At 70.5% G+C, this 40,847-nt stretch carries 35 protein-coding genes and 1 riboswitch (1 of these 36 only partly in view); of the genes, 24 read left to right on the top strand and 11 right to left on the bottom strand.

Annotated features, from left to right (window positions below):
• Positions 1 to 155 precede the first annotated feature (155 nt).
• The 17 genes from OC490_RS08405 (at position 156) to OC490_RS08335 (ending at position 19,235) form a co-directional block, all read left to right on the top strand.
• A complete protein-coding gene (locus OC490_RS08405) occupies positions 156 to 1,157 on the top strand; it encodes a carbohydrate ABC transporter permease (protein ID WP_262057180.1) in 1,002 nt (333 codons plus the stop codon).
• Complete coding sequence (locus OC490_RS08400; RefSeq protein ID WP_262057179.1) at positions 1,154 to 2,017, top strand: carbohydrate ABC transporter permease; 864 nt, start codon at positions 1,154 to 1,156, stop codon at positions 2,015 to 2,017. The genes OC490_RS08405 and OC490_RS08400 overlap by 4 nt, the downstream gene beginning before the upstream one ends.
• Positions 2,018 to 2,051: 34 nt before the next feature.
• Entirely contained in the window at positions 2,052 to 3,578 is a 1,527-nt protein-coding gene (locus OC490_RS08395) for a glycosyl hydrolase family 28 protein (RefSeq protein ID WP_262057178.1), read from the top strand.
• Between the two features lie 179 nt (positions 3,579 to 3,757).
• A complete protein-coding gene (locus tag OC490_RS08390; protein ID WP_262057206.1) occupies positions 3,758 to 7,009 on the top strand; it encodes an alginate lyase family protein in 3,252 nt (1,083 codons plus the stop codon).
• A gap of 27 nt (positions 7,010 to 7,036) precedes the next feature.
• The gene (locus tag OC490_RS08385; protein WP_262057177.1) at positions 7,037 to 8,287 is read left to right on the top strand and encodes an alginate lyase family protein; all 1,251 of its coding nucleotides are present in this window, start codon (positions 7,037 to 7,039) and stop codon (positions 8,285 to 8,287) included.
• 116 nt (positions 8,288 to 8,403) lie between these two features.
• On the top strand, positions 8,404 to 8,517 hold the full coding sequence (locus tag OC490_RS49310) for a putative leader peptide (RefSeq protein ID WP_315986660.1): 114 nt from the start codon (positions 8,404 to 8,406) through the stop codon (positions 8,515 to 8,517).
• 67 nt (positions 8,518 to 8,584) lie between these two features.
• The gene (locus OC490_RS08380) at positions 8,585 to 9,469 is read left to right on the top strand and encodes a glutathione S-transferase C-terminal domain-containing protein (RefSeq protein WP_262057176.1); all 885 of its coding nucleotides are present in this window, start codon (positions 8,585 to 8,587) and stop codon (positions 9,467 to 9,469) included.
• A gap of 76 nt (positions 9,470 to 9,545) precedes the next feature.
• Positions 9,546 to 9,654: riboswitch (SAM riboswitch) on the top strand.
• A gap of 334 nt (positions 9,655 to 9,988) precedes the next feature.
• The gene (locus OC490_RS08375; protein ID WP_262057175.1) at positions 9,989 to 10,969 is read left to right on the top strand and encodes an amino acid ABC transporter permease; all 981 of its coding nucleotides are present in this window, start codon (positions 9,989 to 9,991) and stop codon (positions 10,967 to 10,969) included.
• Positions 10,966 to 11,763, top strand: coding sequence for an amino acid ABC transporter ATP-binding protein (locus OC490_RS08370; RefSeq protein WP_262057174.1), 798 nt, complete (start codon positions 10,966 to 10,968; stop codon positions 11,761 to 11,763). Before OC490_RS08375 ends, OC490_RS08370 begins: the two co-directional genes overlap by 4 nt.
• A 58-nt stretch (positions 11,764 to 11,821) precedes the next feature.
• On the top strand, positions 11,822 to 12,850 hold the full coding sequence (locus OC490_RS08365; protein ID WP_262057173.1) for an ABC transporter substrate-binding protein: 1,029 nt from the start codon (positions 11,822 to 11,824) through the stop codon (positions 12,848 to 12,850).
• Positions 12,851 to 12,930: 80 nt separating this feature from the next.
• Positions 12,931 to 13,668: a GNAT family N-acetyltransferase gene (locus OC490_RS08360; RefSeq protein ID WP_262057172.1), complete on the top strand. Its 738-nt coding sequence runs from the start codon at positions 12,931 to 12,933 to the stop codon at positions 13,666 to 13,668.
• A gap of 2 nt (positions 13,669 to 13,670) precedes the next feature.
• Positions 13,671 to 13,805: a putative leader peptide gene (locus OC490_RS49535; protein ID WP_410098594.1), complete on the top strand. Its 135-nt coding sequence runs from the start codon at positions 13,671 to 13,673 to the stop codon at positions 13,803 to 13,805.
• Positions 13,806 to 13,880: 75 nt separating this feature from the next.
• Complete coding sequence (locus OC490_RS08355) at positions 13,881 to 15,098, top strand: LLM class flavin-dependent oxidoreductase (RefSeq protein WP_262057171.1); 1,218 nt, start codon at positions 13,881 to 13,883, stop codon at positions 15,096 to 15,098.
• A gap of 19 nt (positions 15,099 to 15,117) precedes the next feature.
• Complete coding sequence (locus OC490_RS08350) at positions 15,118 to 16,491, top strand: NtaA/DmoA family FMN-dependent monooxygenase (protein ID WP_262057170.1); 1,374 nt, start codon at positions 15,118 to 15,120, stop codon at positions 16,489 to 16,491.
• Positions 16,488 to 17,567, top strand: a complete 1,080-nt coding sequence (locus tag OC490_RS08345) for an LLM class flavin-dependent oxidoreductase (RefSeq protein ID WP_262057169.1) — start codon at positions 16,488 to 16,490, stop codon at positions 17,565 to 17,567. Before OC490_RS08350 ends, OC490_RS08345 begins: the two co-directional genes overlap by 4 nt.
• A gap of 11 nt (positions 17,568 to 17,578) precedes the next feature.
• Entirely contained in the window at positions 17,579 to 18,718 is a 1,140-nt protein-coding gene (locus tag OC490_RS08340) for an LLM class flavin-dependent oxidoreductase (protein WP_262057168.1), read from the top strand.
• A 67-nt stretch (positions 18,719 to 18,785) separates the two neighbouring features.
• On the top strand, positions 18,786 to 19,235 hold the full coding sequence (locus OC490_RS08335; RefSeq protein WP_262057167.1) for a GNAT family N-acetyltransferase: 450 nt from the start codon (positions 18,786 to 18,788) through the stop codon (positions 19,233 to 19,235).
• Here the strand turns inward: OC490_RS08335 and OC490_RS08330 are convergent.
• The 5 genes from OC490_RS08330 to OC490_RS08310 all read right to left on the bottom strand — a co-directional run bounded on the left by OC490_RS08330 (position 19,210) and on the right by OC490_RS08310 (position 23,898).
• Complete coding sequence (locus OC490_RS08330; RefSeq protein WP_262057166.1) at positions 19,210 to 20,295, bottom strand: phosphotransferase enzyme family protein; 1,086 nt, start codon at positions 20,293 to 20,295, stop codon at positions 19,210 to 19,212. The two genes, OC490_RS08335 and OC490_RS08330, sit on opposite strands and share 26 nt — an antisense overlap.
• The gene (locus OC490_RS08325; RefSeq protein WP_262057165.1) at positions 20,292 to 21,053 is read right to left on the bottom strand and encodes an ABC transporter ATP-binding protein; all 762 of its coding nucleotides are present in this window, start codon (positions 21,051 to 21,053) and stop codon (positions 20,292 to 20,294) included. The genes OC490_RS08330 and OC490_RS08325 overlap by 4 nt, the downstream gene beginning before the upstream one ends.
• On the bottom strand, positions 21,050 to 21,823 hold the full coding sequence (locus OC490_RS08320; RefSeq protein WP_262057164.1) for an ABC transporter permease: 774 nt from the start codon (positions 21,821 to 21,823) through the stop codon (positions 21,050 to 21,052). The genes OC490_RS08325 and OC490_RS08320 overlap by 4 nt, the downstream gene beginning before the upstream one ends.
• Positions 21,820 to 22,848, bottom strand: a complete 1,029-nt coding sequence (locus OC490_RS08315; RefSeq protein ID WP_262057163.1) for an ABC transporter substrate-binding protein — start codon at positions 22,846 to 22,848, stop codon at positions 21,820 to 21,822. Before OC490_RS08315 ends, OC490_RS08320 begins: the two co-directional genes overlap by 4 nt.
• A 129-nt stretch (positions 22,849 to 22,977) precedes the next feature.
• Positions 22,978 to 23,898, bottom strand: coding sequence for an ABC transporter substrate-binding protein (locus OC490_RS08310; RefSeq protein ID WP_262057162.1), 921 nt, complete (start codon positions 23,896 to 23,898; stop codon positions 22,978 to 22,980).
• A 385-nt stretch (positions 23,899 to 24,283) separates the two neighbouring features.
• Between OC490_RS08310 and OC490_RS08305 the strand changes: the two genes are divergently transcribed.
• Complete coding sequence (locus OC490_RS08305) at positions 24,284 to 25,168, top strand: sulfurtransferase (RefSeq protein WP_262057161.1); 885 nt, start codon at positions 24,284 to 24,286, stop codon at positions 25,166 to 25,168.
• Positions 25,169 to 25,323: 155 nt separating this feature from the next.
• Here OC490_RS08305 and OC490_RS08300 read toward each other — a convergent pair whose 3' ends face one another.
• Entirely contained in the window at positions 25,324 to 26,421 is a 1,098-nt protein-coding gene (locus OC490_RS08300; protein WP_262057160.1) for a M12 family metallopeptidase, read from the bottom strand.
• 97 nt (positions 26,422 to 26,518) lie between these two features.
• Between OC490_RS08300 and OC490_RS08295 the strand changes: the two genes are divergently transcribed.
• Positions 26,519 to 28,417 (top strand): LuxR family transcriptional regulator, encoded by a 1,899-nt coding sequence (locus OC490_RS08295; protein WP_262057159.1) that lies wholly within the window; start codon positions 26,519 to 26,521, stop codon positions 28,415 to 28,417.
• A 24-nt stretch (positions 28,418 to 28,441) separates the two neighbouring features.
• On the opposite strand, the gene OC490_RS08290 is transcribed toward OC490_RS08295, so the two are convergent.
• On the bottom strand, positions 28,442 to 31,045 hold the full coding sequence (locus tag OC490_RS08290; RefSeq protein WP_262057158.1) for a CHAT domain-containing protein: 2,604 nt from the start codon (positions 31,043 to 31,045) through the stop codon (positions 28,442 to 28,444).
• A 109-nt stretch (positions 31,046 to 31,154) separates the two neighbouring features.
• Here OC490_RS08290 and OC490_RS08285 point away from each other — a divergent pair, with 109 nt between their 5' ends.
• The 3 genes from OC490_RS08285 to OC490_RS08275 are packed head-to-tail and all read left to right on the top strand — an operon-like array spanning position 31,155 to position 33,774.
• On the top strand, positions 31,155 to 32,591 hold the full coding sequence (locus tag OC490_RS08285; RefSeq protein WP_262057157.1) for a S8/S53 family peptidase: 1,437 nt from the start codon (positions 31,155 to 31,157) through the stop codon (positions 32,589 to 32,591).
• The gene (locus tag OC490_RS08280) at positions 32,588 to 33,226 is read left to right on the top strand and encodes an RNA polymerase sigma factor (protein WP_262057156.1); all 639 of its coding nucleotides are present in this window, start codon (positions 32,588 to 32,590) and stop codon (positions 33,224 to 33,226) included. Before OC490_RS08285 ends, OC490_RS08280 begins: the two co-directional genes overlap by 4 nt.
• A gap of 5 nt (positions 33,227 to 33,231) precedes the next feature.
• Entirely contained in the window at positions 33,232 to 33,774 is a 543-nt protein-coding gene (locus OC490_RS08275) for a hypothetical protein (protein WP_262057205.1), read from the top strand.
• 54 nt (positions 33,775 to 33,828) lie between these two features.
• Here the strand turns inward: OC490_RS08275 and OC490_RS08270 are convergent, their stop codons facing one another.
• Positions 33,829 to 35,055, bottom strand: a complete 1,227-nt coding sequence (locus tag OC490_RS08270) for a cytochrome P450 (protein WP_262057155.1) — start codon at positions 35,053 to 35,055, stop codon at positions 33,829 to 33,831.
• Positions 35,056 to 35,112: 57 nt separating this feature from the next.
• Complete coding sequence (locus OC490_RS08265; RefSeq protein ID WP_262057154.1) at positions 35,113 to 35,925, bottom strand: N-formylglutamate amidohydrolase; 813 nt, start codon at positions 35,923 to 35,925, stop codon at positions 35,113 to 35,115.
• Between the two features lie 84 nt (positions 35,926 to 36,009).
• Between OC490_RS08265 and OC490_RS08260 the strand changes: the two genes are divergently transcribed.
• Positions 36,010 to 36,351: a DUF5713 family protein gene (locus OC490_RS08260; protein WP_262057153.1), complete on the top strand. Its 342-nt coding sequence runs from the start codon at positions 36,010 to 36,012 to the stop codon at positions 36,349 to 36,351.
• Positions 36,352 to 36,449: 98 nt separating this feature from the next.
• Here OC490_RS08260 and OC490_RS08255 read toward each other — a convergent pair whose 3' ends face one another.
• The gene (locus tag OC490_RS08255) at positions 36,450 to 38,669 is read right to left on the bottom strand and encodes an NADP-dependent isocitrate dehydrogenase (RefSeq protein ID WP_262057152.1); all 2,220 of its coding nucleotides are present in this window, start codon (positions 38,667 to 38,669) and stop codon (positions 36,450 to 36,452) included.
• 210 nt (positions 38,670 to 38,879) lie between these two features.
• On the opposite strand from OC490_RS08255, the gene OC490_RS08250 reads away from it, so the two are divergent.
• Positions 38,880 to 40,466 carry a M1 family metallopeptidase gene (locus OC490_RS08250; RefSeq protein ID WP_262057151.1) on the top strand — a complete coding sequence of 529 codons (1,587 nt, stop codon included), beginning with the start codon at positions 38,880 to 38,882 and terminating at the stop codon, positions 40,464 to 40,466.
• 42 nt (positions 40,467 to 40,508) lie between these two features.
• Here OC490_RS08250 and OC490_RS08245 read toward each other — a convergent pair whose 3' ends face one another.
• A protein-coding gene (locus OC490_RS08245) for a mechanosensitive ion channel family protein (protein WP_262057150.1) crosses the window boundary here: on the bottom strand, positions 40,509 to 40,847 show its 3' portion. Its footprint extends 759 nt past the window's final position; the window shows 339 of its 1,098 coding nt (coding positions 760-1,098); its start codon lies off the right edge, out of view — the gene reads right to left on this strand; it ends in the stop codon at positions 40,509 to 40,511.

Genomic DNA, 40,847 nt, shown 5'->3' with positions numbered 1-40,847 from the left:
GCCGTCTCCCCGTACATCTCGGGCGACGCCTTCGAGTCCCTCTTCAACCAGGCCGCCACGCCCGCGATGAAGGGCGAGATGTCCGCCGACCGGCTCGCCGGACGCCTCAACTCGGTCATCAATGAACAGATCAACCGCGGGAAGGAGCAGGTGGGATGACGGTCGATCAGGCGAACTCGCCGGCCGTCGGGCGGCTGCGCCCGACCTCGAAGGCCGGCCGAGCCCGGTCCGCCACGCGCACCGGGCCGTCCATGACGACGCGCAAGCACCGCGCGTTCTACATGTTCGCCTCACCGTGGATCATCGGCTTCTCGCTGCTGACCATCGCGCCCATGGCGTACGCACTGTGGCTGAGCTTCACCACCTACGACGGCATCTCCCCGCACTGGCACTACGTCGGCCTCGGCAACTACCGCGAGCTGATGGGCGATTCGGTCACCTGGGACGCCCTGGGCCGCGCCGGACTGTTCGCACTGCTCTCCGTGCCCCTGTCGATCATCGCGGGACTCGCCCTCGCCGTCCTCGTCAACCGTCCCCTCAAGGGACGCGGGCTCTTTCGCACCCTGCTCTATCTGCCCGCCGTGGTACCGCCGGTGGGCGCGGGCATCGCCTTCAAGAACCTCTTCGACCAGAACTCCGGTGCCGCCAACGGTGCGTTGACCTTCTTCGGCTTCGACGCGATCGGCTGGCTGGCCGATCCCTACGCCCGCTACGTCCTCGTCATGACGGTGCTCTGGGCCGCCGGCAACATCATGATCATCTCGCTGGCGGGGCTCCAGGACGTCCCCCGCGAACTCCACGAGGCGGCCCGCATCGACGGGGCGAGCGCCTGGCGCACCTTCCGCAGCATCACCGTGCCGCTGCTGTCACCGGTGCTGCTCTTCCAGACCGTGACCGGGGTGATCGCCTCGGTGCAGACCATCATGCCGATGCTGCTCGCCCCCATGGCCGGCACCGGCGGCCTCACCACGATCCCGCAGTCCAACTACACCTACATGATCCATGTGTTCTCGGAGTACTTCGCGCTCGGCCGGTACGGATACGCCTCCGCGCTGCTGTGGGTGCTCTTCCTCCTGATCCTCATCGCGACCGGACTCATCTTCAAATTCACCTCCGGCGTGGTCTTCTACAACGTCGGCCCGGAGGCGCAGAAGTGACGGCCACCAGCGTGCACCCCAAGTCCCCGGCCCGCACGCGGATACGCGTCAACCGCCTGGTCCTCTATACGGCACTCGTCGTCATCACCGGCCTGTTCCTCGGCCCGTTCGGCTGGCTGATCCTCACCGGCCTCAAAGCCCCGGCCGAACTGGCGGCGGCTCCGGTGCACTGGCTGCCGGCACACTTCGAGTGGCACAACTTCGTCGACGCCTACAAGGCCGTCGACTTCCTCGGCTACGCCCGCAACTCCCTGATCATCGCGACCATTTACGCCACGCTCGTCACCCTCAGCTCCGCCTGGGTCGGCTTCGGTTTCGCCCGGCTGACCGCGCCCGGCAAGAAGGTGCTGTTCGGCATCCTCATCGGCTCGATGATGCTGCCCCAGATGATCACCCTGCTGCCGACCTACCTGATCTTCGCCAAGTTCGGCATGGTCGACACCTACTGGCCATGGGTGCTGTGGGGCCTGTCCTCAGCCCCGTATCTCGTCTTCCTCTTCCGCCAGTTCTTCGCGGGCCTGCCCCGCGAACTGGAGGAGGCGGCCATCGTCGACGGCTGCGGCTACGGCGGGATCTTCTGGCGGATCTTCCTCCCGCAGTCCTGGCCGGTGCTCTCGGCGAGCTTCGTCATCGCCTTCACCTGGACCTGGGGCGACTACATCGCGCCCCAACTCCTCCTCTCCACCGACCACTCCACCCTCGCCGTCGCGGTGATGACCACCTACGTCTCGGCGGCCGGCACCCCCAACACCAACCTCCAGGCCGCGGCCTCGGTGATGTACGTCGTCCCCATCCTCCTGATCTTCCTCGTCGCCCAGCGCGGGTTCGTCGCCGGGATGTCGACGAGCGGCCTCAAGTAGCCCTTCTTTTCGCCCTGTTGCAAGGAGTCGCACCATGAACACGCCCTTGTCCCGTCGTACGGCCCTCCAGGCCGCCGGTGCCACCGTGCTCGCCGCCGGTCTGTCCGGGCTGACCGCCACGGCGGCGCACGCCGGGGACCACAACTCCAGCCCCAAGCTGGTCACTTACCCGCGCCCCGCGACCATGCCGACCAACACCAGCTTCCAGGTCCGGGTCCGTACCGCCCCCGACGGCGCCTGGCAGACCCTCGACATCTACCGGCCGCAGTTCGAGGAGATCAACGCCACCACCGGGTCGGGCAAGGTCTACAACTCGTCGATGGCGTACTTCGACTTCAACGGCTCGGTGGAGATCGAGGTGACCTACCTCAAGGGCGGCACCACCAAGGCCCGGGTGAGACCGGACGCGCTAGGCATCAAGCCCGAACTCCTCGGCGACGCCCTGCGGTTCACGCTCGACGAGCCCAAGGACATCGTCGTCCAGATCAACGACGAGATCTTCGACGCCCTGCACCTGATCACCAACCGCGTCGAGCACCACGCCCCGTCCGCCGACGACCCGGACGTCATCTACTTCGGCCCGGGCGTCCACACCGTCACCGGCAACGTCCTCCTGGTCCCCAGCGGCAAGACCGTCCACCTCGCCGGCGGCGCGGTCCTGACCGCGCAGGTCTACTTCAAGGACGTGGAGCGGTCCCGCCTCACCGGCCACGGGGTGCTCTACAACAACCCCGGCGGCGCGATCCTCTGCGAGGGCAGCAAGAACATCCGCGTCGAGAACGTCATCATCCTCAACCCGTCCGGTTACGCGGGCACGTTCGCCGAGAGCAAGAACGTCCACATCACCAAGGCGCGCGCGTTCAGTTCGAAGGGCAACGGCGACGGGTTCGACGTCTTCTCCTCGACCGGGATCACCTTCGACGGCTGCTTCATGCGCAACTCCGACGACTGCATCGCCATCTACTGCCACCGCTGGAACTACTACGGCGACACCCGCGACATCACCGTCAAGAACTGCACCCTGTGGGCGGACGTGGCGCACCCGATCAACGTCGGTACGCACGGCAACTCCGACGCGCCCGAGACGATCGAGAACCTCGTCATCAAGAACATCGACATCCTCGACCACCGCGAACCCCAGATGAACTACCAGGGCTGCATCGCCCTCAACCCCGGAGACTCCAACCTCATCAAGAACGTCCGCATCGAGGACGTACGGATCGAGGACTTCCGCTGGGGCCAGGTCATTTACATGAAGGTGATGTTCAACACGAAGTACAACACCTCGGTCGGCCGCGGTATCGACGGCGTCTACGTCAAGAACCTCAGCTACACGGGCACCAACGCCAACCCGTCGCTCTTTCTCGGTTACGACGCCGAACACGCCATCACCAACGTCACGTTCGAGAACCTGGTCATCAACGGCCTGGTCGTCGCCGACTCGATGAAGAAGCCGAGCTGGTACTACACGACCGACGCCATCCAGTGGTTCTACAACGAGCACGTCACCAACCTGAAGTTCCTCACCGCCGCCGAGGCCGAGGCGGCTGCCGCGTCATGACGAAGCGCTCCGCTGGAAGGGAGTGTCGATCGGCTGCGGCTCCGTCGTGGCTGGGCGCGCAGTTCCCCGCGCCCCTTAAGGGTGTTGCCGAACCGGAGTCGACAACACCGGGCTGGCTCAGCCGCCGTGGCTTTCTTGGCGGCACCGCCGCCCTCCTGCTGGCCTCGGGCGCGAGCGGAATGCTCGTGCCCGGGCGGGCGGTGGCGGTCCCGGACGACACCGAAGTGGCCTTCACCCACCCCGGCCTGCTGCACACCGCCGATGACCTCGCCCGTATGAAAGCGGCGGTCGCCGCCAAGCAATCACCGGTCTACGACGGCTACTTGGCGCTCGCGGCCCACGCCCGCTCCTCCTCGTCGTACGCCGTGCAGAACACCGGGCAGATCACCACCTGGGGCCGCGGCCCCGCCAACTACCAGAACCAGGCCGTCGCCGACTCGGCCGCCGCCTACCAGAACGCCCTGATCTGGTCCGTCACCGGCGACACCGCGCACGCCGACAAGGCCCGCGACATTCTCAACGCCTGGTCCGCCTCGCTCACCGCCATCACCGGAGCCGACGGCCCCCTCGGCGCCGGCCTCCAGGCCTTCAAGTTCGTCAACGCGGCCGAACTTCTCCGCCACTCCGGCTACGACGGCTGGAGCGCCGCAGACATCGCCCGCTGCGAGAACTCCTTCCTCCGCGTCTGGTATCCCGCCCTGTCCTCCTACATGCTCTACGCCAACGGCAACTGGGACCTGACGTCCCTTCAATCCCTGCTGGCCATAGGCGTGTTCTGCGAGGAACCCACCCTCTTCCACGACGCGCTCCGCTTCGCCGCGGCTGGCGCGGGCAACGGCAGCGTCCTTCACCGCATCGTCACCGACGCCGGCCAGGGCCAGGAGAGCGGCCGGGACCAGGGGCACGAACAACTCGCGGTAGGCCTGCTCGCGGACGCCGCGCAGGTCGCCTGGAACCAGGGCGTCGACCTCTGGGGCTTCGACGACAACCGCATCCTCGCCAACGTCGAGTACGCCGCCCGCTACAACCTGGGCGGCGACGTCCCCTTCACCCCCGACCTCGACCGCACCGGCAAGTACATCAAGACGGCGGTCTCGGCCACCTCGCGCGGCAACCTGCCGCCCATCTACGAGATGGCGTACGCGCACTACGCGGGCGTGCGCGGTCTGGACGCCCCGTACACGAAGAACGCCGTCTTCCGTGGCACCGGCGGCACCCGGGTCGTCGAGGGCAGCAACGACGACCTGCCGAGTTGGGGCACCTTCGCCTACGCCGGCGCCACGGCACCTGCGCCGACCGTGCCGACACCACCGGCCGGTGTCACGGCGGTCGGCAACGACCGTTCCGTCACGGTGACTTGGCTGCCGTCGACCTGGGCCGACTCCTACACGGTCCTGCGGGCGAACGACGTGGACGGCCGCTACGAGAAGATCGCGGCCGGCGTCGACCGCCCGACGTACACCGACCGGAACGTGCAGACCGGACGGACGTACTACTACACGGTCACCGCCTCCAACGCCCTTGGAAAAAGCGGCAGTTCGGTATGGGCTGCCGCCTCCGCCGGTCTCCCCGGGCCCTGGTCGACCCAGGACGTCGGGGACATGAAGATCCCCGGTTCCGCCGTCTTCGACGGTGAGCGCTTCGTCCTGGAGGCGAGCGGCACCGCCGACACCTGCCGTCTCGCCCACCTCCCGCTGCGCGGCGACGGCACGGTCACCGCGCGGATCGTGTGGCCGCTCAGCTCGCAGTACTCCAAGATCGGTGTCACCGTCCGCGCCTCCCTCGACGCGGACGCGGCACACGCGTCGATGCTGATCCAGGGGCTGCCGCTGCATACCTGGAGCGGGGTGTTCTCCACCCGGCCCTCTGCCGGCGCCGAGGTCTCCGCGACCGGCAGTACACCCGTACCGCCCTCGCAGCAGCAGGCGATCACGGTGAACGCCGCCTTCCCGATCTCCAGCCTCGGCACGCTGCCCGAGTCGGCGACCCCGCTGGAGGCGCCGTACGTCGAGGGCGCGGGTGACGGCTACCGACTGCGGAAGCCCTACTGGGTGCGGGTGACCCGGAAGGGTGCGCGCTGCACCGGAGCCATCTCTCCGGACGGCATCCACTGGACCGAAGTCGGGTCCACCGCGGTTGAGTTGGGTCGCACCGCGTACGCGGGACTCGCCCTCACCTCCTGCCTCGGTGTCGACCAGGACTACGCCGAGACCGGCACCGGCGCCTTCGACAACGTCGGCGTGACGTCCGCGAGCGGCACGGTCTGGCGCGTGCCCCGCCCGGCCCGTACCGCCACCGACCTGAGGGCCGAAACCGGTGCCGACGCCGTCGAGTTGGCCTGGAGCGACCCGGACCTCTCCGCCGAGTACACGGTCCTGCGCGCCACCCGTGCCGCCGGACCGTACAAGGCCCTCGCCACCCGCGTCGGCCCGGTCGGCTTCGGCACTCGCATCCGGTACGTCGACGCGACGGGGGCGCCCGGAACGACGTACCACTACACGGTCGCGAAGACCAACGCCGGCGGACGCGGGCCGCGTTCGGCCCCGGCGCTGGCCGTGATGCCGACCCCTTCCGCTCCCCGACTCACCTCGGCCACCGCCGTGTTCACGAACCAAGGTGCCGCCTTCCGGTATCTGCTGCGGGCCTCGCACGAGCCCGTGCGGTTCGGCGCGGACGGGCTGCCCGCCGGTCTGCGTCTCGACCGGCGCACCGGGCTCGTCTCCGGAATCCCCACGGAGACGGGGGAGTTCACGGTCGCGACCTCCGCCGCCAACTCCTCAGGGACCGCCACCGGCGCACTCGCCCTCACGGTCGCCGCCCCGCCGCCCGCGCCGTGGACGTACGGCGACCTCGGCGACACCGTGCTCGACGACCGTGACTTCGGGACGCTGGGCGTGGTGGCCATCACCACCCCGGGCAGCACGTCGTACGACGGCGGGACCTTCACCGTGCGGGGCGCGGGCGTGGACCTGAACGCCAACGGCCAGGGAATGACAGGGCAGTTCGTGCGGCGGCCGGTCAGTGGTGACTGCGAGGTCGTCGCCCGGCTCGTCTCCCGCAACGGGGTCACGAGCGACCGGGTGGGGCTGCTCATGGCGAAGTCCTTGTCGCCGTTCGACCAGGCGGCCGGAGCGATCGTCACTGGTGGTACGACCGCTCAGCTCATGCTCCGCAAGACCGTGGCCGGCGCCTCCGCCTTCACCGGCGGCGCCGCTGTCACCCTCCCCGCCCTGCTGCGGCTGAAGCGCGCCGGGACCGCCTTCAGCGCGGCCCTGTCCACCGATGACGGTGTCACCTGGACCCCCCTCGCCGACGGAGAGATCCCCGGCTTCGGTGACGCCCCCTACTACGTCGGCCTGGTGGTCTGCTCGCGCAGCCAACCGGTCCGCTGCACCACGGAGTTCGACGAGGTGAGCATCACGCCCACCTGATCCTCCACGGATTGGAGATGCACAGCGATGAGCCGCACTTCCCCCCACGAGCACCTCCGCAGAACAGAGTTGAGCCGCCGCGGTCTGTTGAAGACCGCGGGCGGGCTCACCGCAGCCGCCGCTCTCGGCGGCGCCACGGTGGCCACGACCGCGCACGCGGCCCCGGCCACCTTCACCCACCCCGGCATGCTGCACAACGCCGGTGACATCAACCGGGCCAAGGTCAGGGTCGCGGCGGGAACCGACCCCTGGCTGTCCGGCTGGACCAGGCTGACCGCCAACTCCCATGCGCAGTCGACCTGGACGAACCGGGCGACGGCGACGATCATCCGGGGCGGCGACGGCCAGAACTACAGCCTGCTCTACAACGACATCGCCGCCGCCTACCAGAACGCCCTGCGCTGGAAGGTCGGCGGCACCGAGGCGAACGCCGTGTGTGCCGCGAACATCCTCAACGCCTGGTCGACCACGCTGACTTCGGTCACCGGGAACGCCGACCGGTTCCTCGCGGCCGGCCTCTACGGCTGGCAGTTCGCCAACGCCTGCGAACTGATGCGGGACTACAGCGGCTTCAACCTGGCCGCCGCACAGACGATGCTCGCGAACGTCTTCTACCCGCTCAACAACAGCTTCCTCACCAACCACAACGACGCCTGCATCACCAACTACTGGGCCAACTGGGACCTCTGCAACATGGCGTCGATCCTGGCCATCGGGATCCTCAACGAGGACAGCGCCAAGTACGACCAGGCCCTCACGTACTTCAAGTCGGGGGCGGGCAACGGCTCGATCGCGCACGCCGTGCCGTATCTGTACACCGACTCGGACGGCTACGCGCTCGGCCAGTGGCAGGAATCCGGCCGCGACCAGGGCCACACCGTCATGGGCATGGGGCAGATGGGCGCCGTGTGCGAGATGGCCTGGAACCAGGGCGACGACCTGTACTCGTACGACAGCCGCCGCTTCATGAAGGCCGCCCAGTACGTCGCCAAGTACAACGCGGGCAGTGACGTGCCCTTCACCACCTACACCTGGGGCACCGGGCAGAGCTGCGCCTCGTCCTCCCAGACGGTGATCTCCTCCGCCTCGCGCGGCCAGATCCGGCCGGTGTGGGCGATGCTCCACTTCCACTACAACCGGCGGATCGGCCTCGACGACAAGTACATCTCGGCCATGTACTACGACCTCGTCGCGCCCGAGGGCGGGGGAGGTGACTACGGCTCCGACAGCGGCGGCTACGACCAGCTCGGCCTCGGCACCCTGATGTACGCCAAGTAGCGGCCCGGGTTGTCCACGGGTCGGAACCTGTGCCCGACCCGTGGACGCCCTCTTGACCCCGGGCGACGGTGGATCGACACTCCAGTAGGGAATCCTAGTGAACAGGTAGGGAAACAATGGGGCGCCTTGAGCCGGTCACCACCAGACGCGTGGACCGTTCGCCTCTTCTGACCTCCCGCCGTCACATCGATCTGCTGCGGGTGTGCAGCGCCATGAGCCCACTGCGCTGAGACCCGTCCACCGTTCGACGACGCTTCCGCCGCGCGTACGTCCACGCGCCCGTACCCGGGGAGTCCCATGTCCGTCACGCCTCTCGCCGCCGTCCCCTCACCCCGCTCCGCCCCCCTGTTCCGGGGCCGGATCGGGCGCGACGCGCGCAGCGGGCACTACGCCGTGCCGCGCCGCTACCGCCTCCACCTGTCCACCGCCTGCGCCGACGGCCTGCGCATCGCCGTCACCCACAGCCTGCTGGGCCTCCACGAGAGCTGTCCGGCCGTGTTCCTGTCCGCCGTGCCCGACTGTCCGAGTGGTGGACACAGCGCGCTGCGCCCGCTCTACGAGGCGAGCGCCCACCGATACTCCGGACCGGCCGCCGCGCCGGTGCTCAGCGACGACTGGTCAGGGCGCATCGTCAGCACGCACGCCCCCGACATCACCCGCGACCTCGCCCGGCACTTCGGCCAGGGCGGACCCCGGCTCTACCCGTGCGGCGCCGAGTCGGAGATCGAGGCCGTCGAGCGGCTCTGCGCGCAGGGCATCGAGGACGCGGCGCAGCGCGCCGGAGCGGCCGGTGGCGAACAGGCGGAGCGCGACGAGGCGCTCGGCCGGCTGCTGGAGACGCTGGGCTCGCTCGACCGTTGGCTGGACGGCCGCGAGCACATGATCCGCGACGAACTCACCGCCGCCGACGTCGAGTTGTGGGTGACGCTGGTCCAACTCGACACCGTGCACCGGTACCACCTGGACGCCGCCGCCGTGCAGCGCATCGCCGACCACCCCCACCTGTGGGCCTACGCCCGCCGGCTGGCCGCCCACCCGGCCTTCGGCACCCATCTGGACCTCGACGGCATCGCCCGCCGCCACCACGCCCGCTGCCAGGGCCTGGAGGCCGCCGGTGCCGCTGTCCAGATCCTGGACTGGGCGGCCCACGTGGCGGACGAAACGGGAGCTTGCCGCAGTTGAGCGGCGTCCGCACCGTCCACTTGGTGGACGACCGTTGACATCCGTTCGAGCAATTGTCTTAACTTGCGGCCAGAACGGTCATGAGTGTCAGCGACAAGCCCTGGCTTGCTGACCGGCAACCCTCGCACGCGGTGGGGTGCCCCAGGTGACGACCGGACCGGATGACGTTTCGGTAAGCGCGAGGCCCTGCGGGGCCGGAACAGTGACAGGTGACGCCATGTACGCAGCTCCCAGGACGGCCACATGCCGCCCGCAGGGCTGCGTACGGTCGTACGCCAACCTGTTCGTCGCCGACCGCGCTGTCGATCTGCTCCGGGTCAGCAGCGCACTGTGTACCGCGTCGGGCCGCGCCCGCTGTCGGGCCTGACGACCAGTCGGCCGACGCACCTCTGACGCACACCCGATCCCGTCGGTGTGCCTGCCCCCTCCCCGCCCCCGGTCCCGTGCACCCGCGCGTGCCGTCCGCCGTCGCGCGTCCACCGCCACGGTCCGGGGTCTGCGAACCTGCCGGAGCCCACCATGACTGAACCCCCAGGCGCCACCGTGTCCCTGGCCGACGCACCGTCCGCCGACGCACCGTCAAAACCCCTCACCGCACAGCGAGTTCAGCCGCTGCGTCGGCCCGGCCGGTGGATCGTCACGCTGGTCGTGCTGGTGGTGGCCGCCCAGTTCGTCCACGGACTGGTCACCAACTCCTTCTATCAGTGGGACCGCTTCGGCTATTGGTTCCTGCGCCCGACGATCCTCGACGGACTCGTCATCACGCTCGAAGTGGCCGCGCTCAGCGCGGTGTTGGGCCTCCTCGGCGGCATCCTGCTCGCCTTGGCCCGGCTGTCGAAGAGCCCCGTGCTGCGCGCCGCGAGCTGGACCTATGTGTGGGCGCTGCGCTCGATCCCGCTCATCGTGGTACTGATCTTCCTCTACAACTTCAGCGCCCTGTACCAGACCCTCAGCATCGGCGTCCCCTTCGGACCCGCCTTCTTCTCCTTCGACGAGTCGAAGCTCGCCACCGACATGGTCGTCGCCGTCGTCGGACTCAGCCTCAACGAGGCGGCGTACGCGGCCGAAGTGGTCCGCGGCGGCATCCTCTCCGTCGACCAGGGCCAGCACGAGGCGGCCTCCGCCCTCGGCCTCCCCAAGGGCTACCAGTTCCGCAGAATCGTCTTCCCGCAGGCGCTGCGCTCCATCACCCCGAACTACGTCAACCAGCTGATCGGCCTGATCAAGAGCACCTCGCTGGTCTTCTACGTCTCGCTGCTAGACCTGTTCGGCTCCGCGCAGACGATGGGCTCCACCTACCCCGGCGACATCGTGCCGCTGCTCCTGGTCGTCACCGTCTGGTACCTCATCCTGACCAGCGTCGTGTCCGTCATCCAGTTCTACGTCGAGCGGCACTACGCCCGGGGCGCCACCCGCTCCCTGCCGCCCACCCCGATCCAGAAACTCCGCACCGGTGTCACCGATCTGCGGGCCCGTATCCGGAGGGAGACCGCCGTATGACCACGAACACCGTCGAACCGCTGGCGGACATCACACCCGCCGCCGTAGAGGTGCACGACGTCCACAAGTGGTACGGCGCCCACCGCGTGCTGGACGGCGTCGACCTGACGGTACGGCCCGGCGAGGTCACCGTGATCCTCGGCCCGTCCGGCTCCGGCAAGTCCACGCTGCTGCGGGTCATCAACCACCTGGAGAAGCCCGAGATCGGCTACGTCAGCGTCAACGGCGAACTCATCGGAGTGAAGCAACAGGGCGGAAGACTGAAGGAGTTGAGCGAGCGCGCCATCCTCGCGCAGCGCAGCCGGATCGGGTTCGTCTTCCAGAACTTCAACCTCTTCCCGCACCTGACCGTCCTGGACAACGTGGCCGCCGCTCCGGTCGCCACCGGCAGGCTGGACAAGCCCGAAGCCCTGGAACTGGCACGGGAGTTGCTCGGCCGCGTCGGTCTCGCCGAGAAGACCGGCGCCTACCCGAGGCAGCTGTCCGGCGGCCAGCAGCAGCGCGTGGCCATCGCACGCGCCCTCGCCCTGCGGCCCGGCGTCATCCTCTTCGACGAGCCGACCTCCGCCCTCGACCCCGAGCTCGTCGGTGAAGTCCTGTCCGTCATCAAGGACTTGGCGACCAGCGGTACCACCCTCGTCATCGTCACCCACGAGATCGGCTTCGCCCGCGAGGTCGCCGACCGGGTCGTCTTCATCGACGGCGGAAAGATCGTCGAACAGGGCCCGCCCCACGAGGTCCTCGACAGGCCACAGCACGAGCGCACCAGGGACTTCCTCAGCAAAGTCCTCTGAGCCGCACCTGTCGCACCCTCACTTTCAACAACCCCGAACACCGAGCCTAGGAACAGCCATGTCTACGCCCAGCCTTCGCAGCAGAATCACTCGCGGACTCACCGCGGGAACCGTCCTCGCTTCCCTCGCCGGTGGTCTCGCGGCCTGCGGCGGCGACAGTGACGCGGCCACCACGTCCGGCAGTGCCGCCTCCGGCACGGTCACCGTGGGTGCTTACTCCCTCGGCGCGGCCAAGGAGGCGACGCTCAAGGTCGCCGAAGTGAAGTCGATCAGCGCCGAGTTGCCCAAGGCGATAGCCAAGAGCGGCAAGCTGGAGATCGGCGTCGGCTTCCTGCCCGCCGGCTCCCCGCCACTCGGCTACGTCGGCTCCGACCAGAAGACCCTCACCGGTTCCGAGACCGACATCGCCCGGCTGGTCGCCGCCGTCCTCGGCCTCAAGCCCGAGCTGAAGAACTCCACTTGGGAGAACCTCTTCATCGGCCTGGACAGCGGCAAGGTGAACGTCGCCTTCTCCAACGTCACCGACACCGAGGAGCGCAAGGCGAAGTACGAGTTCGCCTCCTACCGCGAGGACAACCTCGGCTTCGCGGTGAAGGCAGACAACTCCTGGAACTTCGACGGCAATTACGAGAACCTCGCCGGCAAGACCGTCGCCGTGGGCGCCGGCACCAACCAGGAGCGGATCCTCCTGGAGTGGAAGAAGAAGCTGGCCGCCGAGGGCAAGAAGGCGCTCACCGTCAAGTACTTCCAGGACAACAACAGCACCTACCTCGCGCTGGCCTCCGGGAAGATCGATGCCTACCTCGCCCCCAATCCCTCGGTCGCGTACCAGGTCTCCTCGACCAAGGGCACGGCCAAGGCGGTCCGCAACGCGGGGACGTACTCCGGCGCCGGATCCTCCCTCCAGGGCCTGATCGCGGCCACCGCGAAGAAGGACAGCGGCCTCGCCAAGCCGCTCGCGGACGCCATCAACTACCTGATCAAGAACGGGCAGTACGCCAAGTGGCTGGCCGCCTGGAACCTCTCCAACGAGGCCGTCGCCAAGTCCGAGATCAACCCGCCCGGACTGCCGATCAGCGACTCCTGACCCACCCTCTCAGCAAGGGGACCCCGCCACGCCCCGGCGGGGTCCCCGACCCGCGCGACCAGTACCGGAGCCGTCACCCGATGTCTTCCACCGCCAGTCTCGAAACGACCACCTCCCACGTCCTGGACAACCCGGCCTGGGCCGCGCTCACCGGCCCGCACGCCCACCTCGCCGAACGCGTCGGCCGCGCCGCCCGCTACCCCGTCGACGTGGCCGGCTTCCATGCCATCACCGACAACGACGACCCGCGCGCCTGGGCCGACCTGGCCGCGCTCATCGGCCCCGGCGGAACCGCCGCAGTGCGCGGAGTGGGCGAAACCCCGGACGGCTGGGAGATCGTCCGCTCCGGACACGGTGTCCAGCTAGTGGACACCGGTCTGCGGGCCGAGCCCGACCCCGAAGCCGTCCGCCTCGGTGCCGACGACGTGCCCGAGATCCTCGACCTGGTCGCCCGCACCGAACCCGGCCCCTACCTGCCCCGCACTGTCGAGATGGGCACCTACCTCGGCATCCGCCACGACGGCCGGCTCGTCGCCCTGGCCGGTGAACGCCTCCACCCGCCCGGCTGGACCGAGATCAGCGCCGTGTGCACCGACCCCGACCACCGCGGCCGGGGCCTGGCCCCCCGCCTGGTCCGCGCCGTCGCGGCCGGCATCAAGGAACGCGGCGACCATCCGTTCCTGCACGCCGCGGCCACCAACACCAACGCCATCCGGCTCTACGAGTCGATCGGCTTCACCCTGCGCGCCCATACGGTCTTCTCGTTCGTGCGGTTCACCGGTCCGACTTCCGCCGCCGATCCGGAAGAAACGGCATAGGCATGTGGTTGCCCCTTGTGAAGCCGGATTCCGTGGAGGTGGAGCACATGTGTGGCGCCGCTGTCCTCCACGTGCGACTCACCACCCGACAGCACATAGATCTGCTGCGCGTGGCCGGCGCGCTCTGTCGCCCCTGACCCCGTTGCCCCAGCCGCCGTGCGCCCACTTCACGGGCCGGCGATCTCGTACGGACCTCCAGGAAGGCACCACTCGTGTCATCGACCTCCCCTTCTCCTCTGCATCTCGCCGTCGCCCTCGACGGCACCGGCTGGCACCCCGCCTCCTGGCGCGAACCGGTGGCCCGGCCGCGCGACCTGTTCACCGCCGCCTACTGGGCCGACCAGGTCGCCGAGGCCGAGCGCGGCCTGCTCGACTTCGTGACCTTCGAGGACGGCCTCGGCCTGCAGTCCTCGCACTACGGCGAGTTGGACGGCCGCACCGACCAGGTCCGCGGACGCCTCGACGCCGTACTGACCGCGGCCCGGATCGCACCGCTCACCAGCCACATAGGCCTGGTCCCGACGGTGGTGTCCACACACACAGAGCCGTTCCACATATCCAAGGCGATCGCCACCCTCGACTACGTCAGCACCGGCCGCGCGGGCCTGCGGGTGCAGCTCTCCGCCCGGCCGCACGAGGCCGACCACTTCGGGCGGCGCGACTTCCCGCCGATCAACCTGGAGAGCCTGCGGACCCCGGCCGGGCAGGAACGGCTCGCCGAACACTTCGACGAGGCCGCCGACTACATCGAGGTCGTGCGCCGCCTCTGGGACAGCTGGGAGGACGACGCCGAGATCCGGGACATCGCCACCGGCCGCTTCGTCGACCGCGACAAGCTCCACTACATCGACTTCGAGGGCGCCCACTTCAGCGTCAAGGGCCCCTCCATCACACCCCGGCCGCCGCAGGGCCAGCCGATCGTCAGCTCCCTGGCCCACCAGACCGTCCCGTACCGGCTGGTGGCCCGTGCCACCGACATCGGCTACGTCACCCCGCACGACACCGACGAGGCACAGGCGATCGTCGCGGAGATCCGCGCCGAACAGCAGGCCGCCGGCCGCGCCGACGAGCCACTGCACATCTTCGGCGACCTCGTGGTCTTCCTCGACGACGACGAAACCACGGCCGTCGCCCGCCGCGAGCGCCTCGACACCCTCGCGGGCGAGCCGTACACCAGCGACGCCCGGATCTTCGCCGGTACGCCCGCCCAACTCGCCGACCTCCTCCAGGAGTTGCAGTCGGCCGGGCTGACCGGCTTCCGGCTGCGGCCCGCCGTCGCCGGACACGACCTGCCGGCGATCACCCAGGGGCTGGTCCCCGAACTCCAGCGCCGGAACGCCTTCCGCCGCGCCTACGAGGCCGACACCCTGCGCGGCCTGCTGGGGCTCGCCCGCCCCGCCAACCGGTACGCCGCTGCTGCGAACGCCTGAGCCGGAGGGACCGTACGACATGAGCAAGCCCCTGAAGCAGATCCACCTGGCCGCCCACTTCCCCGGCGTCAACAACACCACCGTGTGGAGCGACCCCGCGGCCGGCAGCCACATCGAGTTCAGCTCCTTCGCGCACTTCGCGAAGACCGCCGAACGCGCCAAGTTCGACTTCCTCTTCCTCGCCGAGGGCCTGCGGCTGCGCGAACAGGGCGGGAAGATCTACGACTTGGACGTCGTCGGCCGCCCCGACACCTTCACGATCCTCGCCGCGCTCGCCGCCGTCACCGAACACCTCGGCCTGACCGGCACCATCAACTCCACCTTCAACGAGCCCTACGAGGTGGCCCGTCAGTTCGCCAGCCTCGACCACCTCTCCGACGGCCGCGCGGCCTGGAACGTCGTCACCTCCTGGGACGCGTTCACCGGCGAGAACTTCCGCCGCGGCGGCTTCCTGCCGCAGGACGAGCGCTACTCCCGGGCCAAGGAGTTCCTCGCCACCACCAACGAACTCTTCGACTCCTGGCACGGCGACGAGATCCTCGCCGACCAGGCCACCGGCACCTTCCTGACCGACGCCAAGGCCGGAGCCTTCGTCCACCAGGGCCAACACTTCGACATCCAGGGCCAGTTCAACGTCCCGCGCTCCCCGCAGGGCCGCCCGGTGATCTTCCAGGCCGGCGACTCCGACGAGGGCCGCGAGTTCGCAGCGTCCAGTGCCGACGCCATCTTCAGCCGGTACAGCACCCTCACCGAGGGCCAGGCCTTCTACACCGACGTCAAGTCCCGCCTCGCCAAGTACGGCCGCAGGTCGGACCAGTTGCTGATCCTCCCGGCCGCGACCTTCGTGCTCGGTGACACCGACGCCGAGGCGGAAGACCTCGCGAAGGAGGTGCGCCGCCAACAGGTCAGCGGTGCCACGGCCATCAAGCACCTGGAGTTCGTCTGGAACCGGGACCTGTCCTCCTACGACCCGGACGGCCCGCTGCCCGACATCGACCCGGACGTCAGCGAGAACCACATCTCCAAGGGCCGCGCCCAAGTCCGCATGTACCGCGACCCGTTGGCCACCGCCCGCGAGTGGCGCGAGCAGGCCGCCGCCAACAACTGGTCGATCCGCGACCTGGTCATCGAGACCGGCAACCGGCAGGCCTTCATCGGCTCCCCGTCGACGGTCGCGAAGACCATCAACGACTTCGTGCAGGCCGACGCCAGCGACGGCTTCATCCTCGTCCCGCACATCACCCCGACCGGACTCGACCCCTTCGCCGACAAGGTGGTCCCCCTGCTCCAGGAACAGGGCGTCTTCCGCACCGAGTACGAGGGCCCGACCCTCCGCGACCACCTCGGCCTCGCCCACCCCGACGAGGTGCGCGAGGAACGGGCGGCATCGTGAAGTTCCTCGCGATCACCCTCGTCGTCCACCGCCCCGACCCGGTCACGGGCATCCGGAAGTCGACCCACGAACGCTTCGGCGAGGTCCTCGAAAACGCCGTGCTGGCCGAGGAGTTGGGCTTCGACGGCTTCGGCGTGGGGGAGCGGCACGAGCGCCCCTTCATCTCCTCCTCGCCGACCGTCGTCCTCAGCCACATCGCCGCGCTCACCCGCCGCATCCGCCTCTTCACGGCGGTCACCACACTGAGCCTCCTCGACCCCGTCCGTGCCTACGAGGACTACGCCACGCTCGACCATCTCTCCGGCGGACGCCTCGACCTGATCATCGGCAAGGGCAACGGCACCGCCCAGCGCGAGCTGTTCCACGTCACACCCGAGGACCAGTGGGAGCGCAACGCCGAGAGCTACGAGGTGTTCCGCCAGATCTGGCGGCAGGACAAGGTGACTGCGAAGACCCGGTTCCGCCCGGAACTGAAGGACGCCGAGGTGTGGCCCAGGCCCTACCAGCAGCCGATCCGCGTCTGGCACGGCAGCGCCACCAGCAAGGAGAGCGTCGACCTGGCCGCCCGCTACGGCGACCCGCTGTTCTCCGCGAACGTCACCAACCCCATAGAGCCCTATGCCGAGTTGATCCGCTACTACCGCGAACGGTGGGAGCACTACGGCCACGACCCGGCGGACATCGCGGTGGGCGCGGGCACGGCCGGCCTCTACGTCGCGCCCACGACCCAGGAGGCGCTGGCCACCTACCGTCCGGTCTTCGAGAGCAACCTCGCCTTCCAGAAGCAGGTGGGCCTGCCCATCGTCTTCGAAACGCTGGAGGACTACGTCGAGCGCAGCTCCGCACTGATCGGCAGCCCACAGCAGGTCATCGACAAGGTGCACCGCTACCACGAGCAGTTCGGGCACACCGTGCTCCATCTGCACGCGGACGCCAGTGGCTTGACGGACCGTCAGCACCGGGACTCGCTGGAGCTGTTCCAGTCGGCGGTGACTCCCGTGCTGCGCAAGGACATCCCGGACCCGCCGTTCACCTGGGGACCGGTCCTGCCCGCATCCGTGTCCGCCGACCACTGAGGAGTGAGCGCATGTCTCCTGGTATCCCTCTCGGGGTCCTCGACCTGGTCCCGATCTCCTCCGGCTCCACCGCGCCCGAAGCACTACGCAACTCCATCGAACTCGCCCAGCACGCCGAGGAGTTCGGCTACACCCGCTACTGGTTCGCCGAGCACCACCTCAACCCGGGCGTCGCGGGCACGTCCCCCGCGGTCGTCCTGGCGCTGACGGCATCCGCGACCTCCACGATCCGGCTCGGCTCCGGCGCCGTCCAACTCGGCCACCGCACCGCCCTGTCCACGGTCGAGGAGTTCGGCCTGATCGACGCGTTGCACCCCGGCCGCTTCGACCTGGGCCTGGGCCGCTCCGGCGGCCGACCGTCGTCCCCGCTCCCGTCGGCGACCCCGGTCGTCGACGGCCGGGCCCCCAACGGGCTGCGCATCCCGCCCCGTTTTTCCTTCGAGTTCCTCCTCGGCTCACCCAGGATCGCCCTCCAGCGCAAGCTGCTCCTGCTGCCCAACGCCGAGTCCCAGGAGTACGGCGAGCAGATCGACGACGTCCTCGCGCTGCTGGCCGGCACCTACCGTTCCGCTGACGGCGTCGAGGCGCACGTCGTACCGGGCGAGGGTGCCGACGTCGAGCTGTGGATCCTGGGCAGCAGTGGGGGCACCAGTGCGGAGGCAGCGGGCCGCAACGGCCTCCGCTTCGCAGCGAATTACCACGTCAGCCCCGCCACCGTCCTTGAGGCGGCGGACGGTTACCGTGCCGCGTTCCAGCCCTCCGACGTCCTCGACAAGCCGTACGTCAGCGTCTCCGCGGACGTCGTCGTGGCCGAGAACGACGAGGCCGCCCGCGAACTCGCCACCGGCTACGGCCTGTGGGTGCGCTCCATCCGTACGGCGCGAGGCGCCATCCAGTTCCCGACCCCCGACGAGGCGCGTGCCCACGTGTGGACCGACGAGGACCGCGACCTGGTCCAGGACCGCGTCGACACCCAGTTCGTCGGCTCACCAGGCCGGGTCGCCGACCAACTGGAGCAACTCCAAGAGGCGGCGGGCGCCGACGAGTTGCTCATCACCACCATCACCCACGCCCACACGGACCGAGTGCGCTCGTACGAGTTGCTCGCACAGGAATGGCGCCGACGGGGTCACCTCTCCCCGTCGAGCTGAGGTGATGAGGTGAGGCGTTCGATCATGGCGCGGGGAGCCGGACCGCCCCTGTGCCATGATCGATGCCATGGCCGTCCGTATCGAATCCGCCGATGTCGCCGACCTCCACCAGGTCCTGGAGGACCACGCCCGCTACTGGGGAGAGCGTGACCTTCGCGCGCTCCATCTGACCGCGCTGGTGCAGGAGTTCGGGTCCACCTGTCTGGTCGCCCGTGCCGACGACGGCATCCGTGGATACCTCTTCGGGTTCGTCACGCCCGACCACACCGGATACGTACACCTCGTGGCGACCCGGGACGACGCACGCGGCACCGGTCTCGGCCGCAGCCTGTACACGACCTTCATCGAGGCCGCCGGACGGCAGGGCGCGGTCCGCCTCAAGGCCATCACCTCCGTGACCAACGAGGGTTCGATCGCCTTCCACCGCACCCTCGGTTTCGACGCCCGGGTCGTGGAGGACTACGACGGCCCGGGCCGACCCCGCGTCGTCTTCACCCGCGAGCTGCCGCCCCGCTAGCGCCGCACAGGTCCAGCAGACGCCGTCCGCTCTCCCCGGCGAACCACTCCGCGTGCCCCACGTAGTACTCGTACGCCAGCCTGGTGTTCTCCGCCGATCGCGTGACGCCGTGGAAGTAGCCCAGCTCGGAGAGCGCGAACTCGGCGTGGACCAGGGGGAGTAGCGCGGGGAGTGCTGTCGACTCGGCCGGGCTGAGCGGGCGTACGGACTGGTAGCCGTCGAGGAGGGCGCGCGCGTCAGCCTCGCGGACCGGGAAACCGGGCTGGAGCCACTGGACGGTGTTGCGCTCGATGGCTGTGGCGAGGTCGTGCACCGCTGTCGTGCGGTCGCTCATGCCGAAGTCGAGGGCCGTGGCGACCGAACCGTCCTCGTTCCAGAGGAGGTTGGAGGCGTGCCAGTCGTTGTGGGTCCACAGGGGATCGAGGCCGGAGAGGTGCGGGGCCAGGTTCTCGTACAGCGGGAGCAGGGCGCGCTGGGTGTCCTCCCGCCACGGGAACTCCGCCAGTCCCTTTGCCAGTTGAGGGCGCTCGGCCACGTATCGCTCCAGCTCCGCCTGCGGGTCGGCCGAGGCGAACACCGTGAACGACGCCACCAGCGGCTGCACTTGACGGCGCGGGGCGTCGAAGTCCTCCGCCGCCAGGTGCAGGCGGGCCAGCGCCTCGCCGGCCGCCCGCGCGTGGGCGGAGGTGCGGAACGGGGACCAGGACAGGGCGTCCCGATAGAGGTCCGTGCCGGCGCCTGCCGAGTGCACCTCGTAGGTCCACTCACCACGCGTCGCCGCGTCCAGCACCTCGACCACCGGGGCGCCGCGCTGCCGTAGATGCCGTAGGAAGGCGTGTTCCTCGGCCAGGCCCTCGATCGTGCGGACGGAGGCGTGGTGGCGTTTGACAAACAGGTGGCGTCCGTCCCGTTCCACCACGGCCGCCGCCGACAGGGGTCGCGGGCTGCACCAGACCACCCGGGCCGGGCCCACGATGTCGGTCACCTCGGTGTCCGTGAGGGGCGGCCAGTCGGGGGCGACCGGGTCGGTGCCGAGGCCGTGGGCGAGGTGTGAACTCATGCTGTCCTCACCGCCGTTGTGCCGCGCAGGGCGTCCAGGACTCGGCGCTCGGTCGACGCGAAGTCCGGGTTCGTGAAGTCGTCCGCGCCGCGCGGGCGGGCCAGTGGGACCTCGACGCGGTCGACGATCGTGGCCGGGCGGGGAGACAGGACGTGGACCGTGTCCGCGAGCAGGACCGCCTCGCGGATGTCGTGTGTGACCAGGACGACGGTCCAGCGGTGGCGTTGCCACATGCCGGCCAGCCACAGCTGCATCTCGGTCCGGGTGAGGGAGTCGAGCGCGCCGAACGGTTCGTCGAGCAGGAGGACCGGTCGCTCCAGGACCACCGTGCGCAGCAGCGCCGCACGTTGCCGCATGCCGCCGCTGAGTTGGGCCGGATACGCCTTCTGGAAGCCGTCGAGGCCGAAGTCCGCGAAGAGCGCGTCGGCCCGCTGCCGTGCCTCCTTCTTTCCAACTCCCTGCGCTTCAAGGCCCAGTGCCGTGTTGTCGAGCACGGTCCGCCAGGGGAAGAGGAGGTCTTTCTGCGGCATGTAGGCGACCTTGCCGGACTCCACTCCGGCCGGTTCGCCCTCCACCAGTACCTGGCCGGTGGTGGGGCGGTCGAGGCCGGAGACCAGGTTGAACAGGGTGCTCTTGCCGCTGCCGCTCGGGCCGATGACCGCCGCGAACTCGCCCTGTTCCACAGTGAGTTCGAGATCCCGTAGGACCTCCAGGGGGCCGAAGGACTTGCCTACGCCCTCGATGCGAAGACTGCTCATGACGCCCTGTCCTCCTTCAACGCCCGCTCCCACGGGAGTACCAGCCGTTGCAGCAGGAAGGTCGCGCCGAACAGGGCGATGCTCAGCGCGGCTGTCACCGCGACCGCCGCGAACACCAGGTCCGTGCGGAACGCGCTCTTCTGGGCCTGCATATAGATCCCGAGGCCCGCCTCCGCGCCCGCGTACTCGGCGAAGACGGCGCCGACGACGGCGTAGGTGATGCTCACCCGCAGCCCGGCGAAGAAGTACGGCATCGCGCTCGGCACCCGGACCAGCCGGAACGTGCGCCAGCGGCCAGCGCCCAGCGAGCGCAGCAACCGCATCGCGTCGCGGTCGGTCGCCGCGAAGCCCGCCGCGAGGTTCGCGGCGAGCGGGAAGAACGTCGTCAGCGTCACCACCAGCATCTTCGGCAGCAGTCCGAAGCCGAACCAGATGATCAGCAGCGGTGCGACGGCCACGATCGGGATGGTCTGCGAGGCGACGAGCAGCGGGTACAGGCCCCGGCGGGCCGCCGAGGAGAAGTCGAGGAGGACGGCGACCAGCCAGGCCGCCGCGAACGACAGCGCGAAGCCGAGCAGCGTCTCCTGGAGGGTGGGAAGCGTCTGGTCCCACAGGTCCTGGCGGTTCAGCCAGCCCTGCTCCAAGACCCGGGCGGGGGAGGGGAGCGTCGTCGGATCGACGCCGGCGGCGGTGACGTAGAGCTGCCAGCCGCCGAGGAGCACGGCCAGGACGAGGAGCGGCGGCCACAACGACCGCAGCAGCGGCCTCACTTGGCGTCCGGGAGATAGGCGTTGGTGAAGAACGTCGACGCCTTCGGGGCGGCGGAGAGCTTCTTGCCGTTGGCGTCGACCAGCAGGCCCGCCTTGTACTCGAAGTCCGCGAAGGCCTGCCAGCGCTCCGCGCTCTGCGTGCCGATCGAACCGTCCGTGCCCTTGTAGTACTCCTTGGCGAGCAGCGCCTCGCTCTCCTGCACCAGCTTGGTGTTGGTGAGGACGCTCTTGTTCGCCGAGATCAGCAAGTCGGCTGCCTGGGACGGGTGTTCGGCGGCGTAGCGGTAGCCCTTGTCGACGGCCGCCAGGAACTTCTTCGCGGTCTCCGGGTTCTTCTTCAGGAACTGGTCCGAGGACGCGACTAGGGTCGAGTAGATGGCCGGGAAGCCGTAGTCGGAGAGCTGGAAGTTCTTCAGCGGCTTGCCGTTCAGCTCCGCCTCCAGACCCTCCCAGGTCGGCATCGGCATCGCGAAGTCCGCCTTGCCCGCGTAAAGCGCCTGGTACGCCGAGGTGTTGAGGGTGACCTGCTTGAAGTCGCCCTTGCCGCCCGCGTTCTGGATCACCTTCTGCAGCAGCGGCTTCTCGTACGGCGCGCCGAACCCGGCGTACGTCTTGCCGTCCAGGTCCTTCGGTGAGGTGATGCCGCTGCGGTCGGCGCGCACGGCGATCGTCACGTCCGTCTTCTGCGTCACCGCGTAGACGGAGGTGATGTCCTGGCCGGCCGCCCGGGCCGTGGTGATGCCCTCCTGGTACGAAATCCCGAAGTCCGCCTTGTGGTTGGCGATCAGGGTCTCGGGCGCGGTCGAGCCGTACGGCACGATCTTCACGTTGATCCCGGCGGCCTTGAACCAGCCCTTGGCCTGGGCGACGTAGATCCCGGTGTGGTTGGTGTTGGGCGTCCAGTCCAGGGCGAGGGTGACGGTCTTGGTGCCGTCCTTCGCAGCGGCAGTGGAGTCGGCGGAGCAGCCGGTGACGGCGAGGAGGGCGGTCGCGGCCATGGCGGTCAGGGCGGTACGGCGATGCATGTCGGGTCCTTCGAGGGGTGGGAGGGCTGGCGGGTCGGTCCGGTCAGGGCCGACACAGCGCGCTGCCCACCCTCATGAAGTCGACGGCGAGGCGCCGGGTCAGCGTCCGCGCCTGGCAGGCCAGGGCTCTCATGTGGCCACGTCCAGCAGGCCGTTGGTGAAGGACTTCGCCCAGTCCCGGTCGTCCGGGATGGCACCGTTCTCGGCGAGCCAGTGCGCGTACGGGCCCATCCGGCCCTCGTCGATCACACCCCAACGGCCGTCCGCGTCCGTCCAGGTGGGCGCTATGAGGGCCAGGGAGCGGGCGATCAGCGGGCGCGGGAAGTACGGGATGACGTGCTCCAGCAACTCCAGGGTGGCGTCCGGCTCCTGGGCCGCCGCCGCGTAGCCGCGGGCCGTGACGGCGAGGAAGTCCCGCACCAGGGAGGGGTGTTGGTCGAGCAGTGTCTCGTTCGTGCCGAGCAGGTAGCTGTGGTAGCGCGGGGCGCCTATCTCGTCGACCGGCCAGGTCAGCCGCTGCTCCTCGGGCAGATCGCCGCGCAGCGCGTCCCAGGACCAGTAGTTGCCGAAGGTGGCGTCCGCCTCGCCCGCCGCGATGTCGTCCACGGTCAGCTCGCGCGCGCCGGCGTCGATCCCGATCACGGCGTCCGGGTCACCGCCGTCGGCCGCCACCAGGTGGCGGACCATGGCCCGGCCGCGCGGGGTCGGGTTGAAGGCGATACGGCGGCCGGCCAGCTCGCGGGGGCGGGTGATGCCGGTCGAGGTGGTGGTCTGGATGGCCTCCAGGCCCCGGTGGTTGATCGCGGACACGGCGATCAGCGGCTGACCCCGCTCCGCGCGCCGGGCCAGCAGCCGGTTCGGCGGGAAGATCCCGAAGTCCACCTCGCCCCGCGCCAGGTATTCGAGCGTGTCCCCGCGTCCCGGATCCTGGACCACCAGCTCGACGTCGAGCCCGGCCTCGGCGTACCAGCGGCGGGCGCGGGCGACGTACAGACCGGCCGAATTCGGCCACGGGTGGAAATAGTCGATCATGACCCGTATGTGCGGCATGGGGGTACTCCGAAACGTGCGCAGGCGTGACGGCGCCTGAAGGGAGGGGAGAGGGGTGCGCGAAGGCGGTGGATCAGTGCATGTGACAACAACAGGAGCGGCGCGCCGGGGAGTTGACCACCGGGTGCTGGGGCTCGACTGTTGTAGACACGTGAACTCCTACGCGGGCGCTGAGGCGCGAGTGGTGCGGTCGGCGTCCCCGTGGGGGCCGGACTCTCGACGAGCCGGTCCCAGACGCCCTCTCAGCCCAACCGGGTAGGGGCTCCCGCGTAGATGGCCGAACGATAACCGCACTACCTGGATTCTGTGCAAGCGCCTTCCGGAATATGGGACGGGCGTGCCCGAGGAGTGAGACGCCCAGGACTCGGGCGTACGATCGGCGGCCATGACCACCTCCCTGCCGCCCGGCCCGCTGGTCGACGACACCTGGCTCGCCGCGCATCTCGACGACCCCCGGCTGGTCGTCCTCGACGTCACCGCGCTGCTGCCCTCACCCCGTGAGGACGGCGACCACCGCTCCGCGAGCGGGCGCGGGACCTGGGCCGAGCGGCACCTGCCCGGATCACGACACGCCGACCTGACCGGCGAGCTCTCCGACCACGAGGCGCCGTACCACTTCGCCGTGCCGTCCCCCGAGGCCCTCGCCGCCGCGCTGGCCGGGCTGGGCGTGGGGGAGGGCGTCGAGGTCGTCGCGTACGACAGCGGCGGTGGCATCTGGGCGGCCCGCCTGTGGTGGATGCTCCGGGCGATCGGCGTACCGGTGGCGGTGCTGGACGGCGGTCTCGAATCGTGGGAGGCGGCCGGGCGTCCGCTCGTCTCCGGCGACGACACCGGCCCGGTTCCGGCCGTCCGTCCCGTGACACCCGTCGTACGACCGGATCTGTGGTCCGGGATCGAGGACGTGGCCGCCGTCAGCCGCGGCGAGCGGCCCGGCACCCTGGTCTGCGCGCTGCCCCCGGGCGGCTACGACGGCTCGGTGCCCACCCGTTACAGCCGCCGCGGACACATCCCCGGCAGCCGCAGCCTCCCGGGCCGGGGTCTGCAGGACGCCACCGGGCACATACTGCCCGAGCCCGAACTCGCCGCCAGGATCGGAGCCGTCCTCGACACCGACGACTCGCCGGTCGTCCTGTACTGCGGCGGCGGCATCTCGGCCGCGGGTGCCGCACTCGCGCTCACCCTGCTCGGCCGTACGGACGTGTCCGTGTACGACGGTTCACTGGAGGAGTGGTCCAAGGACCCCGCTCGGCCACTGGAGTTGGGCTCCTAGCGCACAACTGTCCTGCGTGGCCAAGGGTGTTGGGCTGCTGAACACAGCGGCGTGGCCGAGGCTCGTATCCCTCCCCCGAAGGCTACGAACCTCGGCCGCTTCCCCCGGCGCCGGACTTGTGGTCCGTCCGCCCGCGTGCGGCTGTACCCGTGCTGTTACCAGCACATCACTGCGGTGTCCCCCGACCCCCACGTGGAGTACAGACGCACACGGACGAAGTAGCGGCGGCCCTTGACGAGCCGGACCTTGAGTGTGGCGTTGTGCGGTGTTCCCCCGTCGTCCTGCCCGGCGAGGAAACGCGGTTCGCCGTCCCGTTCCTCGAAGACCACGACGACCGTGTCGCTGTCCCCGAAGGCACCGACGGCATACTCGCGCGTCTGGGTCGGCTCGATCGCGAAGTCGGCCTGCTCGCCCGGCCCCAGCCGCAGCGGCGCCGAGCGGAACGGCACCAGCTCGGCCGGCCGGGGAGGGCCGACGGGCGGGTACCAGCGCAGCACGAACTCCTTGTCCGCGGAGGAGAGACCGCCGTGCGGGTGCAGGCCCGTACGGTATTCCTCCGGCTCCAGGACCAGGCCCGACGTGAACGGGTACTCCATGATCGACTGCGGGTCCCAGACGGAGCCGTTGACCTCGTCCGGGTCCAGCTTGCGCAGGATGTTGAACAGGGTCCTGTCCCGGCTCCAGAAGTTGGGCGGGCCCGCCAGCTCGGCGTACACGGCCTCGTCGTCCCAGTGGATCCCGGCGAACGGGCTCTGGTGCTCGTGCAGCATGCCCAGGGCGTGCCCGATCTCGTGCAGGGCCGTGCCACGCTGTCCGGGCGCGGTCAGGTCCCAGCCGAAGTTCATGGTGCGGTCGCCCAGCCCGACCGTGAGCGCGTCGCGCCCCACCGTCGACCAGGAACCGTCACCGGCCTGGAACCCGATGCGCAGCTCGGCCTCCGAACGGTCGCCCACCTCGGCGAAGTCGACACCGATACCGAGCCCCTGCCACTCACGGAAGCACTCGCGTACGACGTCCTGCTGCTCCTTGGCACCGGCCCACGGCACCCGCCGCAGCTCGCCGGTCCCGGGCACCGGGATGACGGACGTGTGGGCGGCGGCGGAGTTGTCGACATCGAAGAAGTAGTAGTGCAGGACCGTGCCGTTGACCCACATCCGGCTTCCGCCGATGAGCGCACCGCGCCGCTCCGCTGCCAGTCCCGGTCCGAACTCCGGGGCCGGCTGCTGCGTGAGGGAGCAGTAGCGAGCGGTCATGCGACCAGAGTGCCGGTGACCGTACCCGGGCGCCTGAGTCGAGGGCTACTCAAGTCACCCTGTATCAGGTCTGAGTAGCCCGACTCATATCTGCGTGATGACTTTCGAACAGGACGCGAAGACCCTTGAACTGCCCTGGCCGTTCACCGGCCGGGATGACGAACTCGAACTGGTCCGCAGGTCGTTGACGGCCGGCCGGCACGGCATCGTGGTCACCGGCCCGGCCGGCCGGGGCAAGACCCGGCTGGTCACCGAGGCCGCCCGGGGCGGCGACTGCGTCCGCGTCACCGGGACACCCGAGACCCGCACGCTGCCCTTCGCCGCGTTCGCCCACCTGCTGCCCGAAAGCGTCACCCTGCACCGAGCGGTCCAACTCCTGTCCGGAACACGGCTGTTGCTGATCGACGACGCCCACCTCCTCGACGACTCCTCGGCCGCCCTCGTCCACCAGCTCGCCGTCCACGGCCGGACCCGCCTGGTGGTCGTGGTGACCGACGGCAACCCCGTGCCCGGCGCGGTGTCCCGCCTGTGGACGGGCGAACTGCTGCCGCGTCTCGCGCTGGAGCCGCTGCCCCGTGAGGAGATCGCGCAGTTGCTTGCGGCGGGCGCGGGCGGCCCGCTGGAGCCCCTTACCGTGAAGCGCCTCCACCACCTCTGCCAAGGGGACCTGCGCCTGCTGCGCGAGCTGTTCGGCGCGGTGCGCGAGCGCGGGCTGCTGACCCGGGCCACGGACACCGACGAGTGGGCCTGGCGCGGCCCGGTGCCGGTCACCGCGACGGTCCGCGAACGCACCGCGCAGGTCCTCGCCCGCACCGACCTCGACGAGCGCGAGAGCCTCGAACGCCTGGCCTTCGCCGAGCCGTTGCCGTCCTCCCTGGACGACTTCGACCTCGACATCCTCGAACGCCTGGAGGCCGAGGACCTGATCCACGTCGACGACCGCGGTGCCGTCCACCTCACCCACCCCCTGCACGGCCCCGCGCTGCGCGCCGCCGCCGGCCGGCTCCGGGCCCGCCGCCTGGCCCGGACCCCCGACCAGTGCGTCCCGACCCTCGCCGCCGAACGGGCCGCGCTCACCGACCGCATCGACCGGACCGACGTACGGCCGCTGCCGACACCGGTGGGGGAGTGGCTGGTGGCCGAGGGCGCACCGGTACCGGCCGGCTACGCGGCCGTACGCGCCCGGTTCGCGAGGCTGCGCGGCGAACTGCGCGAGGCCGCGGCCTGGGCGCGGGAGGGGCTGCGGGAGACCCCGGCGGACCGGGCCTGCGGGGTCGAACTCGCCCTGGCCGCCGCCCAGTCGGGCGATGTCCCGCACACCGGCGAGACCCTCGCCCACCGCCCCGCGAGCGGCTGGCTGGCGGCGGCCCGGGGCGATGTGGAGACGGCCCGCGAGACCGTGGCCGAGGCGCTGACACCGAACCGGCGCGGCGACGCCGGGGACCCGCGCGGGGGCACCGCCGAGGACGGCAGGCCCGCCGCGTACGTCCTCTACGACGCCGTACGCCTCGGCGCTCCCGAACGGGTCGCCGGCCGGCTCGCCCGGCTGCCCGGCGACGGACCGGCCGTCCTCGCCCGGCACGCCGAGGCGCTGGTCGACGGGGACGGGCCCGCGCTGGACCGGGTGGCGGGGGAGCTGGAGCAGCGCGGGTTCCTGCTGTTCGCGGCCGAGGCGCACGCACAGGCCGTACGGGCGCACCGCGACCCGCGCGCCGCCCGTATGTCCCGCACCCGCGCGGTCGCGCTGGCCCGCCGCTGCCAGGGCGCCCGCACCCCGGCACTGTCCGGTCTGGTGCTCGGTGAACTCACCGCCCGCCAGCGGCAGATCGTCACCCTCGCCGCCGCGGGCCTCAGCAACCGGCAGATCGCCGAACGCCTCACCCTCTCGGTCCGCACCGTCGGCAACCACCTCTACAGCGCCTACGCCCGCCTCGGCGCGAGCGACCGCGGCGCGCTGCCGTGGCTGGTGGAACTGCCGACGGCGCAGTCCGCGTGACCGGTGCACCGCCGGGTCGGCCGGTCAAGCCGCTCCGAACGCGGTGAACGCCCAGCCCGTCGCCTGGTGGACCGCGTCCCCGGGCAGCGCGGCCCGGGCGTCGCGCAGGGCCTCCGCCAGGGACAGGCCCGCGCTGAGGCCCTTGTGCAGGGCGAGCATCAGCGGGACCACGGCGGCGTCGTTGACGGGGGCACTGCTCGCCACCACCCCCGCCGTGCCCAGCGGGAGCAACGCCGTTACCAGGCCGAGGAGTTCGTCCGCGCCCACCGAGGCGAGGCGGGCCGTGTCGCAACTGGAGAGGATGATCCGGTACGGGCTGCGGGCGAGGCGTTCGAAGTCGTGGACGATGAGCGGGCCGTCGGCCATGCGCAGGGACGAGAACAGGGGGCTGTCCGCGCGGAACGTGCCGTGCGCGGCGATATGGGCCAACGTCGCGCCGTCCAACTCGGCCAGCACCCGGGGGACTTCGGCGTCGTCGTGCTCCAGGACCGTCGGCCTGCCGTAGCGGTCGGCCAGATCCGGGACTTCGGCGCCGCCGGTCGCGAGGCCGGGCCCGCGCACCAGCACATGCCGTGCGCCGGGCGGCGGCCGGGTGTCCAGGGCGCGCAGCCAACTGCCCGCCGAGGGCGACACACTGAGCACCCGCTCGCGCAGCGAGGGCAGCAACGCCCAGGGAACGCGGTGGAGTCGGCCCGGCGGGACCACCACCACCGGCCCGGAGCCCAGGTGCCCGGCCGCCTCACCCAGGAGTAGTTCCTCCAGGCGCCGGCCCGCCGCCTCCACCACCGGCAGCCTGGCCTCCGCCCCGGGGTGCGCCAGCCGCCGCAGCCCCGCCTGCACGTGTTCCGCCTCGGCCATCGCCTCCGTGAGCAGGCCCGCCGCAAACCGCCGGACCCGCCCCTGGCCGCACAGCAGGGCGTGCACCCGGCCGTCCACGACGGCGAGTTCCACCAGCCGTCCTTCACCGAGCCGTGCCAGCAGGCGAGTTGGGTCGAAGCGTTCACCCTCGCCGGGGGCGTCGCCCCTCATGTGAAGGGTGCGGGAGCGGATCTCCCGTTCCAGGCGCCGCTGTTCGCGCTCCAGGGCAGGTACCGGGTGGCCCTCCATCCGGGCCTCCTCCGCGCGGGCGGCGATCTCGCGGAACGCCGTCAGACCGCTGAGCAGGGCAGGGTCGGCGGGCGGCCGGGCCGGCGGGGTGGACAGCGCGGTCGCCCGCCAGCGCTCGCTCCACACCAACAGCTGCCGCGGGCCACCGGAGTTGAGGCTCGCCCGCTGCGCGAGCGCCGCCAGCTCCGCGCCCTGCGCGGTCGCCCGGGCCCGTAACTCCGAGGCGCCCAGGGTCGTACGGTGGTCGTCGAGGACGTCGAGCCCGCGTCGGCAGGCCTCCAGCACCCCGCGTCCCGAACCGGCGGCCTCGGCGCGCAGCGCCTGCGCCGCCCAGCCGGTCATCCGGGCCAGCGGCGGGCCGCCGTGTCTGCTGCGGGCGGCCACCGCCAAGTGCCGCTCCGCGTCCGCCGTCCAGCCCAGCGCCAGCGCGATCCGGCCCGCGAGCAGCGCGGCCTCCGGCGCGGACGGCGAGCCGAACGCGGCCAGCCGCCCAGCCACCGCGGCGGCGTCCGCGACCAGCCGGCCCGAGGCCCGGCCGGCCGCCAACCTCGCCTCGATCAGCACCAGTTGGGCATGTGTCTGCCACCAGGTGCGGCGCTGCGCGGCGAACAGCCGTACCGCCACGGCCGCACGCGCGATCGCCGTGGGCGGATCGTCCGCGAGCCACGCCGCCCGGGCGGCCACCAGCAGCAGCTCCGCCCTGCGGGTGGACTGCCCGCCGATGCCGTCCAGCAGTCCGACCGCGGTGTCCGCCTGGGCCAGCGCCTCCGCGGCCAGGCCCGCGCTCAGCAGTACCTCGCAGCGGCGGATGGTGAGCATGAACGTCGGGGTGGTCAGCTTGGCGTACATCTCCTCGGCCTCGTCGAGGAGTCGGAGCGCGACCGGGATGTCGCCCGACCGGAACGCGGCCAGGCCCCGGCTCTCCACCGCGTCGGCCTTGTCGTGCTCCTGGCCGGTGGTCTCCCACAGCCGCTCGGCCGCCGTGAAGTCGGCGTCCGCCCGGTCCACCGCGCCGAGCGCCAGATGCACGGTCGCGCGCAGGGTCAGCGCCCGCGCCGTCCAGATCACGTCGTCCGTCTGCCGCAGCACGGGGATCGCCCGTCGTACGTCGTCCAGCGCCTCCTTGTGCCGGCCCAGCACCCACCAGACGTAGGCCCGCAGGTACAGGACGCGCGCCCTGGACTCTCTGCCGCCGCGGGCGATGCCCCGCTCGAAGGCCGCCAGACCCTGCCGGGTGCGGCCCGCGTGCACCAGCGCTACCCCGAGCGTGCCGAGGACGTCCGCCTCCCGGTCCGCCGACTCCGCGCGCGCCGCCAGGTCCCGGGCCCGCCGCAGATGCTTCAGAGCGAGTCGGAGATCGCCGAAGTCCCGCTGCCAGATACCGATCACATGGTGGGCCACGGAGGCCTGGAACGGCGTCGGATCGCCGTCGAGGACCTCCCGCGCACCGGCCAGTGCCTCGCTCGGAGCCGCGAACACCATCGGCAGCAGTTCCAGAACCGGGTCGCCATCCGCTGTCACTCCTCGGATGGTAGTGGCCTCCGGTGCACACCACACGTGTTTGGCGCTGTATCAAGTACTCGCCCGCAGGCTCTGATTGACGACCGCCGCCGCAGTGGGAGGACACGCCATGGCACCACAGCGATTCCACGAGCAGTTCGACCAGATCCAGCGCTCGATGCCCGACATCCCCCTCGCGATGGGGCCGGACGACTCCGCCGAGTTCTTCTACGAGAAGGGCGTCGTGCTCGCCCGTGACGGCGAGGAGGCCCGCCTGGTCGAGGACACCGTACGCACCCACTTCACCGAGGCCACCGGCCTCACCGCCGACCCCGTCCGCCGGGCCGGACCCGAGACCAACCGGTCGGGGATCACCCGCATCCAGGTCGGCGACCCCGGCCACGGCGACCGGCGTGGCGACCGCGCCGTCGCGAACGCGCTGCGCGCCCTGCGCGAACCGGAGGGACGCGCAGGCCGGCGACTCGTCAGCCGCAACCACGTCGTCTCGATCGCCGTGAACGCCTGTCCCGGCGACGAACCCGTACCCGCCCCGCTCACCCAGGGCGCCAACCCCGCACCCGCGGAAGCCGGTTACGACCCGGACACCGCTGTCGACGTCCTCGTCATCGACACCGGACTCATGCACGACTACCGGTCCTACCCGCTGCTGGCCCACGTCCAGGGCGACCCGCAGATCAAGGAGACCGACGCGGCGGGAGTGCTCCAACAGTACGTAGGACACGGCACGTTCATTGCCGGGCTCGTCGCGGCCGTCTCGCCCAACACCGAGGTGACCGTCCGCAACACCCTCAACGACGCTGGTGCCATCCTCGAATCCGACTTCGGCGAGGCGCTGTTCGCCGCCGTCGACCAGAACGGCTGGCCCGACGTCATCAGCCTCTCCGCCGGCACCACCAACGGCCGCACCGACGGTCTCCTCGGCGTCGAGGGCTTCATGCAGGCCCTGCGCGGACAGCGCACCCTCCTCGTCGCGGCGGCCGGCAACAACGCCAGCGCCACCCCCTTCTGGCCCGCCGCCTACGCCGACCTGCCCGACTACCAGGACGTCGTCCTCTCGGTCGGCGCACTGCGCGGCGACGGCGAGTACGGCGCCTGCTTCAGCAACCACGGCGCCTGGGTCAAGGCCTACGCCCCCGGCGAGCGGCTCATCGGCCCCCTCACCGGCTTCGACGCCCCCACGCCGTACACCTACCAGCACAGCACCTACGACGCCTGCCGGTTCGGCTTCACCTATTCCTGCACCTGCCAATACCCCACCCACACCGGGGTGTTGAGCCAGCAGGGCGACAACTCGACCGGCAAGCCCGACCAGGTGATGTTCGAGGGGTTCGCGCACTGGAGCGGGACTTCCTTCGCCGCCCCCGTCGCCGCCGGCCTGGTCGCCGCCTACATGACGGCCAACAAGGAGAGCGACGCGCGTGCCGCCCGTACCCAACTCCTCGCGGCCAACACCGAGTACGCCGAAGTACGCGGGGCGCATGTACCGGCGCTGCGCCCGCCCACCTGGCGCCCGGTCCCCGTCGTGCCGCTCTCCGCTCCGGCATGAGGGCCGGAACCATCCCCTCCACGGCGTACGATGACATGCCGTACACGAGGGGTGGCACCGTGGACCGTGCAGAAGTCGGCGCGCTCGTCCGGTCGGCAGTCGACGGCGACGCGGCGGCCTGGAAGGCGCTCGTGGAGGGGCTCAGCCCACTGGTCTGGTCAGTGGTGCGCGCCCATCGGCTCTCCGACGCCGACGCCGGCGAGGTGTACCAGACCGTGTGGTTCCGCTTCGCCCAGCACCTGGGCCGGATCCGGGAACCCGACAAGGCGGGCTCCTGGCTGGCGAGCACCGCGCGCAACGAGTGCCTGAAGGTGATCAAGGGACTGCGGCGGCTCATGCCCACGGACGACCCCCAACTCCTCGACCGCGTCAGCGAGGAGCGCACCCCCGAACAGTCGTTCCTCGACTCGGAGGAAGCGGCCTCCCAGACCGAGCGCATCCGCAGGCTGTGGCAGGAGTTCGAGGAACTGGGCGAACGCTGCAGGAAGTTACTGCGCGTCCTGATGGCCTCGCCACCACCGAGCTATCAGGAGGTGTCCGCCGGTCTGGGCATCGCCGTGGGCAGCATCGGACCCATGCGCCAGCGCTGTCTGCGCCGGCTGCGAGCCCGACTGGACGCCGGGGAGACACTGTGAACGGCATGTACGGCGACGGTCCCGGCGCGTTCGACGCCTTCGGCCAGGACCCCTTCGACGACGAGGAGTTCGACGACCAGCAGGGTGAACAGGACGGTGACGGCTCGGAGTTCGACGACGGCCTCCTGGAGGAGGAGCTGCGCCAGGCGGTCGCCATCCTGGACCCGGTCCCCGCCGAACTGCGCCAAGTCGCCATGGACGCCTACGCGTTGTACGACATGGACGCCCGGCTCGCGGAGCTGACTTTCGACTCCCTGGTCGACGCCATCCCGGTCCGGGGCGTCACGGACGTACCCCGCATGCTGACCTTCACGGCGGGCGAACTCAGCGTCGACGTGGAAGTCACGGGCGATGGGCTGATGGGTCAGGTGATGCCGCCCCAGCCGGCCGGCATCGAGGTCCTGAACGGCCCGCAGGCACTGCGCCCCACCACCCTCACGGCCGACTCCATGGGCCGCTTCACCAGCGACGTGACCCCGGCCGGCCCCTTCGCGCTACGGCTGCGGACCGGCGGGGAGGTGGTCGTCACCGAGTGGCTGCGGGCGTGACCGCCGGTGCGCGAGGAAGGAGAGCGGGACACCCCTTCCTCGCGCACCAGCGGCCTACCAGGTCACCGGCAGCGTCTGCGGCCCCCGGATCATCGTCTTCCGGCGCCAGACGATCTCCTCGGCGGGCACGGCCAGTTGGAGCCCGGGCAACCGGTCCAGCAGGGTGTCCACGAGGAGTTCGGTCTGCAGCCGGGCCAGTACGGCCCCGGTGCAGTAGTGCGGGCCGTTGCCCAGGGCCAGATGCGGGTTGGGATCGCGGTCGACGTCGATGCGGTCCGGGTCCGGGAAGACGTCCGGGTCGCGGTTGGCCGCGAGGTAGGAGACGTAGACCGGGTCCCCCGCGCTGATGCGCAGGCCGTGCAACTCGACGTCCTCCAGGGCGATCCGGGCCAGCCCGACCGACGCGCGGTGCGGGATGAAGCGGAGGAGCTCGTCCAACGCGGCCTCCCGGCACTCCGGTTGACCCCGCAGGCGCTCCAGCAGCTCGGGACGGGTGAGCATCAGGTACAGCATCTGGCCGCAGTTGTGGGTGACCGCCTCCCCGCCGATCTGCAGCGGACCCGCGAGGCCCACCGCCTCCGGCTCGCTGATGTCGCCCCGGGCCACGGCGGTGCCCAGCAGCGAGTACACATCGGTGCCGTCGCTGTCGGCGCGGGCACGGATGGTGTCGGTGATCCACGCGTACATACCGTTCTTGGCCCGGTCGGCGGCCTCGGCGCCACCGGACGTGGAGATGATCTGCCGGGTCCAGGAGTGCACCTGCTCCCGGTTCTCCTCGGGCACGCCCATGACCTCGCTGACCACCGCGAGCGGGAAGGGCTCCAGGACCCGCTCGATCAGATCCGCGGGCGGCCCGTCCGCCACCACCCCGTCGACCAGCGCGTCGAGCAGCGCCTGCGCCCGGGGCCGCAGCCGCTTCATCGCGCCGACCGTGAACGCGCCCGCGACCGGCTTGCGCAGCCGGTTGTGGTCCGGCTGGTCGGCGAACGCCAGCGACCCCGGGCGCGGCTTGAAGTGCGGTGCCATGCGCGTCACTTGACGGGTCGTCACCTCAGCGCGGCCGAACCGCGGGTCATTGGTGATCATCTTCACGTCGTCGTAGCGGGTGGCCAGCCACGCCCAGCCCTCCCCGTGCGGCAGCCGGATCCGGGTCAGCGGGCCCTCGCGCATCAGCTCCGCGAGGACCGGGTCGAAGTCGGTCCCGGTCAGGTCGATCGGGGGCCAGTCCCGGACGGGCGGCTGCGGGGCCTGGCTGGTCAGCGTGGTGGTCTCCTCGGTCATGCGTCCACCCTCGTACGCCCCCGCCCGCCTGTCCTGCGGGAGTGCTCCAGCCGGAGGTCAGTCCGATACGGCGGCAACGAGCGCCGCCAGCGCCGCAGCGAGCCGCGCGACCGCGGTTCCGTCGGGCGACCCGCCGGGCTCGGTCATGTACGTGTCCCGGCGGAGCTCCACCATCAGCGCTCCTACGGCCGGCTCCTTGCCGTAGAACTCCAGCGGGACGTAGGTCCCGATGAAGGGGCTGTTGACGCCGATCTCCCCGCACCCCGCGAAGGCCGCGCGCGCCGCCGCCAGCAGCGCGGGCGGGGTGTGGAAGGCGTCCGTGCCGAGGCAGACGGGCGGCCGGGGGCCGGTGCCGTGCAGTTCATAGGGGAGCGGGGCGGTCGGGTAGGAGTGCAGGTCGATGACGACGGCCCGGCCGTTCGCGGCCAGCCGGTCGGCTACCGCCTCCGTCATGGCCCGGGCGTAGGGGCGGAAGTAGCGGTCGATCAGGGACTCGGGGTCGTGGCCGGCGGGCCGCAGCCCGGCGCGGTGCGTGGTGCGGGTGTAGACCGCGCCCATGCCTACGCCGAGCATCTCCTCCCGCTCGTCCGGGAACCGCTCCGGATCGACGACCAGCCGCGACAGCCGGTTCACGAACCGCCACGGCGGGAGGGCACACGCGCGTGCCGCCTCTTCGGCGACGCGGGCGGTGTGTGCGTCGGTGATGTGGTCCAGCTCCCGCTCCAACTCCGGGTCGTCCAGCAGGATGTCCGCGCGGACGTCGGCCGGTATCTCCCGCGCGGAATGCGGGACATGGAGGATGACGGGCGAGTCGGCGGCGCCGGGCAGCAGCTCGAAGGACGGCGCGGAGGAGGACGCGGAGAGGGACACGGGCGGCTCCCGGAGGCGTTGTCAGTGGCGTGGTGCAGGATCAAGGTATCCGCATCGACGATCACGGACCGGGGGAGCACCACCATGCCCGTCAGCAACCGGCAGATCACCGAGCACGCGTTCCTCCGCGGGCTGTACCGGGACGACTACTTCCCCGACCGCGTGGTGGACCTCGGCAAGGCGATCCTCCTGCGGCTGTGCGAGCGCATCGAGACCGAGCGGCCCGCCGACCTGTCCGCGCTGTACGCCCTCACCGAGGTGGCCACCGAGGAGTTCAACGCGTTGCAGGACGACTTCGAGGCGGCCGACAGCGAGATCGAGACCATGGCGCGCGAGGAGATAGCGGAGGACTTCTGGTTCGTGGCGAAGGCGTACGGCTTCGCGGACGCGGACGTGGAGGAGCTGATCGCCGTGCGGGACTGGTGAGCCGTGGAGGTGTGGTCGCGCCAATGCCGCCGCCCCGGCCAGGAGGAACCCGGCCGGGGCGGAGAGACAAGCGCAAGTGCCCTGTAGGGCTCCGTGCGTCAGCTCAGGGAAGCCAGCGCCTCGTTCCAAGTCGTCGACGGGCGCATGATCTTCGCGGCCTTGGCCGGGTCGGGCTGGTAGTAGCCGCCGATGTCGGCCGGGTTGCCCTGGACCGCGAGGAGTTCCTCGATGATCGTCTGCTCGGCGCCCGCGAGGGTCTCGGCGAGCCCCGCGAAAGCCTTCGCGAGGTCCGCGTCCTCGGTCTGCGCGGCCAGCTCCTGCGCCCAGTACAGGGAGAGGAAGAAGTGGCTGCCGCGGTTGTCGATACCGCCGACGCGACGGGTCGGGGACTTGTCCTCGTTGAGGAACGTCGCCGTGGCGCGGTCGAGGGTGTCGGCGAGGACCTTGGCGCGGGCGTTGCCGGTGAACGTCGCGTACTGCTCCAGGGAGGGGACCAGCGCGAAGAACTCACCGAGCGAGTCCCAGCGCAGGTAGTCCTCCTTGACCAGCTGCTGCACGTGCTTCGGCGCGGAGCCGCCGGCGCCCGTCTCGAAGAGGCCGCCGCCCGCCATCAGCGGGACGACCGACAGCATCTTGGCGCTGGTGCCCAGCTCCAGGATGGGGAAGAGGTCGGTCAGGTAGTCACGCAGCACGTTGCCGGTCACGGAGATGGTGTCCTCGCCGCGGCGGATGCGCTCCACCGACAGCTTGGTCGCCTCGACCGGCGCGAGGATCCGGATGTCCAGGCCCTCGGTGTCGTGCTCCGGCAGGTACGCCTCGATCTTCTTGATCAGCTGGGCATCGTGCGCGCGGGTCTCGTCCAGCCAGAACACCGCCGGGTTCCCGGTGGCACGCGCACGCGTGACGGCCAGCTTCACCCAGTCCTTGATCGGGGCGTCCTTGGTCTGGCAGGCGCGGAAGATGTCACCCTTGGCGACCGACTGCTCCAGGACGACATTGCCGGCCTGGTCGACGAGACGGACCGTACCGGCGGCCTGCACCTCGAAGGTCTTGTCGTGGGAGCCGTACTCCTCGGCCTTCTGCGCCATCAGACCGACGTTGGGCACCGAGCCCATGGTCGAGGGGTCGTAGGCGCCGTGGGCACGGCAGTCGTCCAGGACGGCCTGGTAGACGCCGGAGTAGGAGGAGTCCGGGAGCACCGCGAGGGTGTCCGCCTCCGAGCCGTCCGGGCCCCACATGTGGCCGGAGGTGCGGATCATGGCCGGCATCGAGGCGTCGACGATCACGTCCGACGGCACGTGCAGGTTGGTGATGCCCTTGTCGGAGTCGACCATCGCGAGCGCGGGGCCCTCGGCGATCTCGGCGTCGAAGGAAGCCTTGATCGCGTCGCCCTCGGGCAGCGCGGCCAGGCCCTTGAGGATGCCGCCGAGACCGTCGTTCGGGGAGAGACCGGCCGCGGCGAGCGTGGCGCCGTACTGCTCGAAGGTCTTCGGGAAGAAGGCGCGGACCACGTGGCCGAAGATGATCGGGTCGGAGACCTTCATCATCGTGGCCTTGAGGTGCACGGAGAACAGGATGTCCTCGGCCTTGGCGCGGGCGATCTGCGCGGTGAGGAACTCGCGCAGCTCGGCCACGTGCAGCACGGAGGCGTCGACGACCTCGTCCTTCAGGACGGGTACGGACTCGCGCAGCACGGTGGTGGTGCCGTCCTCGGCGACCAGCTCGATGCGCAGCGCACCGGCCTCGGTGATCGTCACGGACTTCTCGGTGGAGCGGAAGTCGTTCTCGCCCATGGTGGCGACATTGGTCTTGGAGTCCGAGGACCAGGCACCCATGCGGTGCGGGTGGGTCTTGGCGTACTTCTTGACCGAGGCGGGGGCGCGCCGGTCGGAGTTGCCCTCGCGCAGGACCGGGTTGACCGCGGAACCCTTGATCTTGTCGTAGCGGGACTGGACGTCCCGCTCCTCGTCGGTCTTGGGGTCGTCCGGGTAGCTCGGCAGCGCGTAGCCCTGCGCCTGCAGCTCGGCCACGGCGGCCTTGAGCTGCGGGATGGACGCCGAGACGTTCGGCAGCTTGATGATGTTGGCCTCGGGCGTCTTCGCCAGTTCGCCCAGCTCGTGCAGGGCGTCCGGGATCCGCTGGTCCTCGGTGAGGTACTCCGGGAACACGGCGATGATGCGCCCGGCCAGCGAGATGTCCCGCGTGGTCACGGCGACACCCGCCTGCGAGGCGTACGCCTGGACCACCGGCAGGAAGGAATACGTCGCCAGGGCCGGGGCCTCGTCAGTGTGCGTATAGATGATGGTCGAGTCAGTCACCGGTGCTCCGCTCCACGTCTGCAACATTGCTCGACATCAAGATATCTCGTGATGGGGTCCCACTCGACAGCGGTCCGTCCGCACTGCGCGAACACCTGTCCGACGATCAAGGGCAACCGTTCGGCCGACCCCGGTGTCAGTAAGGAGCGGATCACCTTCACTGACCGACGGCCGGAGCTGACCACCCGGCCGCCCGAGCGAAAGCGGATCATGAGAAATCGCACCAGAGTGACGGCCCCGGTGGCCGCCCTGATCGGTACGGCCACAGCACTGACCATGGGTTCCCCGGCCTTCGCGGCCGGACGGGGGAACGCCGGCGAGACGAACGGAGACGGGACGCCTGGACGGGGATACGGCGACGAGGGCGCCGAGACCCTCGGCGACCCGGTGTACCCGGGTCTCGGCAACGACGGCTACCGCGTCCGCTCCTACGACCTCGACCTCGCCTACGACGCTACGACGAAGCTCGTCGACGGCACGGTCACGATAGAACTGCGCACCACCGAGTCCCTGACCCGGTTCTCCCTCGACGCCCTCGGACTCGGCATCCGTTCGGTGCGCGTCCAGGGCCGTACGGCCGGATTCGAGCAGGCCGACGAGAAGCTGCGGATCACGCCCGCCAGAACTCTCCCGGCGAAGGCCCGCGTCACCGTCTGCGTGGAGTACTCCGTCGACCCGAGCCGCGCCGCCGCGCCCACCGGCGGCTGGGTCGTCACCCCCGACGGATTCGCGGTGTGCGGCCAGCCGAACCTGGCGCACACCGTCTTCCCCTGCAACGACCACCCCAGCGACAAGGCCGACTTCACGTTCCGGATCACCGTCCCGGACGGGCTGCGCGGGGTCGCGAACGGTCAACTGGTGTGCACCGAGCGGCTGGACGGCGACCGGACCGCGTTCAGCTACCGCTCGCGCTCGCCGATGGCGACCGAGCTGGTGCAGATCACGGTCGGCGACTACGTGATCAAGGACCGGCAGGGCCCGCACGGGTTGCCGCTGCGGGACGTCGTCCCGACCGCGCGCGCCGCCGCCCTGGAACCGGCGCTCGCGCTGACCCCCGGCCTCGTCGACTGGCTCGAACAGCGCCTGGGGGCCTACCCGTTCGAGACGTACGGACTGCTGCCCTGCAACTCCGACGACCCGAACGCCTTCGATTTCACGGGACTTGAGACCCAGACCCTCACCCTGTACAAGCCGAACTTCCTGCTCCAGGTGGAGAGCAGGATCGGCTCGCACATGATGCACGAGCTGGTCCACTCCTGGTTCGGCAACAGCGTCAGCCCCGCCACCTGGGCCGACCTGTGGCTGAACGAGGGCCACGCCGACTTCTACGGACTGCTCTACCGCTACGAGCGCGGCTGGGCCGACTCCCTCGGCCTCACCACGATGGAAGCCCGTATGAAGGACACCTACGCCCGCGGCGACCAGTGGCGCCACGACTCGGGCCCGGTGGCGGCCCCCAACGCGGTCAACCTCTTCGACAGCCAGCGCTACCTGGGTGGCGTCCTTGTCCTGTACGCCCTGCGGGAGTTGATCGGCGAGGACACCTTCCACGCCGTGGAGCGCGACTTCCTCGCCCGGTACCGCGACTCCTCGGCGACGACGGAGGACTACATCGCCGTCGCGTCGAGGGTCTCCGGCCAGGACCTGTCCGGCTTCCTGCGGGACTGGCTCTACGGTACGGCGACGCCGCGCATGCCCGGTCATCCGGACTGGACGGTGACGCCGGTGAAGCCGTCGCTCACCGTCCCGCACAGCCGGACCGGCGGGCACTTCCACGACAACTCGGCGACGCTCTGAGGGAGTTGACCGGTCAGGGTCGGTCGATCCGGACTTGATCCGTCAGTCGAGCCGGGCGGAGGGGACTTCGCCCGGCTCGTCCTCCGGGACCCGCTGCTGCGGTATGGCGACGGACCCCTGCTGGAGCGCCACCGTCCGTGTCGGTGCCGGAATGCGGATGCCCTCCTCCCGATACCGCTTGTGCAGGCGCTTGATGAACTCGTGCTTGATGCGGAACTGGTCGCTGAACTCGCCCACGCCGAGGATCACCGTGAAACCGATCCGCGAGTCGCCGAACGTGTGGAAGCGGATGGCCGGTTCGTGCTCCGGGATCGCGCCGGTGATGTCGGTCATGACCTCGGCGATGACCTCCATGGTCACCTCCTCGACATGCTCCAGGTC

This window comes from Streptomyces sp. STR69, from assembly GCF_024519455.1.
In the GTDB taxonomy this organism is placed as follows: domain Bacteria; phylum Actinomycetota; class Actinomycetes; order Streptomycetales; family Streptomycetaceae; genus Streptomyces.
This window is presented reverse-complemented; position numbering and strand designations above follow the sequence as displayed.

Coding starts and splice junctions, on each gene's coding strand:
- OC490_RS08385 (WP_262057177.1), top strand. CDS start 7,037: ATGAGCCGCACTTCCCCCCACGAGCACCTCCGCAGAACAGAGTTGAGC.
- OC490_RS08360 (WP_262057172.1), top strand. CDS start 12,931: ATGTCTTCCACCGCCAGTCTCGAAACGACCACCTCCCACGTCCTGGAC.
- OC490_RS08325 (WP_262057165.1), bottom strand. CDS start 21,053: ATGAGCAGTCTTCGCATCGAGGGCGTAGGCAAGTCCTTCGGCCCCCTG.
- OC490_RS08405 (WP_262057180.1), top strand. CDS start 156: ATGACGGTCGATCAGGCGAACTCGCCGGCCGTCGGGCGGCTGCGCCCG.
- OC490_RS08310 (WP_262057162.1), bottom strand. CDS start 23,898: ATGCCGCACATACGGGTCATGATCGACTATTTCCACCCGTGGCCGAAT.
- OC490_RS08340 (WP_262057168.1), top strand. CDS start 17,579: ATGTCTCCTGGTATCCCTCTCGGGGTCCTCGACCTGGTCCCGATCTCC.
- OC490_RS08275 (WP_262057205.1), top strand. CDS start 33,232: ATGTACGGCGACGGTCCCGGCGCGTTCGACGCCTTCGGCCAGGACCCC.
- OC490_RS08270 (WP_262057155.1), bottom strand. CDS start 35,055: ATGACCGAGGAGACCACCACGCTGACCAGCCAGGCCCCGCAGCCGCCC.
- OC490_RS08250 (WP_262057151.1), top strand. CDS start 38,880: ATGAGAAATCGCACCAGAGTGACGGCCCCGGTGGCCGCCCTGATCGGT.
- OC490_RS08395 (WP_262057178.1), top strand. CDS start 2,052: ATGAACACGCCCTTGTCCCGTCGTACGGCCCTCCAGGCCGCCGGTGCC.
- OC490_RS08350 (WP_262057170.1), top strand. CDS start 15,118: ATGAGCAAGCCCCTGAAGCAGATCCACCTGGCCGCCCACTTCCCCGGC.
- OC490_RS08375 (WP_262057175.1), top strand. CDS start 9,989: ATGACTGAACCCCCAGGCGCCACCGTGTCCCTGGCCGACGCACCGTCC.
- OC490_RS08390 (WP_262057206.1), top strand. CDS start 3,758: ATGCTCGTGCCCGGGCGGGCGGTGGCGGTCCCGGACGACACCGAAGTG.
- OC490_RS08280 (WP_262057156.1), top strand. CDS start 32,588: ATGAGGGCCGGAACCATCCCCTCCACGGCGTACGATGACATGCCGTAC.
- OC490_RS08305 (WP_262057161.1), top strand. CDS start 24,284: ATGACCACCTCCCTGCCGCCCGGCCCGCTGGTCGACGACACCTGGCTC.
- OC490_RS08315 (WP_262057163.1), bottom strand. CDS start 22,848: ATGCATCGCCGTACCGCCCTGACCGCCATGGCCGCGACCGCCCTCCTC.
- OC490_RS08285 (WP_262057157.1), top strand. CDS start 31,155: ATGGCACCACAGCGATTCCACGAGCAGTTCGACCAGATCCAGCGCTCG.
- OC490_RS08260 (WP_262057153.1), top strand. CDS start 36,010: ATGCCCGTCAGCAACCGGCAGATCACCGAGCACGCGTTCCTCCGCGGG.
- OC490_RS49535 (WP_410098594.1), top strand. CDS start 13,671: ATGTGGTTGCCCCTTGTGAAGCCGGATTCCGTGGAGGTGGAGCACATG.
- OC490_RS08370 (WP_262057174.1), top strand. CDS start 10,966: ATGACCACGAACACCGTCGAACCGCTGGCGGACATCACACCCGCCGCC.
- OC490_RS08330 (WP_262057166.1), bottom strand. CDS start 20,295: ATGAGTTCACACCTCGCCCACGGCCTCGGCACCGACCCGGTCGCCCCC.
- OC490_RS08335 (WP_262057167.1), top strand. CDS start 18,786: ATGGCCGTCCGTATCGAATCCGCCGATGTCGCCGACCTCCACCAGGTC.
- OC490_RS08295 (WP_262057159.1), top strand. CDS start 26,519: ATGACTTTCGAACAGGACGCGAAGACCCTTGAACTGCCCTGGCCGTTC.
- OC490_RS49310 (WP_315986660.1), top strand. CDS start 8,404: ATGGGGCGCCTTGAGCCGGTCACCACCAGACGCGTGGACCGTTCGCCT.
- OC490_RS08380 (WP_262057176.1), top strand. CDS start 8,585: ATGTCCGTCACGCCTCTCGCCGCCGTCCCCTCACCCCGCTCCGCCCCC.
- OC490_RS08365 (WP_262057173.1), top strand. CDS start 11,822: ATGTCTACGCCCAGCCTTCGCAGCAGAATCACTCGCGGACTCACCGCG.
- OC490_RS08300 (WP_262057160.1), bottom strand. CDS start 26,421: ATGACCGCTCGCTACTGCTCCCTCACGCAGCAGCCGGCCCCGGAGTTC.